The organism is Dorea sp. AM10-31, from assembly GCF_003435815.1.
Taxonomy (GTDB): domain Bacteria; phylum Bacillota; class Clostridia; order Lachnospirales; family Lachnospiraceae; genus Dorea_D; species Dorea_D hominis.
Genome location: NZ_QTUV01000002.1, coordinates 57,672 through 115,342, shown reverse-complemented (window position 1 = coordinate 115,342; position 57,671 = coordinate 57,672). Strand labels below are relative to the sequence as shown.

The window sequence follows — 57,671 nt, the reverse complement described above, 5'->3', positions numbered from 1 at the left end:
GTGTCCAGCCCTACCGGGCCTCCGGCAAATTTATTCACAATCGTAAGCAAAAGTTCCCTGTCTGTCTGATCAAGACCTTCTTTATCTACATCCAGAAGATCCAGTGCATAGTCTGCAACTTCCTTTGTGATATCTCCGTCATACTTTACCTGTGCAAAATCCCGCACACGCTTTAACAGACGGTTTGCCAGTCTCGGTGTTCCTCTGGAACGTCTCGCCAGCGCCAGAGCGCCCGCTTCATCGATTCCTACTTCCAGTACTCTCGCTGAACGCTTGATGATCGTCACCAGTTCCTCAGTTGTATAATATTCCATCCGGTGTACAACTCCGAAACGGTCCCGGAGCGGCGCTGTCAGCATACCTGCTCTCGTCGTTGCACCTACCAGTGTGAATTTTGGAAGATCCAACCGAATAGATCTTGCAGTTGCGCCCTTTCCGATCATGATATCAATCGCATAATCTTCCATCGCAGGATAAAGTACTTCTTCTACCTGCCGATTCAGCCGATGGATCTCATCTACAAAAAGAACATCCTTCTCCTGCAGATTATTTAAAATTGCTGCCATCTCACCCGGTTTTTCAATTGCCGGTCCGGATGTGATCTTAATATTCACGCCCATCTCATTGGCAATGATCCCGGCAAGTGTTGTCTTTCCAAGTCCCGGCGGACCATAAAACAGGACATGATCCAGTGCATCTCCTCGCTCTCTCGCCGCACGGATATATACATTCAACATCTCCTTCGCCTTTGCCTGTCCGATATAATCGTCCAGAAGCTGCGGGCGGAGATTGTTCTCGATCTTCGCATCTTCTTCCAGATTCTCTGTTGTTATGATTCTTCTGCTCATCTTTATCGATCCTTTACAGCATCTGTTTCAAAGCCTGTTTTAATACAGCTTCGACATCCATTGCTTCTGTTATTTCTATTTTCTTCACAGCTCTTAAAGCCTCTGTACTGCTGTAGCCAAGTGCTGTCAGCGCCTGAACAGCTTCGCTCTGGACTCCGGACGAATCTCCGTAAGAAATATCCCCGGCGTCTCCGGTCATCGTATGCTCTAACGCATCCTCAAGGCTTAGCTTGTCCTTAAGCTCTAAAATGACCTTTTCTGCTGTCTTCTTGCCGATTCCCGGTGCCGCACAGATTGCTTTCACATCACCGGATAATACTGCAAAACGCAGATCATCCGGGCTTAATACAGACAGTACTGCCTGACCGCCTTTTGGTCCGATCCCGTTCACACCGATCAACAACTTGAATACCTGCAGATCATCTCTTGTCAGGAATCCAAATAACTGCATCGCGTCTTCTTTTACATTAAGATAAGTATAAATACGCACCTCATTGCCGACCGGCGGCAGCTGGCTGATCGACTCTACCGGCATGAAAATACCATAGCCGACGCCACCGACATCTACGATCACGCGATCTGCTTCCACAACCGCAAGTTCACCTCTGATATATTGAATCATCTGTTCCTCCATTTACCTAAAACTGTATATTCACAAGCCTCTTAAGCATCATCTCCGCAACAATGCCGATCACAAGTCCGGTAAGCAGCCCTGCTACCAGAAGTACCGGGAAATAATAAGTAACGCTGAATGTCTCTACCACAACAGCCGCAACAATAAGCTGTCCGATATTGTGGAAGACACCGCCTGCAATACTGATTCCCTGCAAGCTGAATCCTCCCCACTTCTTAAGAAGCGCCATTACAGTCAGACTTAAAAGTCCTCCGGCAAGGCTGTATATAATGCTGAAATAATTTCCAAAAATAAATCCTGCCAGCAATATACGCACGACAGAAAGAAGATACGCCTCTGAAAGGCGCATCTTATATAAGGCAACAACAATGATCAGATTCGCAAGTCCAAGTTTCACACCGGGAATCCCGAGGTTGACCGGAATCAATGTCTCTACATAACTAAAAATCAATGCCAATGCCGTAAACACTCCAAAATATGCTACTCTGCTCTTCACGTACTCCTTATCTTCCTTCCTGCTACAATACCTTAATTTGATACAGCATCAAATTCACTGTTCTCACTGCTCTCAACTTCAACAACTACTTTATTCGGAAGACAGATAATGCTCTCATTGTTTTTTGAAATTGCTTTCTGGTTCACGCAGAGTTGATCCGGGCAGTCTGCCTCTTTCATCTTCGCTCTGTTGTTTTTGATCACAAGTGTATTCGTTCCACCATTGATGGAAATCTCCTGATCCTCTCCAAGAGAATAGGTTCCCTCAATCTTCCCGTCTACTTTCACCACAACGCAATTCGCACCTTTGGCGCCAAGAAGGTTATGGAGAAAGAAGGCAAGACCCGCTACAACAATGATAATCGCAATTAAAACCCAGTCTTTTTTCTTCAAATGCATCTTTTCTTTCATATACACCGTTCCTCTCTGCGTTACATTCTAACACAAGAAATCAAACACTGCAATCACATGTTCGATTGCATATCTTATTTTTCATGGTATAATAACTTAAGATTATGACTGCCGACCTGGAGGTGTATTATGAAACTAAAAAAAATCACGGCAGCAGCCATGTGTGTTTCACTTCTTCTGACCGGTTGTTCCGGACTTTCCGGAAAACGCGGGCTTACTTACAGTGACACATTATTTGACACCACAATTAAGGTGCAGATCCTGGATTCTGCCAATACTTCTGTCATCAAGGGCTGCGAAACATTATGTAAGAAATACGACGCTATGTTCTCACCGGACAACAAAAAAGGCGATGTATATAAGATTAATCATGCAAAAGGAAAAGCTGTTACCGTTTCGGACGATACGATCAGTCTGATCAAAAAAGGGCTTTATTATGGAAAGTTCTCGAAAAGTGAATTTGATATTACCATCGGTTCTGTTTCCCGCCTGTGGGATTTCCGTTCCGGCAAGAAAAAGGTACCATCTTCCGCAAAAATCGACAAAAAGCTTTCCCACGTCAATTATCACGATGTAATAATAAATGGCAATGCTGTTACGCTGGCAGACAAACATGCGAAAATTGACCTCGGAGGAATCGCCAAAGGTTATATTGCAGACCGCGTAAAAGACTATCTGAAAAAGAAAGGCGTGAAACACGCGACGATTAATCTCGGCGGCAATGTACAGACGATTGGTACCAAGCCGGATGGTTCGGATTATCACATCGGCATCCAAAAACCATTTGGGAAAAACGGCGAAGCGATCGCTTCCGTAAAGATTGATGATCAGTCTGTTGTCACCAGTGGCATTTACGAACGATATTTTGAAAAGAACGGAAAGATTTACCATCACGTGCTCTCGCCTTCAACCGGAAAGCCATGCAAGACAGATCTGTACAGTGTATCTGTTATCACAGATTCATCACTAACGGCAGATGCGCTGAGTACCATCTGTCTGATGATGGGATATGACCGCGCACTGAATATGGTAAACCAGTTAGATAATGTTGACGCCATTTTTATTACAAATGATGGCGAACTTCATTATTCGAATAATTTCCAAAAAAATCACTAGTAGCTGGTATTCTTTAGATGTTTCAGCTGACGATCACAGATAATGGAATAAAGCAAAAGAAAGACGATCACTTTACTGCGATCGTCTTTTTATTGCTTTATTCCATTCATATGTGCCACCAAGTATCCGCGAATGGCACATATTGTCGTCCAGTCTTGATTGTCCCAGCTACCTATACTTCTATATATTTACTGCAGGCAACCGCCATTGCTCCAGGACCGATATGACATGCCACGCTCAGAGATAATTTTTCTGTGCGAATCTCATAATCAGGAAATCTCACCTGTAACTCCGCAATCCATTTGTCTTTTTCTTCTTCTGAGCATGTATATGCAGCTTCCAGATGAACCTTTTCTCCTGCGAAACGGGAATGAATATCCTTGTCAATTGCATCCAGCATTGTCTTTTTTGCAGCCTTCCATCCGCGCACTTTTGCAAATGCATCCAGTTTCTCGCCTTGGATCTGGAGTACCGGTTTCAGATTCAGTACCGTTCCGATTGCTGCGGCAGCAGGTGTGATTCTTCCACCTTTTTTCAAATATTTCAAAGTATCAACTGTAATATAAATGCTGGATTCCAGCTTTTCACGCATCAGAACATCGACGATCTCTTCACCGGACATTCCTTTATCGCGCATCATCATGGCGTCTTCCACAGATTGGCGTTGTGTTACGGAAATACGCTGGTTATCCACAACATGTACTTTTCCTTCAAATTCTCTGGCGAGCATGATCGCGTTCTCGCAGGAACTGCTCAGTCCGCTGGACATCGGAATATGAATGACTTCATCATACTCCTCTAGCAGTTCTTCCCACAGTTCCATAACATCTCCCGGTGACGGTTGAGATGTTGAAATATCCGCACCGGTTTCCAGTTTTTCATAAAATTCATCCTGTGTCAGTGTAATATCTTCGTAATACAGTTCCCCATTGATATAAAATGGCATCGGCACAACACGGATTCCCAGTTCCTTTGCTTCTTCCTGTGTAATACCACTGTTGCTGTCTGTTACAATTGCTATTTTTCCCATTACCTATACCTCACTAATTTTTAAAGCTGTGGATCGGTGCCGGAATACGTCCTTTCCTGTTCACAAATGAACTGCAGTCGTATTCGTTTACCGGCATGATCGGTGCATAGCCTAACAACCCACCGAACTGCGCCACATCTCCTACATCTTTTCCAATAACCGGAATGAGACGAACCGCTGTCGTCTTCTGGTTCACCATTCCGATTGCCATCTCATCGGCAATGATCCCGGAAATGGTTGTTGCTTTTGTCTTTCCAGGTATTGCGATCATATCTAACCCAACGGAGCAGACACATGTATATTCGCACCGGCAATATAAGCCGTTACTTTTGCGATAATTCCGACATTGTCTTTTCCAACTACTGTAATGATACATTTCTTCATATGCGAGTCCTCCTTCAAAGCCTGTTCATCTCTTCCTACAGCTGAATAATGTTAGAAACGGATGTTCTTTTTGCAACTGTGATCGGAAGTTCTTCTCCCTTGTACGGATTGTCTCCCATCGTAACTTCCAGTTTCACAGTTTCATAAGCAAGACTTTCATAATTATTTTCCTTGCTCAGATGTCCGAGTACAACTGCGGACATATCATCATGCAGTATATCACAAAGAAGGCGCCCTGACAATTCATTTGATAAATGTCCTTTGTCGCCCATAACTCTTCTTTTCAGAGGATAAGGATATGGACCGACTTCTAGCATATGTATGTCGTGGTTCGCCTCCAGTACAATGCCATTCAGATTTTTAAGGTTCTCAATGGTATAGTCATCATATATTCCAAGGTCTGTTGCAACTGCAGCAGACTTACTGCCATTCTCAATCCGGTAACCGGACGGTTCATTTGCATCATGGGAAATTGCAAAAGGACGGATGTCCATATCTCCCAGACGAAATGTCTGATCTACCTGCACCTCATGCAGAAGACCTTCCGGAAGCCTGCCAATATTTTTATTGGCTTTGATTCCTTCAATCGTTCCATGAGTTGCATAAACAGGAACTGCATATTTTCTGCTGAATACACCCAGTCCCTGTATATGATCGACATGTTCATGTGTAATGAGAATCCCCTGTAGTTCATCTCCTTTGATCTCCAGCTCTTTCAAGCCTTCTTCAATTCTCTTTTTGCTGATTCCAGTGTCTACCAGAAGATGCGTAGTATCATCTCCTATGTAAATACAGTTTCCGCTGCTTCCACTGGCAATGCTGCATAATCTCATCTGTTATTTCCACCTGTTCTTTACAATGTTATTTTTTCTATTATGTACCGTCATGCTGTCTTTTAACTGTTACAGATTCTTTACGATCTGATCGATCTGGATCATTGTCTCGGCGAAAACACCATTATTGTCAATAACTCTGTCACATTCCTTCATAAATTGCTCTTTTGTAAGCTGGGAAGCCATGATATCATCAATCTTGGATTCCTTGTATCCTCTGGAATAAAACAGACGGTTCTTACGGACCTCTGTCTTCACATATACATACCAGAGTTCGTCATAGACCTCTTCATAATGATCTTCGATCAGAAGTGCAGATTCCAGAATAAACAGATTCGTATTCTTCCGCTCTTCATGACGGATTTTTTTCTTAATCTCTTCCTTTACAGCCGGATGCACAATTGCATTGAGTGCTTCTAATTTGGCTTTGTCTGTAAATACGATATCCGCAATTTTCTCACGGTCCAGCTCTTTCTTCTCATCCAGGATGTCTTCTCCGAAATAAGCAACAATCTGCTCATAACATTCTGTTCCTTTTTTCTGTAAATGCTTTGCGACTTTGTCAGCCTGACAGATGGTTGCACCATATTTGTCATTCAGATATTCCAGAATCTGTGTTTTCCCGGAACCAACGCCACCTGTTAATCCTATTATCTTCATGTCTTTTCACCTCTTATTTTGCTTCGTACCAATTCGTTCCAGTATGCATATCTATCTCAAGCGGCACCCGAAGGTCAGCCGCATGTTCCATCTCTTCTTCCAGAATTTTCTTCACTTCTTCAACTTCCGTTTCGTACGCTTCGATCAAAAGTTCATCGTGTACCTGAAGCACAAGTCTTGATTTTAAATGCTCTTCTTTCAGTCTGCGTTCCACACCGATCATGGCAATCTTCATAATATCTGCCGCTGTTCCTTGGATTGGTGCATTCATCGCCACTCGTTCTCCAAATGAGCGTTGCATGAAATTGCTCGATGATAATTCCGGAACCGGACGCCGTCTGCCAAACAGTGTTACTACATATCCGTTCTCTTTTGCATGTGCGACTGTATCATCCAGAAACTTTTTGATTCCTGGATATGTCTGAAAATAATCTTCGATGTATTTTGCCGCTTCTTTTCTCGTAATGCTCAGATCCTGGCTGAGGCCAAAGGAACTGATTCCATATACAATACCAAAGTTTACTGCTTTTGCATTTCTTCTCTGCAACGGTGTCACTTCATCGAACGGAATGTGAAATACCTGTGATGCGGTAATTCTGTGAATGTCTGCTTCCTCCCTGTATGCCTGGATAAGCTGCTCATCCTGCGAGCAGTGTGCAAGCACACGCAGTTCAATCTGCGAATAATCAGCATCTACAAATACATATCCTTCTTCCGGCACAAATACTTTACGAATCATTCTGCCAAGTTCCACTCTGACCGGTATATTCTGCAGGTTTGGCTCCGCACTGCTCAAACGCCCGGTTGCCGTCACTGTCTGATGGAACTTTCCATGGATCCTTCCATCTTCCTGAATGTACCCCGCCAGCCCGTCTGCGTACGTAGACTTAAGCTTCGTAAGCTGTCGGTATTCCAGTACTTTTGATACGACCGGATAATCCGGTGCCAGCTTGTCCAGCACATCCGCCGCAGTTGAATATCCGGTCTTTGTCTTTCTTCCGCCCGGAAGTTCCATTTTTTCAAACAGAATTACTCCAAGCTGCTTCGGTGAATTGATGTTGAACTCTTCTCCTGCAAGCTCGTAGATATCTTTTTCCAGTTCAGTAATCTTACCGACAAGCTGATCTCCGTAAGCTTTCAGCGCTTCTGCTTCCACTTTCACACCATTTTGTTCCATCTCATATAAGGTAAATACAAGTGGCATCTCAATGTTTTCAAAAAGCTCCCAGCTCTTTGTATCTTTTAAACGGTTCTCCAGCGGTTCTTTCGCCGCAAATGCTGTATATGCTTCATAGCAGGCTTTTGTTCTCCCGTCTGCTTTCTCATCAATCATAAGTCCGAGCTGTTCTCTTGCGACATCTTCATACATATAATCGCTTTTCAGTGGATTCAGAAGATACGCCGCAACTGTCGCATCAAAACAATTCGCCCTGTTTTCTATCGGCAGTTCAGCTATGACATTTTTCAGATCAAATACAACAAATTGTCCGGCTTTCCGCTGAATCTGCGAGACTTGCTCTAATAACCATTCTGCGGAAATCTCTCCACCTGTAAGAATTAACGCTGTCTTTTCCTGTGATGCACAGAATGCAACTCCTCCAAGAGCTGCCTGCATGGCAAATAATGGCAATACATTTTCTGTATCTTTATAAACAGCTGCGCCAACAACTTTTTCTCCCTCAAGCTTCTTCAGATATGTTTCAGCTTCCTTCTTTGTCTTGATCGCACAGAAAGTCTCTTCAATCGATGGCGCTTCTGGCTGTACATCAAAACGGGATAACAGGTTCTTAAACTGTAATCTCTGGAAATATGCATAAGCCTCTTCCGTATAGAGATTGCCAAGTTTTGCCTCTTCAAAATCGTATTCCACATCCGCGTGCACTTCGATCGTCGCCAGTGTCTTGCTTAAAACCGCAAGATCCCAGTGTTCATTTAATGCCTTGGATGCTCGTGGTGGCTTCAGTTCTTCCACATGCTCATGTGCATTCTCAATAGAATGATACTCGGTAATGATCTTCGTTGCTGTCTTCTCGCCGATGCTTGGAACTCCCGGAATATTATCGGCAGTGTCACCCATCAGCGCTTTCAGGTCGATAAATTCAACCGGATTCACCTGATAGCGTTCTTTTACATCTGCCGCATAATAATCTTCCACTTCGGTGCGTCCCTGCTTCGTCTTCGGGATTCGAATCTTCACATGCTCTGTCGCAAGCTGCAGAAGATCTCTGTCACCGGAAATCACAGATACTTCCATGCCCTGTTCTTCTGCTCTTCTCGACAGCGTTCCAAGCAGGTCATCTGCCTCCAGTCCCGGCTGCTCGATAATGCGCACTCCCATCGCCTTTAACACTTCTTTGATCACCGGAACCTGCTGACGCAGTTCCTCTGCCATAGGCTTACGCGTTCCTTTGTACGCATCGTACATCTTGTGACGGAACGTCGGTGCATGCACATCAAAGGCCACCGTCAGATACTCCGGCTTCTCTTCTTCTAATATTTTAAACATGATCGTCAGAAAACCATAAATGGCATTCGTATGAAGCCCCTCTGAATTTGTCAGATCCGGAAGCCCATAGAATGCCCTGTTCAATATACTGTGTCCGTCGATCAGAACTATTTTCTCGCTCATAAAAACAACACTCCATGTATTTTTTCGCTACCTTAATACTATACACCAAATCCTTTGATTTTAAAAGTGCTTTTCTTTTTCTTCTTTCTCTTCTTCCTCAGCCTGGATAAACATCAGGACAAATACAACAAAAAGCAGGATACACACGGTATATACAGATTTTGTGCCAACCCCCGTCGTCAATTTTGTACTGATAACTGCGCCGAAGATAAATGCTGCAATAATTCCGTAATACTGAAGACTGTTATTACGTACTTTCCGGTCTCTGTGCACACCGGAATAAAAAAGATTCTCGGTAGCTGTCCTTAAGTTTCCGGTACACATCGTTGTTGCGTATTTCTTTCCTCCGCCAAAAGCCCTGAAACTCTCTACCTGCATAGAGCAGACGAAAGAAACTGCCGTATTGACCAGATCATTGCAAATGCCTTCCGGGACAAAAGAAACTGCCAGCAGTACAAGAATCTCCAGTGCGATAACGATCTGACGCCAGTGGATCTTTGTGCTGTAGCGGAAATTCAGTTTTACAATTTCCGTAATCATAACTCCGACCATAAACGCAAGGATCGGTAAAGTATACGTTGTTATTTTTTCAAAATTCTGCTGTGCAATATGAATCCCGAGAAGGACGATATTTCCCGTCTGTGCATTGGCAAATACGCCGCCCCGGCTTATATATGTATAGACATCCAGATAGCCTCCTGCAATCGCAAGAAGAAGTCCTATGAAATAAGACTCTGAAACCTGTCTTTTTAACTGTAGCATGAACTTACTTTCACATCCTTTATTTCTCTTTTTTCTGTAAATATGCCGCTCTTCCCTCTTCGTAAAGGTTGTTTCCCTCGCTGTCTATCACGACAACTAACGGCATCTCTTCTACATATAATCTGCGGAGCGCTTCCGCCCCAAGATCTTCATAAGCGATCAATTCTGCTTTTTTGATACATTTTGCAAGAAGTGCTCCGGCGCCTCCGATTGCTCCAAAATACACACCGCTGTATTTCTTCATTGCTTCAACAACTTCCGGAAGTCTGGCACCTTTTCCGATCATGCCTCTTGCACCTACAGACATCATCGTCGGCGCATACGCATCCATACGACCGCTTGTTGTCGGTCCCGCAGAACCGATCACATGTCCCGGTTTTGCGGGTGTCGGTCCGACATAGTAGATCGTTGCGTTTTTGGGATCAAATGGAAGTTCTTCTCCTCTTGCAAGCGCCTCACACATCCGCTTGTGTCCTGCGTCTCTTGATGTATAAATGGTTCCGGTCAGATACACGGTATCTCCGGCATGTAATGTTTTTGCAAGTTCCTCTGTCAAAGGAAGTGTGATATGTTTTTCCATTTTAGATCACCTCCGTTTTATGTCTGGTCACATGGCAGTTGATATTGACTGCACAAGGCATACCTGCGATATGCGTTGGCAATGTCTCGATATTCAGCCCGATTGCTGTCGTACGACCGCCAAATCCCTGTGGTCCGATTCCAAGCTCATTGACCTTTTCAAGCATCTCTTCTTCCAAATCTGCATAGTATGGATCCGAATTTTTGGAATCTACCGGACGCATCAGCGCTTTCTTCGCAAGAAGTGCCGCTTTGTCAAACGTACCTCCGATTCCGACACCGATCACCATTGGCGGACATGGATTCGGTCCTGCTGTCTCAACGACTTCCAGAATAAAATCTTTGATGCCCTGCAGTCCTGCAGATGGCTTGAACATACGGATCTGGCTCATATTTTCACTGCCAAATCCCTTCGGGCCTACTGTGATCTTCACCTGTTCTCCAGGAACGATCTCCGTGTAGAGCATTGCCGGTGTATTATCTCCGGTATTTCCTCTGCGCACAGGATCTTTCACAACAGATTTGCGCAGATAACCCTTGTCATATCCTCTTCTTACGCCTTCATTTACCGCTTCTGTAAGATCACCGCCTGTCAGGTGTACATCCTGTCCGATTTCAAGGAAGACACATGCCATACCGGTATCCTGACAGATCGGTACTTCCTGTGCACCTGCAATCTCATAATTCTCTATAATATTGTCTAACACGCCTTGCGCAATCTCCCAGTCTTCACATGCACGGCACTTCTCGATTGCACCTTTCACATCTTCCGGAAGAAACTGGTTCGCCTGAATGCATAATTTTTCTACAACTTCTGTAATTTTTGCTACATCAATTTCACGCATTATGCAGTACCTCCATTGCATTTTTATTCACTTTTTCTATCATATTCTCTTTTGGCAGATTTTTCAATTCTTTTTTCAGATCATACCGGGTACTCATATGCCAGAAAAATTCTCCTGTAAATAAAACTTTATGCATCCAGTCTTCTTTAAGCCATGCTCCGATCAGCCGTCTCACGGAATAAATCCGTCTGCTGGCATCTATCTGTTCAAGCTGAAGTTCGTACGGTGTCATCTGCTTTGGATAATGTACCGTATTTCCATTATATTTTGCCCAGTTTCTATGTATCAGACGGTCTTTATTTGCCTCATATGCCGGTGTCCCCGGTACAAAATACATGCTCTGGATCAGTACGCCCTGAATATGATTGCGGATCACGAAATCCGCCAGTTCTTTTCCACAACCCTTTTTCTGATTGTCCGACCCAAGAATAAATAATCCGCGCACGCTCAGTCCATGTTTCTGGATATTGCGGATAGATTTTTCAATCTCTTTTCTTGTACTCTTTTTGTGATAAGTTTCAAAAGATGCATCATCAATAAACTCGATACCCATATCTAGCTCAAAAAATCCAGCTTTCTTTAACAGCTCTAACATCTCATCATCGAAACCCACTTCATATCTTGCCTGGATATTAAAACGATATTTGATTCCGCTGTCTATGATCGCATGCAGGACTTCCATTGCCCATTTCTGGTCAGCAAAGAAATTATCATCCGTGATCCACAAATCCTGCACAATTCTGTGATTTCCTTTTTCAAAAAAATCAATGGAATATTTAATATCTTCTATAATATTTTTCGGTGTACGTTTTCTGACACATCTGCCAAAATGTCTCACAAGCGCACAGTAGTCGCAGTTATGCGGACATCCTCTAGAGGCATGTACCTGCGGCCAAATCGTCATATGTTTTGTCATCTTCTTATAATTATGAATCAGACTTCTGTCCGGGATCACATCGATATTTTCCGGCGGAACCGGCTTTCCTGTGCTGTAAAATTCTCCCTCTTCCAGCCAGGCGTATCCAGCCGTATCCGGTTTCTTTTTCTCCTGTATCATTTTTATAAGTGGAAGAATCGTCTCATCACCTTCACCCAGCATCACATAGTCGCAATAGTTCACTGCTTCTTTCACATTCATGGATGCATGTAACCCACCCATCACAATGGTTGCATTCGTATGCTCCTTCAAATATGTTGCGATCTGATACCCGCGAACCGCCGCATAAGTAAAAATGCTGATAAATATAATATTCGCATCCTGAAGATCCTTCATCGGAATCTTAGAAATCGACTCACTGTACATATAAGTATCCGGATACTCCCGCTTCACAATCGTCGCAAGTGTATTTAAGCCCACCGACGGTGTGCGGATATAGCGGTCATATACGAAATAATTTAAAATTGTGGGTTTATACGGGCGATTGCCCGGCTCAATAAAACGAATTTTCATCTGTTTCTTTCCTCCACCCTGTCTTTTCTCGTTTGCCGTTATTATTATAAGCCTCTTTTCTATTTTTATAAAGAATTTTCTTGACATTCGTTTCAAAATACATTATCATAATTTTGTTGCTTTGAGTAACAAGTATGCGGATATGGCGGAATGGCAGACGCACAAGACTCAAAATCTTGCGAGGGTGACTTCGTGTGGGTTCAAGTCCCACTATCCGCAGCATTAAAAAAGCAGTAATGATTTTTGGTCATTACTGCTTTTTCTTTGCATAAAACTTCCCGTTTCCGCAAAATATAATTCATCTTATAAAATAACCTCACCTGATTCTCATATCATCAGAAACAGGTGAGGTTCGTTAATTATTATTAAGAGATATTATTGTGCCATAGCATCAATATCCAGGCTGTATCCCATAACTTCTCCTACATCTGTACATTTCCCTTTAACAACAATTTTTTTGTCTTTTGATAATTTTTTTACATCATTTTTTTGTTTATCATTTTGTGTATTACATTGAATTCCAATTATAGCGTATTCATCATCATCCGGAAGTACAGTAATGTATTTACAATCACTATCAATTGTTGATACTCTTCCTGTAATTCTTAAATATTTCCCTTTGTATTTGTCAGATGCAGCAGCAGCATTATCTTCCAAAGCTTTCATTAATTCACTTGCAGATACATTTTTATATTCTATTTTTTTCTTTTCGCTTTTCTTAGTATCTTTCTTTTCCGAAGATGCAGTATTACTTTCTGTATTCCCTGTTGATGAATCATTGTTTCCTCCTTTTGTAGCCATACTAATTGCTGCAATAACAATCACTATGATGACTATCCATTTTAACTTACCACCCTTTTTCTTCATTCTGTAATCCTCCTACTTTGGTGTGACAGCATAATTTTCAATTCTGCTATCCAGATGTTATTAGTTTACTATTAGTTGATTGTAAAGTCAACTAATTAAAGGTATTTTCCACCAATCAAATACATATAATGTAGTACACTAACCAAAAGGAGATTTTGGTATGGTTGATTTTGGAAACACATTAAAGACATTACGATTAAGAGAAAATATGACACAAGCGCAGCTTGCCCAAAAACTTGGTTTGACCAAATCCGTTATCAGTGCATATGAAACTGGTTTACGTCTGCCGTCTTATGATGTGCTCATCCATATTTCTAAAATTTTCAAAGTATCTACGGATTATCTGCTTGGTGTAGAATCACAGCAGGGGATAGATTTATCCGGTATTTCTGAAGAAGAAGTAACTGCTCTTAAGAATCTGATCAAAGCCATGCGCAACAGGCATTAAAAACTCTGCAATTTTAATATTCATAATACGAAATAAACCTCCCCGGAGTTACAACTCCAGGGAGGTTTATTTCGTATACCCATTGAATACTCATATCATTCTTTGCCTGACGGCAGTATAACATATGTATTCCGCCATTTCAAATTATATTTCATCTACATCGGGAACATTGCCGCATCCAGCGAAGTCAGATCTTTCTCCCGGATGGAATACACGCCATCATCGTCCTTCTCAATCTGGACTTTACGAACTTCCGCTTTCCCATACTCCGGATTTTTGAGCTTGTCGGCCATGAGATCATACATTTCCTGCAGCATCAGCTCATTGAGCTTATCGTCTGACGGAATCTTCTTTAACGTCTTCATCTTCGCTTCCAGCTTCTTCGTCAGCTCGTCCTGTAACCCCGAGAAACACTTAAGCGGTTTCACTTTTACTTTCACTGCAAATCCGTTGTCTGTCTTCTCGGCGCTCTGCACTTTGTAATTCGCTGCTTTTAAAATATCCTGAAACAGCAGCCGGAACTTCTCTGTCATCTTTTCGGAAGCACCTATACTGTCCAGACCACTGCTCTGCATCATCGTATCAATATTTTCCTGATATAAGTTCTTTACTTCTTTCTCTGTAGCATCTGTCTGCTTCTTGTATTCCTCGAACTTCCCTTTATAACTGGCATCCAGTGTTGCCGTCACATAGGCTTTTGCGTCTTTTTCACGCATCCCGCAGCCGGACAGGAGTCCCACAAGCAGTATGCAGACAATGAAAATACTTCCATATTTTTTAAGAACCATCTTTCTACTCATATCTTTTTCCTCCATTTTCCCGTAAGCTATCGCTTATAGCCTGTCTTTACGATACCTTACAGGATGGAAGTTTTCAATATGTATCTGTTTATTTTACCAGTTTTTTTCCGATATCAAAACAGTCAAATGTCGCAAAATAGTCCTTTGGTGTCTCAGCGCGTCGAATGAGCTGTGCTGTGCCGTCTTCTTTCAGTAACATTTCTGCAGATTTTAATTTGCCATTGTAATTGTATCCCATTGCAAATCCGTGTGCGCCGGTATCATGGATTACAAGCAAGTCTCCCATATCGATCTTCGGGAGCATACGGTCGATTGCAAATTTATCATTATTTTCACAGAGAGAGCCTGTGACATCATATTTGCAGTTGCATGGTTTGTTCTCTTTGCCCATAACTGTAATATGATGATAAGCACCGTACATTGCCGGACGCATTAAGTTTACAGCACATGCATCTACACCAATGTATTCTTTGTATGTATGTTTCTCATGGATTGCTTTTGTAACAAGGCAACCGTACGGTCCCATCATGAAACGTCCAAGCTCTGTGTAAATCTCAACATCACCCATTCCTGCCGGTGTAAGCACTTCTTCATACACACGTCTTACGCCTTCTCCGATCACACGGATGTCATTTGGCTCCTGATCCGGGTTGTAAGGGATGCCGACACCACCGGATAAGTTAATAAATTTAATATGAACGCCTGTTTCTTTTTGTAATTTGACAGCCACTTCAAAAAGAACTTTCGCAAGCATCGGATAATATTCATTCGTAACGGTATTACTTGCCAGGAATGCATGAATACCGAATTCTTTCGCACCTTTTGCTTTCAAAATCTTAAATGCCTCGAAAATCTGCTCCGTTGTCATTCCATACTTGGAATCTCCCGGATTGTCCATGATGTCATTACTGATTTTGAAAAGTCCGCCCGGATTGTATCGGCAGCTGATCGTCTCCGGAATATGTCCGATTGCTTTCTCAAGAAAATCAATATGTGTAATATCATCCAGGTTGATGATCGCACCTAATTCTTCTGCTTTTTTGAACTCTTCTGCCGGTGTATCATTGGACGAAAACATGATGTCATTTCCTCTTGCTCCGATTGCCTCTGACAGCATCAACTCTGTATAAGAGGAACAGTCGCATCCACATCCATATTCTCTCAGAATATTAATCAGGAAAGGGTTTGGAGTTGCCTTTACAGCAAAATATTCTTTGTATCCTTTGTTCCATGAAAATGCTTCTTTTAATGCTTTTGCATTCTCGCGGATCCCTTTTTCATCATAAAGATGAAACGGAGTCGGATATTCTTTTACAATCTCATCAAGCTGTTCTTTTGTTACAAATGGTATTTTTTTCATCGCTTCTCATTCTCCTTCTTCATTGCAAGTAATTCTATTTCATTCGCCAGTGTACGTTTATATAACTCAACAAAGTTCTTCTGTCCGGAATAGAGGCATGTATTCATACTGCCTTCCCCATATTCTCCGGTCAGTACATACTTAGAATCTGTGATCACACCGATTGATGTGCCTCGCTGTTCACCGATATAAACCTTTGCTCCTTCGTAGTTGACCGGCTGATCCGTAACGATCACAACTTTTCTCTTCGCATCAATCAGCTCTTCTAACTCTTTTACAAATAGGAGCAGATAGTTACGTGTACAGGATACGTACACCCGTTCTCTGGCATCTTCCAGCAGGTTACGCATCTTATCCAGCACATTTTCCGAACCTTCGATCGTAATATATCCTTCGACATGCTCCTTCTCCAGCGGTCTGTGCTTGCACAGCCACTTCTTGTTCTCTTCCATATGCCGGATACGGTTCTTGCAAAACTCATCCAGCACAACCGGAACATATTTCTTAGTTGTACCTTCTTCAACTAGATATGCCGCACCCTTCTCTGTCATGCTCGCCAGCGAATTATAAGCATTCGACCGGGAAATTCCAAGCTGTTTCGCGACTTCATATCCGGTTGTTTTGCCTTCTCTGAGCAAGCACTCGTAAATACCGGCCTCCTGTCTGGTCAGTCCAAAATCCATTAATCTTTCAACAAATGATGTATGTTCCATAACTCCACCTTTATTCTTTAGTAGTTCTCCACAGGAACACTATATAGCATATTTTATCGTATGTCAACGGATACTACTGGAAAATTTTATCAAAAAAGGATAAACGATGGCGGTTACTCTGGTTACCGTCATTCGTTTATCCTTTTTCACTTCTACTTCTAAATATTTGGTATCTGAATACTTGCAGATTGCTTTACACTTTGCTTAACTGCAATTTCCCACTTGTTCACATATAGAATAGAATATAATCTTAATCAATAATTGCAATACGCATCATATTACTGAATCCGCTCTTCTGTGCTCCAACATTTGGAGAAGGGATTCCTGCTGTCAGGATTACGATATCTCCTGTCTCTGCAAGCTGTTTTGCGCATACAAGATCAATCGCCCCTGTACAGATATCTTCTGTTGTCGTTACTTCGATAGATTTCAGTGGCTGTACACCCCAGTAAATCTGCATTCTGCGGAGAGTTGCCTCGTTCGGGCTTACACCGATAATATTTGTCTTTGGTTTGAACTTAGATACCACTCTTGCAGTTGCTCCGGATACAGTCGGAGTAATAATGCATTTTGCTCTTAAGTTCGTTGCTGTTGTAACGGTTGCATGTCCCAATGCGCTGGATGCACTCTTCATACGGTGTTCTTCAGCTTTTCTCAGAATAGAATCGTATTCCAGATGCTCTTCTGTGCTTTCTACAATATGGACCATCATCTGCAATGCCTCAACCGGATATTTACCCTGTGCAGTCTCACCGGATAACATTACTGCATCTGTTCCATCATATACAGCATTGGCAACATCTGTCACTTCCGCTCTTGTCGGACGTGGGTTACGGATCATGGAATCTAGCATCTGTGTTGCAGTAATAACCGGTTTAAAATTATCATTACATTTCTGGATCATCAATTTCTGTAAATACGGAACTTCTTCTGCCGGAATCTCTACACCAAGATCTCCACGGGCAACCATGATTCCATCTGCGCAGCGGATGATCTCATCAATATTCTTAATTCCTTCTGCGTTCTCAATCTTTGCAATGATTGGAATATAAGGTGCATTGCACTGCTTCAATACTGCTTTGATTTCCAAAATGCACTCTGCATTTCTTACAAAAGAAGCTGCGATAAAATCAACACCCTGTTCTACACCAAATTTGATATCGTCTCTGTCTTTTTCTGTAATAGCCGGAAGTCTGACCGGTACATTCGGCACGTTGACTCCCTTCTTCTCACCAAGCTCACCACCGTTGATGACTTTACAGACAATCTCATCATTTCCTTTGTCTTTAACTTTCAGTTCGATCAGTCCGTCATCGATCAAAATTGTACTTCCGATCTGCACATCATTGACAAGTCCTTCGTATGTGATGTAAGTCTTTGTCTCATCTCCAACACATTCTGTTGTTGTCAGAGTAAATGTCTCGCCTTCTTTTAAATGTACTTTCTTACCGTCTTTCAGAACACCGGTACGGATCTCCGGTCCCTTTGTATCCAGGAGGATTGCGATCGGCTTGCCTTCTTCTTCACGGATTCTCTTCAGCATATCCATACGGAACTTCTGCTCTTCATGATCTCCGTGTGAAAAATTAAATCTTGCAATATCCATTCCATTGCGTACAAGCGCACGCATTGTATCTTCGCTATTTGTATTTGGTCCCATTGTGCATACAATCTTTGTTTTCTTCATAATAAACCTCTTCATCCTTTCCCATTTACTTCATTTACTAAATTTACTATTGTTCATTTACTGAACATGTATATGTGTGAACAAATGCTCCTGGCAATATTCATAGTTGCCGTGGCATTTTGAACAATACCGAAATTCAAGATTCGGATCATCTAATTCGGTCCGCCCGCATACTGCACATCTGTGCTTTGCACCACCTGTCGCATACGGATTCTGTGTCGAACGCGCCTGTCTTACATTCTTCTGAAAATCTCTCTTGCGTTTCATCTGCTTCGGGCTGTATGCTCTTGTCTTTCTTGAACTCAAGAAAAACAGCAGGAAGTTAAGAATCGACACAAATGCAGCAAGCGCATTTGCTTTATAATAAATGCCATAAACGGCATTTCCGCCATAACTTGGAATAAACGCCTGTGCAATCCCGTAAAGGAAAAATGCACCGTCAAGCCATGCAAGCCATTTTGCTTTTACCGGAATGACAAACCATACCAGGAACTGTACGTCCGGATACAGAAATGCGAATACAAAAAACAGCGACATATTCAGATACGCTGTATCAAGATGCATGGAAATACCTGTAATCAGATAGACAAGGATCGCTGCAATCACATGGAACAGTACTCCCGCAAAGAAATATACATTAAATCGGAACGCTCCCCATGCTGCTTCAAGCTGCTTTCCGATAAAATAATACAGCATTAATGCAAATGCCACCCAGATAAGGCTTGTACTCGGCGGATCAATAATAAATGTAATAACTCTCCACACCTGACCATGTAAGATTGCCGGAGCATCCAGGCTCAGCCATGTAGAATAAAATGTTGGATTCACCATGTCAAGTATAAACCCGAAACCATACAATATTACTATGTAAAGCATCAGATTGTCAATGGCATACCTGCCAAACTTTCTCTCTAATTTATCTAACCAGTTCATAATCTAATCTTCTATACTCCTTTTTCTTATCATGACTCTCATTCTAACGGCTTCAAAAATGTTTGTCAATTCTGTCATATAAGTTTCACAGCTTTTTTACAATTCTATAACATTTGTTAATTGTCTTTTTGATTTTTTTGTCGTATAATGTTACAGTCTATTAAGCTTACATGCATTTAATAAGAAAGAATACATATATTTAACTAGATAAGGAGTACATATTATGAGCCAAAACGAAGTATACACACTGGGGATCGATATTGGTTCTACTACCGTGAAGATTGCTTTGTTAGATTCTGATAATGAAGTAGTCTTTTCTGATTATGAGAGACATTTTGCTAATATCCAGGAGACACTGTCCGATCTGTTAGGACGTGCCATTTATAAAGTCGGACCTGTTTACGCATCCCCGGTCATTACCGGTTCCGGCGGACTGACACTTGCCAAACATCTGAAAGTGCCGTTCGTCCAGGAAGTTATTGCCGTATCTACAGCATTACAGGATTACGCACCACAGACAGATGTTGCGATTGAGCTTGGCGGAGAAGATGCTAAGATTATTTATTTTGAAGGCGGCAATGTAGAGCAGCGTATGAACGGTGTCTGCGCCGGTGGTACCGGTTCTTTCATTGATCAGATGGCTTCTCTGTTACAGACAGATGCTTCTGGTCTTAATGAATATGCAAAGAATTATCAGGCGCTTTACACGATTGCCGCGAGATGCGGTGTATTTGCCAAATCGGATATCCAGCCACTTATTAACGAAGGAGCCTCCAAAGAAGACCTGGCTGCTTCTATTTTTCAGGCTGTTGTCAACCAGACCATCAGTGGTCTTGCCTGCGGAAAGCCGATTCGTGGTCACGTTGCCTTCTTAGGTGGTCCGTTACACTTCCTTTCCGAGTTAAAGGCAGCATTTATCCGTACTTTAAAACTGGATGATGAGCATACGATTGCTCCTCACCATTCACATTTATTTGCAGCGATTGGTTCTGCACTGAATTCAAAAAAAGACCTGCACGTTTCCTTACAGGAGATGCAAAAGCGTCTGGAAGGCAAGATCCAGATGGAATTTGAAGTAGAACGTATGGAACCATTATTTGCAACGGAACAGGATTTCAAAGAATTTAAAGAACGTCACGACAAAGACCAGGTACCGATGGGCGACCTTGCCTCTTATAAAGGAAAAGCATTCCTGGGAATCGATGCCGGTTCAACAACTACAAAGGCTGCTCTTGTCGGCGAAGACGGCACACTGCTTTATTCTTTCTATCATAATAACGAAGGAGATCCGCTTGGTACAACAATCCGTGCGATCAAGGATATTTACAGTAAACTGCCGGAAGGTGTTGAGATTGTTCACTCCTGCTCGACCGGATATGGCGAAGCGCTGATCAAAGCTGCTCTTCTGCTGGACGAGGGTGAAGTCGAGACAGTTTCCCACTACTATGCTGCATCCTTTTTTGAGCCGGATGTAGACTGTATCCTTGACATCGGTGGTCAGGATATGAAATGTATTAAGATCAAGAACCATACAGTTGACAGTGTACAGCTCAATGAAGCATGCTCTTCCGGATGCGGTTCTTTCATCGAGACATTTGCAAAATCATTGAACTACAGTGTAGAAGATTTTGCACAGGAAGCATTATTTGCAAGAAATCCGATCGACCTCGGAACCCGCTGTACGGTATTTATGAATTCCAAAGTAAAACAGGCGCAGAAAGAGGGCGCAGAAGTTTCCGATATTTCTGCCGGTCTTGCTTATTCCGTTATCAAAAACGCATTGTTTAAAGTAATCAAAGTTTCCGACGCATCCGAGCTCGGTGAGCATATTGTTGTGCAGGGAGGAACTTTCTATAACAATGCCGTTCTCAGAAGTTTTGAGAAAATCGCAAACTGCGAAGCCGTACGTCCGGATATTGCCGGTATCATGGGAGCATTCGGAGCTGCCCTCATTGCCAGAGAACGTTATGTTGACTGTGAAGGTACTACGATGCTTTCCATTGAGGACATTGAAGCGCTGGAATACTCTACAACAATGACTAAATGTCGAGGATGTACAAATAACTGCCGTCTGACGATCAATCATTTCAGCGGCGGACGCAGATTTATTACAGGAAACCGCTGTGAAAAAGGACTGGGCAAAGAAAAATCAAAAAATAACCTTCCAAACCTTTTTGCTTACAAATTAGAACGTTATTTTAATTATGAACCATTAAAAGCCGAGGATGCAAAACGCGGTACGATCGGTATCCCACGTGTACTGAATATGTATGAGAACTATCCGTTCTGGTTTACATTTTTCAATACATTAGGATTTTCCGTTGTACTCTCTCCTGCTTCTACACGTAAGATTTATGAACTGGGAATTGAGTCCATACCGAGTGAATCCGAATGTTATCCGGCGAAACTTGCACACGGACATGTACAGTGGCTGATCAACCAGGGCGTACAGAATATTTTCTATCCAAGTATTCCTTATGAGCGCAATGAGTTTGAAGAAGCAAATAACCACTATAACTGTCCGATCGTAACCTCCTACCCGGAGAATATTAAGAATAATATTGATGCGATCGTCCAGGGCGAAGTGAATTTCATTCATCCGTTCCTCTCCCTGCAAAGCGAAGAGACGATCCGCTATCGTTTAAAAGAAGAACTCTGCGAAAGATTTGATATTTCCGGAGCTGAGATCGGCACTGCTGTACATGCAGCATGGGAAGAATTAAAAGCATGTCGTGAAGATATGCGCAGAAAAGGCGAAGAGACAATTAAATTTCTTAAAGAGACCGGCAACCGCGGCATTGTCCTTGCAGGACGTCCATATCACATTGATCCGGAAGTCAACCACGGTATCCCGGAACTGATCAACTCCTATAACATTGCAGTTCTGACAGAAGATTCGATCTCTCATCTGAATCCTGTCGAGCGTCCATTAAATGTTATGGATCAGTGGATGTATCACTCCCGCCTTTACGCAGCCGCAAACTATGTGAAGACAGTAGATAATCTGGATCTCATCCAACTTAACTCTTTCGGCTGTGGACTAGATGCTGTTACGACAGATCAGGTTGCTGAGATTCTTACAAATTCAGATAAGATTTATACTTCTCTGAAGATTGACGAAGTAAATAACTTAGGTGCTGCACGTATCCGTGTCCGCTCTCTTCTGGCTGCGATCCGTGTCAGAGAACAGAGAAAAGACGAAAGACATATCCAGTCTTCCGCGATCAAGAAAGTTTCCTTCACAAAGGAAATGCGTAAAGACTATACGATCCTCTGCCCGCAGATGTCACCAATCCACTTTGAACTTCTGGAGCCTGCATTCCGTGCTTCCGGATATAACATCGAAGTACTTCCGAATGACAACAAACAGGCTGTTGACGTAGGACTTAAATATGTAAATAATGATGCATGTTACCCATCTCTGATGGTTGTCGGCCAGATCATGGAGGCAATTCTTTCCGGCAAATACGATACTGAAAAGATTGCTGTGATCATCAGCCAGACCGGTGGTGGATGCCGTGCTTCGAACTATATCGGATTTATCCGCCGTGCCCTTAAGAAAGCCGGTTATGCACACATTCCGGTAATTTCCATCAACTTAAGCGGACTGGAAGGCAACCCTGGATTTAAGATTACACCTTCTCTCGCACTCCGTGGCGTATATGCGGCTATATTTGGAGATATTTTCATGAAATGTACTTACAGACTTCGCCCTTACGAAGCCGAAAAAGGTGCTGTAAATGCCATGCATGAGAAATGGAAGAAAGTCTGCATTGACTTCTTATCTTCCGGATATCCGTCCAGACGCAAATTCAAGAAACTGTGCCGTGAGATCATCGAAGACTTTGACAACAACATTAAACTGTTGGATATTAAGAAACCGCGTGTCGGTGTTGTTGGAGAAATTCTTGTCAAATTCCTTCCGGCGGCAAACAACTATCTTGTAGAACTTCTGGAAAGTGAAGGTGCCGAAGCTGTTGTTCCGGATCTTCTGGACTTCCTGCTTTATTGCTTCTATAACCAGAACTTCAAGGTAGAAAAACTTGGATTTAAGAAATCCAAAGCCACACTCGGCAATCTTGGTATCAAGGCACTGGAGTGGTTTCGTGCACCGGCAACCGAGGCATTCAAAGCAAGTAAACACTTCGATCCACCGGCTAAGATCGAAAATCTTGGCAAGATGGCTTCCAAGATCGTATCTCTCGGAAACCAGACCGGTGAAGGCTGGTTCCTGACCGGCGAGATGTTAGAGTTGATCCACAGTGACGCACCGAACATTGTGTGTACACAGCCGTTTGCCTGCCTGCCAAACCACGTCGTAGGAAAAGGCGTTATCAAAGAACTGCGCAGACGCTACCCACAGTCCAACATTGTCGCTATCGACTTTGATCCGGGCGCCAGTGAAGTAAACCAGCTGAACCGTATCAAACTGATGCTGTCTACGGCTAATAAGAATTTAAATCAGTAATAAAGTTTCAATATAAAAACGACACAGAGAAAAATTACTTTTAATTTATTCTCTGTGTCATTTTTTATTTCCAATTACACCAGAAATTACGGCATCATACATATTTCAGTATATCCGCAACATCTGCCTCTACATAATCGGCTCCTGCCTGTGCAAATTCTTCTTTGTCTCCGAATCCATATAAAATGCCAAGACAGTCTATTCCAATCTTATGCGCGCCGATAACATCATATTCTCTGTCTCCGATCATAAGCACATTTTTCAGATCTGTAATGCCATTTTCACGAAAAGCATATTCTATCACTTCCGCCTTCGTCCCTCTGCCACCATCCAGTTCCATTCCGGCAACGCATGTGAAATACGGCGTAAGCGAGAAATGATCCATAATCTGTTTTGCATATACTTCCGGTTTGGAAGTTACCACCAGAGCTTTTTTTCCTGCTTGTTTAACGGCTTTCAGCACATCAGGTATCCTATCATACAGCTTACACTCAAAAATGCCTTTGTCCTGATAATACTCGCGGTAAGCGTCAACCGCTTTCCAGCTTTCTTCTTCAGAAAATCCATAATATTTTGTAAAAGAATCCGTAAGCGGCGGTCCGATAAACGCATGCAGTTTCTCACGTTCCGTCTCCTCGATTCCGAATTTCTTCAACGCATAAATAACTGAATTGATAATCCCTTCTGACGAATCAATTAATGTCCCGTCCAGGTCAAATAAAAATGTGTTGTATTCCATGAGCTTCTTCCCCCTGATTTATTTTATCATATAGCGGATCAGACATAAAATCAGCAAATGCACCGGATAAAATATATAGAAAAACCACCGGTTCCATTTTTTGAACTTTGTCATCTGATTTCCATTATAATAGCACAAAAGTATAATCCCGGACAAGGCGATTCCAAGTCCGTTTCCGCAGGCGAGGCATGCCGCTTTAAAAATTCCATGCGCACTTATATAAGTACTGAAATTTAAAATCATAAATAAAATTATCACGATCACATAACTCTTTGCAAGCTCTTTTTTCCTACCACGATAACGGACAAATAAATACACGCCAAGTGGCGCAATTAATTTCCAACAACAAAAGAAACTGGTTGCAAAAATCAGAACCAGAGAAATCCTGTGTTCCCACTCTGCCATCGGGCGTTCCATAAGCTCCGGAACCGCCAGGCATAAAAGCAATGTAAACAGCATATTTAACTGTCCATCCCGAAACGCCATACTATATGGGATCTGCGAAAGGACTGCAAAAACAAGTAATCTTCCTGCATAATTTTTTCGGCTTCTCGTGTAATAATACCCTTCCACAAGAAAATAGCACATGGTTATTGCTGCAAAATATCCGATGTCGCTTAAGCTCTCATATAAAAAATTGCCCGGTGTCAAGAACATCCGGGCAATATGATTGCAAACCATTGTCAGAATTGCAATGTATTTACATGTATCACGGTTCATTATTTCACCAGTAAAGAAGTGCCATTCATCTCTTTTGGCTGCTCCATACCCATTAATTCGATCAGTGTTGGAGCGATATCAGCCAGGCATCCACCTTCTCTTAATTTGTAAGCCGGATCAGCATTTACAAGGATAAACGGTACCGGGTTTGTTGTGTGGGCGGTAAATGGTTCTCCTGTCTCATAATCAATGAGCTGTTCTGCATTTCCGTGATCAGCACAGATGAACATCTGTCCGTTAACTTCTTTCAAAGCTTCAACTGCCTTGCCAACACACTCATCAACTGCTTCCACTGCCTTAATCGCAGCTTCCTGTACTCCGGTATGTCCTACCATATCCGGATTTGCAAAGTTGATGATGATAACATCATACTTATCAGATTTGATCGCAGTTGTTAATTTGTCGCATACTTCGTATGCACTCATCTCCGGTTTCAGATCATAAGTTGCTACTTTTGGAGATTTAACAAGGATTCTGTCTTCGCCCTCATTCGGTTCTTCCACTCCACCATTGAAAAAGAATGTTACATGTGCATATTTCTCTGTCTCTGCAATACGTGCCTGTTTCAGACCGTGTGCAGCCAGATACTCACCGAATGTATTTGTAATCTCTTCTTTGACAAATGCAACCAGTTTATTTTCGATCGTAACATCATATTCTGTAAAGCATACAAATGTTGTCTTTACTCTGTCACCTCTCTCAAAGCCGTCAAATGCGTCATCACAGAAAGTTCTTGTGATCTCTCTTGCACGATCCGGACGGAAGTTAAAGAAAATAACAGAATCATCATTTTTAATCGTTGCAACCGGTTTCCCGTCTTCAACAACAACGGTCGGCAGAACAAATTCATCTGTTGTATCTTTGTCGTAAGAAGCCTTGATTCCTTCCGGTCCGCTTACTGCCTGCTCGCCTTCACCGCAGACAAGTGCACGATATGCTTTCTCGACACGATCCCAGCGGTTATCACGATCCATAGCATAGTAACGTCCCATAACCGATGCAACTTTACCTACACCGATTTCTTTCATCTTAGCTTCCAGTTCTTCTACATATTCTTTACCGGATGCCGGTGGTGTGTCACGTCCATCCAGGAAGCAGTGTACATATACTTTCTCGATGCCCTGTTTCTTTGCCAGTTCCAGAAGTCCGTAAATATGTGAATTGTGACTGTGTACTCCACCATCAGATACCAGTCCAAAAAGATGCAGTGCGCTGCCATTATTCTTCACATTCTCGCACGCAGCAAGAAGCGCTTTATTTTCAAAGAAGTCTCCATCCTGGATTGCTTTTGTGATCTTTGTCAGATCCTGATATACGATTCTTCCGGCTCCCATATTCAGATGTCCGACTTCTGAGTTACCCATCTGTCCATCCGGAAGACCTACTGCCATTCCGCTTGCATTTCCTTTTACAAAAGGATATTCTGCCATTAATTTATCCATAACCGGTGTGGCTGCCTGCGCAACTGCATTACCGTTTGTATTCTCATTTAATCCATAACCATCCAAAATCATTAAAACTGTTGGTTTTTTACTCATAAAATATTGTATCTCCTTTCTCGTTTTTTGCAATTAAAAACTGCTTCGATTCCTGCATACAGAAATCGAAGCAGTCAAAATACTTATTATTTGTAATTTACAATCTTGCCAAAGTCAGCTTTCAGGGAAGCTCCACCTACAAGACCACCGTCGATATCTGCCTGTGCAAATAATTCAGCAGCATTTCCTGCATTTACAGATCCACCATACTGGATGCGGATTGCTTCTGCTGTTGCCTCGTCATATACTTCAGCGATGCATGCACGGATTCCTGCACATACTTCTTCAGCCTGCTCTGTTGTAGCCGTCTTACCTGTTCCGATTGCCCAGATTGGCTCATAAGCGATAACTGCTGTCTTAGCCTGATCTGCTGTAACATTCTGGAATCCGACTTTAACCTGCTGGCGAATGAAATCCATTGTTACACCCTGTTCTCTCTGCTCAAGCGTCTCTCCACAACACATGATCGGTGTAAGACCATGTTCAAATGCTTTGAGGACTTTTTTATTAACAGTCTCATTTGTCTCTGCGAAATATTCTCTTCTCTCAGAGTGGCCGAGAACAACATATTTAACACCAGCGTCTGTGAGCATTGCCGGAGAGATCTCTCCTGTGTAAGCTCCGCTTTCTTCAAAATACATATTCTCTGCTCCGACTTCAATGTTGCTTCCTTTACATGCTTCTACAACCGGAATGATATCAATTGCAGGTACGCAGAATACAACATCTACTTCTTCGTTAGCAACTAATGGTTTTAATTCTTCAACCAAAGCAACTGCTTCACTTGGAGTTTTGTTCATTTTCCAGTTTCCTGCTACAATTTTCTTTCTAGCCATTTTTATCTCTCCCTAATTTTATATTTGTAAGTCTTTACTTATCATTTGCAGCTGCAACACCCGGCAGTTCCTTTCCTTCCAGGAACTCTAAGGATGCACCGCCACCAGTAGAGATATGAGTCATCTTGTCACCGTATCCAAGCTGGTTAACAGCTGCCGCAGAATCACCACCGCCGATAATTGTAGTAGCTTCTGTATCAGCAAGTGCTTTTGCTACTGCTTCTGTTCCTTTTGCAAAGTTCGGCATCTCGAAACATCCCATTGGTCCGTTCCATACAACTGTCTTTGCGTCTTTTACTGCATCACAGAAAATCTTGATCGTTTCTGGTCCGATGTCAAGTCCTTCCCATCCGTCCGGAATCTCGCCACGTTTTACAACTTTGATATTTGCATCGTTAGAGAAATCATCTGCGATTACGTTATCTACAGGAAGAAGAAGTTTTACACCTTTTTCTTCTGCTTTCTTTTTCATGTCCAGTGCATACTGGCAGTAATCTTCTTCCAGAAGGGACTTACCAACTGTACCACCTTCTGCTTTTGCAAATGTATAAGACATTCCACCACCAATGATCAGTGTGTCAACTTTGTCAAGCAGGTTGTTGATTACAGAAATCTTGCTGGATACTTTGGCTCCTCCAAGGATCGCAACAAACGGTCTTGTCGGATTGTTTACTGCATTTCCGAGGAAATCGATCTCTTTCTGCATAAGATATCCTACAACTGCTGTATCCACATATTTTGTAACACCCACATTGGAACAGTGCGCACGATGTGCTGTACCAAATGCATCATTTACAAATACATCGCAAAGAGAAGCGAGTTCTTTGCTGAATGCATCCCCGTTCTTTGTCTCTTCTACTCTGTAACGGGTATTCTCAAGAAGAATAACATCTCCGTCTTTCATTGCAGCTACTGCTGCTTTTGCATTCTCGCCTACGACTTCTCTGTCTGCTGCAAATTTAACTTCCTGTCCGAGCAGTTCTGATAAGCGTACTGCAACCGGTGCCAGAGACAGCTCCGGTACTGGCTCTCCCTTCGGCTTTCCAAGGTGAGAACAAAGAATAACCTTACCTCCGTCTGCAATCAGCTTCTTGATTGTTGGAAGAGCTGCTACAAGACGATTCTCATCTGTGATCTTACCATCGATAAGCGGTACGTTAAAATCGCATCTTACGAGTACCTTTTTTCCTTTTACGTTGATGTCATCAACTGATTTTTTGTTAAGCATATCGTTTACCTCCTAATATTCAAAAAAAGAGGCCCGGTCCAATAAGACCGGACCCTTTTTTGAGTCATAATTAAGCTAATTCAGAGAAGTATTTGATTGTTCTTACCATCTGGCTTGTGTAAGAATTCTCATTGTCATACCAAGATACAACCTGAACTTCTGTTGTTCCGTTGTCTAATGGCAGAACCATTGTCTGAGTAGCATCAAATAAAGAACCATATCTCATTCCTACGATGTCGCTTGAAACGATCTCATCTGTGTTATATCCGAAAGACTCTGTAGAAGCTGCTTTCATAGCTGCATTTACTTCGTCAACTGTAACTGTTCCGTCAACAACTGCTGTAAGAATTGTTGTAGATCCTGTAGGTGTTGGAACACGCTGAGCAGATCCGATTAATTTTCCATTTAATTCTGGAATAACAAGACCGATTGCTTTTGCAGCACCTGTGCTGTTAGGTACGATATTAACTGCAGCAGCACGGGATCTTCTTAAATCACCTTTTCTCTGCGGTCCGTCAAGTGTCATCTGATCTCCTGTGTAAGCATGGATTGTGCACATGATACCAGATTTGATAGATGCAAGGTCGTTCAATGCTTTAGCCATTGGAGCTAAGCAGTTTGTTGTACAAGAAGCTGCGGAAATAACTGTGTCTTCCGGTTTCAGTTCTGTATGGTTTACATTGTATACGATTGTAGGAAGATCGTTTCCTGCCGGTGCGGAAATAACAACTTTTCTTGCTCCTGCTTTGATGTGTGCAGATGCTTTCTCTTTAGATGTGTAGAAACCTGTACACTCAAGGACAACGTCTACTCCGATTTCTCCCCAAGGAAGTTCCTCAGCGTTAGCCTTTGCATAAATTTTGATTTCTTTTCCGTCAACAATGATGGAATCTTCTGTAGCTTCTACTGTATCAGCCAGTGCATATTTTCCCTGTGATGAATCATATTTTAACAGGTGAGCAAGCATCTTAGGAGATGTTAAGTCGTTGATTGCAACTACCTCATATCCCTCTGCTCCAAACATCTGTCTGAATGCCAGACGTCCAATACGTCCAAAACCATTAATCGCTACTTTTACTGCCATGATCAATTCCTCCTAAAGTTTATTCTAACTGTACTTCATTGTGAACGCTTTAACATTTTAAAGCACTCCCAACTGGCTTAATTGTACTAAATCTGGTACAAAAGTTCAAGTGTCTTCTATATTTTTATGAAAGTTGCTTAAAAACAGGCTTTCTTTGCTTAAATTCTGTATAATATGTAAAACCGCATGCCCGCAATATGCCATTTGCCTTATCAAAATCCCATGCAATATGCTCCGGACAGTGTCCATCTGCACCGACTGTGATGATCTCTCCACCTAACTCCCGGTATCTTTTTAATACATCCGGGTGTGGGTGTGCATATGGAAGTCCATATTTTAATCCTGCCATATTGAGTTCAAGTCCTTTGCCTTTCGCAATGATATTTTTCAGGATCTCATCGATCAGCTCTGCATATTTCAGATACGAATATGCCTGTTCTTTATCTTTTCCATAACGGATCATATAATCCAGATGTCCGAGCACATCATAATCTTCATAAATACGGACATCTTCCAGCATCTCTTCCAGAACTTCCCGGTAAACTTCTTCATCTGTTTTTCCATCAAAGATCTCTCCGTGTGCGATATCCAGTTTATGTGTGGAATGTACGGATCCAATCACAAAATCAAATGGATATTTTTTTACAAATTCCCGGTAAAACGGTTCCAGATAAGGCTGAAGTCCGATTTCTACACCGATCCGTACATCAATCTTATCTTTGTATTTGTCCCGCAGCGGCGGCATTACTTTAAAATATTCTTCCGGCTCAAACACTTCTTCCGGTCCCCATGCAAAATCATCTTTGTCGTGGTGATCCGTAAAACAGACTGCCTGAAGCCCTTTGGCTATCGCACCAAGGATCATCTCCTCCGGTGCGGACTTTGAATCATGTGAAAAATTCGTATGCATATGCACATCTGCCCGCATCATCGCATTTCCTCCTGTCACTGTTTTTCATTTACTGTTTCGTATTCTCTAGCTGTCTCCGATGATCGTTCCACCGCCAAGCACATAATCCTGGTCATAGAGGACAACTGCCTGTCCCGGCGTAATTGCTCTCTGCGGTTCTTCAAATGTACAGAGGATCTCATCTTCCCCTGTTTTCTCCACCATGCACCAGGCGCCTCTGTGATTATAACGAATCTTCGCCCAGACGCGTTTCGGTTCTTTAAGGTTCTCCACAGACATGAAATTAACCGCATTGGCACGGACATAACGCGACATGGACTCTTCATTGGAACCAACTACTACTTCATTCGTCTCCGGTCTGATCTCAAGGACAAATACCGGATATCCGAGAGAAAGTCCGAGACCTTTTCTCTGTCCTACTGTATAATGGATGATTCCTTTATGTCTGCCTACAACAGTTCCATCACTTGTCACGAAATTGCCCGGCTGTATCTTCTCTCCGGTATACTCTTCTATATAAGAAGCATAATCTCCATCCGGAACAAAACAGATATCCTGACTGTCTGGTTTGTGCGCCACCTGAAGTGCGACTTCCGATGCAAGCTCACGGATCTGGTCTTTCGTATATTCCCCGACTGGCATAAGTGTTCTCGCAAGCTGGTCCTGCGTCAGATTATAGAGTGCATAAGTCTGGTCTTTTGCTCCGGTTGCGGATGTATGAAGCGCATAGCGTCCGTTTGGAAGCTGTTCGATCTTCGCATAGTGACCGGTTGCGATATAATCTGCTCCGATATCCAGGCTTCTCTTCAGGAGAGATTCCCATTTTACATATCGATTACAGGCAATACACGGATTCGGTGTCCTTCCATTTTTATATTCATTTACAAAATAATCAATGACATGTTCTTTGAATTCTTCCTTGAAATTCATAACATAATAAGGGATACCGATTGCTGCTGCTACGCGTCTGGCATCGTCTACGGCGCTTAAACCGCAGCATCCGCCATTCTCTTCCTGGACAAATTCATCTTCATCCTGCCAGATCTGCATCGTTACCCCTACTACATCGTATCCCTGTTTTTTTAAAAGCCAGGCAGCCACGGAGGAGTCAACTCCTCCTGACATGCCTACAACTACCTTCTTTTTATCCATGCTTTTTTCCATGTTTGTCTCCCGGCTTTAATATTCCTCTTCTTCGTCCTCTTCACCTTCGTGAATATCAGACTTTGGTTTCTCTAATCCTTCGATCGTAATACCATTTTTTGTTGCATAGTCCCAGAGTGCTGCATGAATTGCTTCCTCTGCAAGAAGTGAGCAGTGTACTTTTACCGGCGGAAGTCCGTCCAGCGCTTCCATTACGGCTTTATTTGTTACCTCCATTGCTTCCTGGATTGACTTTCCTTTAACAAGTTCTGTCGCCATACTGCTTGTTGCTACAGCAGCTCCGCATCCAAATGTCTTGAATTTGACATCACGCACGATCTGGTTCTCATCGATATCAAGATAAATTCTCATGATATCTCCACATTTTGCATTACCAACTGTTCCTACTCCGCTGGCATTCTCTATCTCTCCGACATTTCTCGGATGCTGGAAATGATCCATTACTTTTTCTGAATACATATTAAATTCCTCCTGTATCTTATATCTTGTCTGTGTCTTGTTATTTATTTCTGTTTCTTTACAAAATCTTCATATAATGGTGACATATTTCTTAAGTGTGCCACGATCTCTTTCAGATTATCCACAACGTAATCAATGTCTTCTTTTGTAATCTCTTCGTTGATCGTCAGTCTCAAAGAGCCATGTGCGATTTCATGAGGCAGTCCGATTGCAAGTAGTACATGGGAAGGATCAAGAGATCCGGATGTACATGCAGATCCGCTGGATGCACAGATTCCTTTCATATCCAGCATGATCAGAAGAGATTCTCCTTCTACAAACCGGAAACTGAAGTTGGCATTGTTTGGAAGTCTGTCAGTTCTGTGTCCATTCAGACGGCAGTATGGAATTTCTTTCAATACACGATCAATCAGATAATCTCTGACCTCGATCTCTTTTGCCACTCTCTCTTCTCTTGTATTCGCAGCACGCTTTGCAGCTGTTCCGATTCCGACAATTCCAGGAACATTTTCTGTACCTGCACGACGTTTTCTTTCCTGTGCTCCACCATGAACGAATGAACGGATCTTCACACCTTTACGGATATAAAGAAAACCGATTCCTTTCGGTCCGTTAAATTTATGTCCACTTGCACTGAGCATGTCAATATGACACTCGTCTACATTAATTGGAAGCTGTCCATATGCCTGTACTGCATCTGTATGAAATAAAATACCGTGCTCTTTGGCAATCTCACCGATTTCTTTGATCGGCTGGATCGTTCCGATCTCGTTATTTGCAAACATAACAGAAATCAGGATGGTTGTCGGACGGATTGCTGCTTTTAATTCATCCAGTTTTACTTTTCCGTCTTCATCTACATCTACATAAGTAACTTCAAATCCTCTTTTTTCCAGATACTGTGCAGTGTGAAGGATCGCATGATGCTCGATCTTTGTTGTAATAATGTGATTGCCTTTCCCTGCATATGCTTCTGCTGTTGCTTTCAACGCCCAGTTGTCAGATTCTGAACCACCTGCTGTGAAATAAATTTCATTTGCACTGGCTCCAAGTGTATCAGCAATTGCTTCTCTCTGTTTGCTGATCATTTCTTTATTACCGGACGAAAAGCTGTAAACGCTGGAAGGATTTCCATAATGCTCTGTAAAATAAGGAAGCATTGCATCTACGACTTCCGGTGCTGTTTTTGTTGTTGCTGCGTTATCAAGATATAACAGTTTACCCATGATAAATTCCTCCATTTTCTATTCTGAATGAGTACACTTCGTATGATCATATACACCGTGTGGATTCATTTCTTTGCTTTCTTTTACCAGTTCATCTAACATCATCTCATCAACTGCATGATTGATGCTGTCGTTGATCCTCTGCCAGACATATTTGGTTACACAGCCTTCAGAAGCCATACATCCTTCTTCTGAAAAAAAAGCTGCACATTTGACCGGTTCCAGACTTCCTTCGAGTGCCCGCAAAATATCTCCCACTGAAATCTCACTGGAATCTTTTGCCAGTACATACCCGCCGGAGGCTCCCCGGATACTCTTCACCAGACCTGCTTTCTTCATCTTAGCCACAAGCTGCTCCAGATACCGTTCGGAAATTCCCTGTCTCATTGCAATACTTCCAATAGAAACCGGTTCCTCTTCACTGTATCTGGCAAGATCTATCATTGCCCTTAAGCCATATCTGCCTTTCGTGGAGAGCTTCATCTCATCACCTTCTTTAATTCCTACCAATTCAATTCCCACTAAATTACTAGGATTTTTCCTTTTGTAGAATAGCACCCTCTTAAAGTTCTGTCAAGGACTTCATTCAAATATAATATAATAATATTTTCAGCGGTTTTCCGACCGAAAGGAGTCTGTTTATGACAGAGAAACATATCATCCTGAAAGGAACCTTTGTTCTGACCCTTGCCGCTTTTATATCACGATTCCTCGGTTTTTTCTACCGTATGTATTTAAGTCACACCTTCGGCGAAGCAAATGTCGGGCTGTATCAGCTCATTTTCCCGGTCTATACACTGGGGATTGCCATAACATGCGCCGGAATCCAGACTGCGCTTTCCCGACATGTTGCCGGTTACGTTGCTAAAGGGAAAAAAAAAGAAACAGAGCTGCTTCTTTTTACTTCTATGATTTATACTGTTTTTCTCTCAGTGATTCTTATGCTTTTTACGCAGCACTATGCGCATGACATCGCATGTACGCTGTTGAAAGAACCGGCATGCAAATCCCTGCTGCTCCTGCTCTCTTACTGTTTTCCTTTTGCTGCCATCCACTGCTGTATCCTCGGCTATTATTTCGGTATGAAACAGGCTAAAATTCCCGCCTGGTCTCAACTTCTGGAACAGTCTGTCCGAATTCTTTCTGTATATGCAGTCTATTCTTTTGGCATCCGACACGGGCAGCATTTTTCTGTCTCCGTTGCAGTACTTGGAATGATCGCAGGCGAAGCTGCCGCAGCATGGTATTGTCTCCACAGTTTAAATTCATATTCCGAGACATTATCATCCCGCAAATCAACAGACATCCTTTTTCTCCGAAGGCTGTGCTGTCTGGATAATTTAAAGGCATTTCTTTCACTGCTTCGTTTTTCAATTCCGCTTACCGTAAGCCGGATCATGCTTACACTGCTGCAATGTCTGGAGGCATTCTCCATTCCATGGAATCTACAATATTACGGTCTGGATTGGAATGAATCTCTTCGTATCTACGGCGTACTGACCGGAATGGCACTTCCGTGTGTCCTGTTTCCAAGTGCGCTGACCGGATCTCTTGCAACAATGATCCTGCCATCTGTTGCACAGATTGAAGCAGAAAACAATATCCGAAAATTACGTCGTCTGATACGTAAAGTGACAACTACGTGCATTTTGCTCGGAAGCACATGTTGTATCCTGCTTCTGCTTTCAAGCTCTTTTATAGGAGTATGTCTCTTTCACAGTCCTTTAGCATCCAGATACATTTTTACACTCTCATGGATCTGTCCATTTCTGTATACGAATACAACATTTATCAGTGTTTTAAACGGAATCGGTAAAGCTGGCATATCCCTTTTCATCAATATGTTTACAATACTCATCCGTATTGCAAGTATCTATCTCAGCATCCCGGCATACGGAATCCGAGGATACCTGACTGGACTACTGTTAAGCCAGATATTTATGTTTTGTTTCTGTTTTATTTATCTGCATTATCATTACAGATTCAATGCGAACCGAAGGACAGCTGGGCTCACATAGCATTCCAGGAAAATACCGATAGCAAACAAAATTAACACACCAGTTGTCTTATTTATATTCCAGCGATTTACAACAGGATAATTCAGTAAATAGATCAATATTGCCACATATGCCGCGACATAGAAAGGCATATGTGGCAGCAGTGCCAGCACGCAGATAAATATTCCTTTTATTCCAAGTTGTAAGACTGCTGCGCAGAACAATACGCCTGCCAGAAAACCTGTCCATAGAAAAAACAGTACCGCACTTGTCTTTTTCCATCTTGTTGCCCCTGCAAGCGTAAGAATGCAAAGAGGTAACAGGCGCATACGCACAATGTACCATATATATTCCAGTCCAGGTACGCACACTTTCACACTCTCTGTTAAATGATTTTCTGCAAATATTCCCATCTGCATGATGGATTCCTGCGCAATCAAATTCGCATACAGGATTCCTGCCATCACTCCCGCTGCATATACTGCTACCCAGATTTTTGTATGTTCACGCATTGCCACGCCTCCCGACCTAAAGATAATTTATTATATGTCAGGATTCTTCTTACTAATGACAGTGTTTTTTAAGAGGCTTATCTAAAATAAATACATTTAATGACAGTATTTGGATTCGTATGCCAAAATTGAGGCGATTGTCTTGGAATCTTCAATCTTGCCGGTAAAGATCATCTCCCTTAACTCCTCCAATGTATATGCCTTCACCTGGATAAATTCATTCTCATCCAAATGTTGTTTCGCAGGTTTGAGATCCCTTGCAAGAAAAATCTCTACCTTTTCATCACAAAATGCGACCGTTGTACGCAGATCCATAAGCCACTCTATATTCTCCGCCTTGTAGCCAGTCTCTTCTTCCAGTTCTCTTCTTGCGCATTCGATTCCAGGCTCTCCTGGTGCATCCAGCTTTCCTGCCGGGATTTCCAGTGTATCTCGCTCCAGTGCATTACGGTACTGTGTGACCATCAGAATCTTGCCGTCATCCATAACCGGAATTACGGCAGCCGCTCCGTCATGGTGAATAAAATCCCAGTCTTCATGATTGCCATTAGAAAATTCCATACGGTCTTTGTATATTTTTAGAACTGTTCCTGTATAAGCCAGTTCTCTGCTTACTCTTTTTACTTCGTTGCTCATAATTTACCTCCTTGCCACAACAGCAACCAAACACACTTCGCGAGTTTTGTTCACTGATTAGTAGTCAGCAAATGCTACCATTCAAACATGGCGCATTTTCCTTGTTGCCATAACAAAAGGCAGAACCGATATTCACCGATTCTGCCTCTATTTTATCTTCTACTTGGCATAGTCTGTAACACGTGATTCACGGATTACATTGACTTTGATCTGTCCAGGATATTCGAGTTCAAACTCGATCTGTTTTGCTATATCTCTGGCCATTAATACCATATCTGCATCAGATACTTGTTCTGGAACTACCATAACACGAATCTCTCTACCTGCTTGAATTGCAAAAGATTTATCAACACCCTTGAACTGGTTGGTGATATCTTCTAATTGTTTTAACCTGTTTGTATATGTTTCTAATGTTTCTCTTCTCGCACCCGGTCTTGCAGCAGAAATCGTATCTGCAGCCTGTACAACACATGCAATCAGAGTTTCCGGTTCTACATCTCCATGATGTGCTTCGACAGCATTAATAACCGTTGCAGATTCTTTGTATTTTCTACAAAGATCCACACCAATCTGAATATGCGATCCTTCTACATCATGATCTATAGATTTACCGATGTCGTGCAGAAGTCCTGCTCTCTTAGCAGTACGGACATCCAGTCCGATTTCCCCTGCAAGAAGTCCAGATAACTGTGCAACTTCCATAGAATGTTTCAGCGCATTCTGACCATAACTTGTTCTGAACTTCATACGTCCAAGAAGCTTGATCAGTTCCGGATGGATTCCGTGAACACCGACTTCTAACGCTGCTGCTTCTCCTTCTTCACGAATCATCGTATCGACTTCTTTCTGTGCCTTTTCCACCATCTCCTCAATTCTTGCCGGATGAATACGTCCGTCAACAATTAATTTTTCAAGTGCAATACGTGCAACTTCTCTTCTTATTGGATCAAATCCGGATAAGACAACTGCTTCCGGTGTATCATCAATAATCAGTTCAACACCTGTCATCGTCTCCAGTGTACGAATATTACGTCCCTCTCTACCAATAATTCTGCCCTTCATCTCATCACTTGGAAGCTGTACTACGGAAATCGTAGTCTCAGCAACATGATCCGCGGCACAGCGCTGAATAGCAGTTACTACATATTCTTTTGCTTTCTTGTCCGCTTCTTCCTTTGCCTGGGCTTCCAGTTCTTTTACCATCTTGGCAGTGTCATGTTTCACATCTTCTTCAACAGTTTTCAACAAATATTCTTTTGCTTGTTCGGAGGTAAGTCCTGAGATTCTTTCTAGTTCCTGTACCCTTTGCTTACTCAGCTCGTCTACTTTAGTTTCACGCTGTCTGAGCTGTTCTTCCTTTGCTGCAAATCCTGCTTCACGCTTTTCTATAGCATCTGCTTTCTTGTCCAAAGTCTCTTCCTTGGAAAGTACACGCTTCTCATAACGCTGTAATTCAGCTCTGCGTTCCTTTGTCTCTTTTTCAAGTTCATTCTTGTTCTTGATAGACTCTTCTTTAATTTCCAAGAGAGACTCCTTTTTCTTTGCCTCAGCCGTCTTCACTGCATCATCAATGATCTCACGCGCCTTTGATTCTGCATTTCCGATCTTCGATTCTGCATTCTTACGCAGATTCGAAACTGTAACAAAATGACTGATGATTACACCTGCTATGACAAGCACTACTGTAACAGCAATCATAATTCCGTCCGGCACAGGAGCACCTCCTTATTTAATTTTTATTGTAAAAATACAACGTACAAATACAACACTTAAATTTTATACTGTTTTACCAAAGATGTCAAGCGCTCCCCTCAGAAACTTGTATTACTTGACGTATGTCTTCATAGCGGAATCCTTTTCTCGTCAGATAGCCCAGTATTTTACGGGTTTGCACATGATCCGCCGTCTCCGGGTCATAATGCTTCTTTGCAAGAAGCGTCATGATCGCATGTCTGGCATCTTCATGCCCGTAACACTCTTCCATCGCCTCGTCAATCTCATCTCTTGCGATTCCCTTCTCTGCCAGCGCCGCATAAATCTCTCTCTTGCTCTTTTTATCCTTCCTGCTGTCGATAAAGCTGCGGGCATAAGCCGCATCATTGATATAGCCGAAAGACTTCACATAAGCAATCACTTCCTTCACGATATCATCCGGATAGCCTCCACGCTTAAGCTTCGTACGGAGTTGCTCCTCCGTTCTCCCCATATCTGTCAGTAAATGCATGGCTCGAAGCTTTGCACGTTTCAGTACAATCTCACTCCGGATCTTCTGATATATGTCTTCTGCTATCTCCCGGCTCTCTGCCAGATGATACCGCTTAACCTCTCCCTGATAGAGAACAAATGCCGGATGTTCATCTATATAGATGCGGAACTTTGTCTTTGTCAGTGGTTCCACTCTGGTGACTGTCATTACTCTTTCTCAGCTTTCTTTGGAGTCTCTGTCTGTTCTTCTTCCTCTTCACCGTCTTCAAATGCATAGTGCTTGCGGATCTTGTGATCCAGTTCCTCCATGATATCCGGGTGTTCTGTCAGATAGTTCTTGGCATTCTCACGTCCCTGCCCGATCTTATCACCGTTATACGCAAACCAGGATCCACTCTTGCTTACCAGTCCAAGGTTTACTGCGAGATCAAGGATGTCTCCTTCTTTTGAGATTCCCTTACCAAACATAATATCAAATTCTGCTTCCTTAAACGGAGGCGCAATCTTATTCTTCACAATCTTCACTCTTGTACGGTTACCGATCATCTCACCACTCTGCTTCAATGTCTCAATTCTTCTGACATCCATACGGACAGATGCGTAGAACTTCAGTGCACGTCCGCCGGTAGTTGTCTCCGGATTGCCAAACATAACACCGACTTTTTCACGCAGCTGGTTGATAAAGATCACGACGCAATTGGACTTGCTGATTACAGGTGTCAGTTTACGCAACGCCTGAGACATCAGTCTTGCCTGCAGACCAACGTGTGAATCTCCCATATCTCCTTCGATCTCCTGTCGCGGTACAAGAGCCGCTACCGAATCAATAACAATAATATCCATAGCTCCGGAGCGCACCATCGTCTCCGCAATCTCCAGCGCCTGGTCTCCACTGTCCGGCTGTGAGATATAAAGCTCATCAATATCTACACCGATATTCTTTGCATATACCGGATCCAGCGCATGCTCTGCATCGATAAAACCGGCAATACCGCCCTGCTTCTGCACTTCTGAAATCATATGAAGCGCAACCGTTGTCTTACCACTGGACTCCGGTCCGTAAATTTCCACAATTCGTCCCTTCGGCACACCCCCCATACCGAGCGCGATATCCAGACTCAGAGATCCTGTCGGAATTGTCTCAACTGCAACCTGTGCTGCCGGATCTCCCAGCTTCATAACCGTACCTTTACCGAAATCCTTCTCCAGCTTTGCAATGGCTGCATCTAATGCCTTCTTCTTATTCTCATTCTTTGTATCATTACCTGCCATAAAAGTTATCTCCTTCTCTCGCGACGAACGCATGTTCGTTTTTCTGTTTACAATAGTAGTACACTTGTTCTGTTTTGTCAATATACTTTCGTCTCTCTCTGTGAAATAATCCGGCGAAGTGCCGATGTTGAATTACAGAATGTATTTATATATTCAGCATGCTTAAATACATTTTTACTCTAGCATACTCTCCGGAACAAGTCAAAGAGAATTTCTGATATCGCCACACTTTATTTACACACGTCGATCCATTTCTTACACTGTCCGTATCGCTCCAGTTCCGGAATCGTAAGTTGGATCATGCTGTTGCCGCTTCCTGCTGCCGGATAGACCGTTTTATAAGCTTTGAGTGATTCATCCAGATATACCTCTACGCCTTCATTGACAGCAAACGGACATACGCCGCCGACTGCATGACCTACCAGCAGTTCTACTTCCTCGAATTTCAGCATATGCGCTTTGCTTCCAAACTCTGTACGGTATTTTTTATTGTCAATCTTCTTATCTCCCGCCGTTACGATCAAGATTACTTTTTCATCCAGATGAAAAGACAGTGTCTTAGCGATTCTTCCCGGCTCGCAGCCTAATACATCTGCTGCCTCTTCCACCGTTGCACTGGAACTGTCTTTCTCCATGACTCTGTCTTCCATCCCATAATTCTTAAAATATGCTTTTACTTTTTCAATTGCCATGTTTTTATTCCTCGTTTTCTTCTTTTGTCATATGTAAAACATTATACTTTTTTCTTTTCACAAGCGCAACCGTCCCATATGAAATCCTTTTACCTGCAAAACCTGCCACTGATTGCTCCATCCTAATGCTATGGTGACAAAAACAGCTTTTTCATAACAAACGCAAGACATCCTCCCGGGGAACGGGCTTCTACCGTTTCATCTGCAATAACCGGACAGGCACACACGGCTTTTCCGTTAAGGAAATACTGTACTTCACCAATCTGTTCTCCCTTTTTTACCGGCGCATGCAGATTCTTCGGAATCTTCTTTTTTACTTCCAATTTTTCATCTTTTCTCATCAGGATTTTCTCTGTTTCTTTCTGGATATGTGCCGTCAGATGTTCCCCTTTCTGGTATGGATTTCCTTTATTTACAGCATCCTTTATATATACCTGGATTCCTTCTTCATCCGGAAACTCTGCCTTTTGATAATTTTTCAGTCCATACTCCATCAGTTTTCTCGTATCTTTCCATTTATAAGAACGGTTCCCTGGCCACCCGCAGGCAAGAAGTACTACAATAAATGTCCGGTTATCACTTTTTAACGCTCCGATATAGCAGTATCCTGCTTTCGCTGTAAATCCCGTTTTTCCGCTTAGTGCCCCATCCATCATTTTCAAAAACGCATTATGATTCCGGCAGGAAAATGTCCTTGTCTGCTCGATGTTCTGGAACGAATACATCTCCTTTCGTGTAATCTCAAGAAACTGTTCTCGTTTTGGCGATTCTGTGATGCAATATCGGAAAATCCGTGCAAGATCTTCTGCTGTCGTCCGATGTGCACCTTTTTCATCTGTTCCATCCAGACCGTTCGGTGTCACAAAGTGCGTATCTTTGCATCCAATCTCTTTCGCTTTTTTATTCATTTCCACAGCAAATTCCTGTACACTCCCAGCAACGTTTTCCGCAACCAGCACTGCACTGTCGTTATGGGACTCCAGCATCAGCGAATATAACAGATCTTTCAGTCTGTAATTTTCTCCTTTCCGCACGCCGAGACGGACCTGTGGCTGCCGGCATGCCTCTTCTGAAACTTTTACTTCACTGTCTGTTTTTCCTTCTTCCAGTGCCAGAATACACGTCATAATCTTCGTTGTGCTTGCCATCGGGCGCACTGCATTTCCTTCTTTTTCAAATAAAATACGCCCACTATCCGCATCCATCAGGACTGCCGACCGGGCGTATAACTGTTCTGCAAACTGTTCTCCCTCTGCTTTAACTGCAACCGGTTTCCGGCTCCACCAACTCACAAGAAAAACGATAAGCAAAATACATGCTCTGTTTCTTCTATTTTTCATATTGCACCGCCCATACATTACTATCCTAAATGTATGCAGACAGTCCAGAATCTATACATCTAATTTTAGCTGCACTTCTTCTTCCGCTTCTGATTTGAAATGCTCCACCTGTTCCGGATTCAGAACCGGAAGATCATCTACAGACTGGATACTGAATCTGCGCAGAAATTCTTCTGTCGTTCCAAACAAAATCGGTTTACCCGGCGCATCCAGCCTTCCCACTTCACAGGCAAGGTTATATTCCACCAGTTTATTCACCGCATGATCCGACTTCACACCTCTGATCTTTTCAACCTCCAGCTTCGTCACCGGCTGTTTGTACGCAATAATCGACAACGTTTCCAGCAGGACATCTGTAAGCACATACCGTCTCGGCTGTTTGGCGATACGGATCAGATAATCATAATTTTGCTTTTTCGTACATAACTGGAAAGAATCCTCCAGTTCTACGATCTGGATTCCACGGTCTTCTGCCTGGTATTTATCCATCATCTGATGGACGATCTTTCTTGTTGTCTCTTCATCGTGTTCAATGGCAGATGCAATCTTGCCAAGTTCCACAGAGTCTCCCATTGTAAATAAAATTGCTTCTATTGCGCTTTCTAATCTATTGATCTCCACTGTCTCCATACCTTTCTTCTCCTACATGCGAAGTGATCAGAATGTCATCAAACGGCTGTTCCTGACTGATACTGATCTGTCCTTCCTTCATCATCTGCAAAATCGCAAGAAATGTTACCACAACCTGTGTTTTTGAACTTTGCTTTGTCAGAAGACTCCGGAAACTAAAGTTTCTGTGTTCCTTTGCATACTCATAAACATAGCCAAGCTTGTCTGTCAGCGTCACTTCTTCTTTTTCGATTTTACCGAATTTGCTCCGCACCGGATCGACTTTGTCCACCTGACGTCTCATGACATCTTTGAAAATACGGTTCAGTTTTGCCAGCGTAAGATCTCCTAATAGCTTGTCCAGATCGACCGGCTCCACATATTCCATGACTTCTTCCGGAATAGTTGCTTCCTTGTACAGGATTCCTTCCGAATCTGTCTCTCTGTCCTTCAACTCATAGGACATGAATTTATACATCTTATATTCCAGTAACTGTTCTACTAATTCCTGTCTCGGATCTTCCTCTTCCCCGTCTTCCGTCACTTCTTTTGGAAGTAGCATCCGGCACTTAATATCCAGAAGCGTAGCCGCCATAACGAGGAACTCACTCATAATATTCAGATCTTCCCGTTCCATGGCTTTGATGTAGTCCATGTACTGGTTTGTGATCTCTACGATTGGAATATCATAAATATCTATTTTATTTTTGTCTATTAAATGTAAAAGCAGATCCAACGGACCTTCAAACACCTGTAGTTTTACCGGAATTCCCATTTCTCATCCTCACATTATTTTCATATACCGTAACTTATTTATTATACAGAATTTTCCTGTTAATTACAAGTTTTCAAATGCAATACGATAAATTCCGCCGGATTCCACAGACGGATATGAAATGTATGCGTTCCAAGACCTTTGCTTACAACACTGATTTTGTCGCCATCCCGGTACAGATCACCTGAATATTTCGGAAATAGTTCAAATGCCGGAGAAATAACCCCTAAGATTCCTGGTATTCTCACCACACCTCCATGCAGATGTCCGGACAGCACAAGATCCGCCCCCCACTTCTGATATGTCTCCATATAAGTTGGATTATGTGCAAGCAATACCTCGTACGTTGTCTCATCTGGCTGTCCGATCCGTTCGATTATTTCTTCCACAGTAAGCGTACCTTTCCGGAAACGCCGATAACAGGCTAACGGAATCTCCAGCCCGCGAAGTGTGATATTATACTCCGCAAAACGCACTGTTTCATTTTCCAGAAAATGTACTCCGCAAGCCTCCAATACTTCTTTGTATTCCACATAAGAATATTGATAATCTTCCGGGTTCTCTTTCATACGCTGCTCGTGGTTACCACTCGCACAATAAACCGGGCAGATCCCGGTTATTTCTTTTACAAAAGAAAGCGCCGGCGCATAATCGGTATCTTCTTTTCCGATCAACATATCACCGCCAATCCAGATAAAATCCGGATCAGACTCACGGATCGCTTTTACAAGGTTCTCATTATTCTGTCCGTATTGCTGATTATGAAGATCACTTAAAAATACAATTTTCTTTTCTTTTCCTTCCGGAATATTCAGTTTTTCAGATACGATCGCATAATCGGTTCTCTTAAAACAATGTACTTCTCTGTAAATCTCGATTCCGGCAAGAATAGCCAGAACGAGAATAATTTCTGCTATGATCTGCACGGCTTACTCTCCTTTTGCCCTCTTAAATGCCTGCAACAGTGTACGAATATCTGCGAATGCATAATCCGGCATATATTCTGTCTCTTTTAAGTCTTCCGGCTTTGCTTCCCCTGTATAGACGAGTGCCGTCTGCACTCCGGCATTGATGCCACAGGCAATATCCGTATACAAACGGTCTCCGACTACCAGCACTTCTTCCGGCCTGGCATTCACCTGTTCCATACACATCCGTACAATCTCCGGATTCGGTTTTCCGACATAATAAGGCGTCCGGTCAACCGTCACTTTTAACATTTCACAGATTCCACCACAATCCGGCACAAAGCCGAACGCTGTCGGACAACGATAATCTGGATTTGTACCGATATAATCCACTTCCGTGCGAAGAAGCAATTCACAGGCTGTCTCGATTTTTCCATAATGAAGCGTCCGGTCAAATCCTGCCACAACACAGGCAACATCCGGCTCTACCTGCTCTGTTACAAACAATCCACATTCTTCTACTTCTTTTCTGAAAGATGGTGTACCGAGAACGAAAAGCTTTTTTCCGGCATAGTGCGCTTTCAAATACTCACAGGTTGCATAAGATGCTGTCATAAACTGGGATGCCTCCGCCCGGATCCCCCAGCGGGCAAATTTTTCTATATAATCTTTTCTGCTTTTCACAGAATTATTTGTGATATAAAAGGATTTCCCTCCAATTTCCTCTATATAATCCAGCAGTTCTTTTGTTCCGTCATATAAAGTCTCGTCCACTGCCAATGTTCCGTCTATGTCAAATAAAAAATATCTTTTGTCTTTCAGCATATATGTTCTCCTTCATTTCATTCAGTAACAGTATATAATTAATGTCAGGACTTTGCAAACAGAAAAGAAGACGCAAACTCCCGGATAACATCAAATAATCTCTGTCTGCCGATACTTTCTTTCGATACAACCGGAACAGTTCCAATCGACTTTCCATCCAGTGTATATTCTATTGTTCCCACTTTGTCACCTTTCTTCACCGGTGCATGAAGATTCTTCTTTATATGAAGAGAACGCTTGATTTTGGATATATCTTCTCCCTGTGACAGGACATAGGAAAACCTTTTTTCCGTCATAATTTTAAACATATCTTTTTTGCCGCGTATCAGTTTTATCTCTTTTAATTTCAGATTTTCTTTCTCCCGGTATACTTTGCATGAGCCGAATCCATATTCCAGAAGAGAAATGGCATCTTTCATCCGCTTCTTACTGTCATCTGCCGCCATGATCACTGCGATCAGTTCTACATCGTCTTTTTTTGCAGTCGCAGAAATGCAGAATTTTGCTTTTCCGGTAGAACCTGTTTTCAGTCCGGTTGCATATGCATAATGCCTGATCAGTTTATTCGTATTGCTAAGTCCGAATGTTGTCTTTCCTTTTTTCGTCTCGTGTGTAATGTCTTCCATCCAGATTTTGCAATACTTTTCAATCTGAGGGTGTTTACGCAGCATCTCTCTCGACATTTTTGCAATATCTCTTGCTGTTGTCTCATGTCCGTCTGTATCCAGACCGTTACAGTTCTTAAAATGTGTATGCATCATTCCCAGCTCTTCTGCTCGCTTATTCATCTGTCCGACAAACACTTTCTCACTGCCTCCGACATGTTCTGCCATTGCCACTGCCGCATCATTGGCGCTTGCCACAGCAATACATTTGATCATCGTCTTAACGCTCTGTGTCTCTCCCGGTTCAAGAAATACCTGGGAACCACCCATAGATGCAGCATACTCAGAAACGGTCACCGGATCTTCCAGTTTTATTTTTCCAGCATCCAGTGCGTCAAATACAAGCAGAAGTGTCATAATCTTCGTTACGCTTGCAGGCGGGCGTTTCTCATCTGCATTCTTTTCATACAAAACTTTCCCAGTCGATACTTCCATTAAAAGAGCAGACGGAGCTGATACCATTTCTTTTGTATCCTCTGTCTCCTTCTGCTCTTTTTCTTCATTATCTGTATTTTCTGTAGTTTCCCTTTCTTCTTCCGCCAGACTTAAGATACTGCTCTGGCAGGTCATCATAACAACCGCTAGCAAAAACACTATCCCTCTTTTTATAATCTGTTTCATCCGGCATCCACCAATTTTATGTAGTTACTACTAATATAATAAATGCTTACATAAAATATGAGTAAAATCTATTTTTCCTCCGGGTTCTCCTCTTCATACTTTTCTTTGTTTGCTCTTGCTGTTTCTATCGCTCTCTTGAAATAAATGATACTGCATCCAACCGTTATCACTGTTCCAATACCTGCCGCTGCAATTCCTTCTATACCACCTGCTTTAATTCCATTTATTACAGCACCTGAGCCAACAATCCAGATCATCCATGCAGCTCCCATAGTTGCATAAAACAGTTCTACTTTCTTGCTGGAATGTCTGAGATTTTTTTCTGGCAGGTAACGTTCCAGATAGGAACCACACCACATGAACACTATAATAAGACCAATCAACAATATGCTTCGTCCTTTTAGTAGCAATACATTTCCTTCTGGCCAGAACAGTACATTCAATATCCATACCGGATCCCCCCATAATGTCGGCAATAAAATTAATACAAGTGGTAAAGTCATCAACAGATAAATAATCAGCTGAAACCTGTGCATCGTATTTTCTCTTACTGTTCCCATAAGCATCTTTTCGGTCTCTTCTTTATAATGCTCCGGTTCTATCTTTTTCCCGGCCAACAGTTCACTTACTTCGATATCCAGCTCTCTGCAAATCTCCTCGATCAGATTCACATCTGGAAAGGACCTTCCGTTTTCCCATTTGGAAACTGCACGGTCTGTTACATTCAGTCTGTCTCCTAATTCTTTCTGTGTCAGATTTTTTTCATGTCTGCACTGTGCTATAAATTTTCCCGTCTTCCGTACATCAATCATATTCTGTACTCCTCTCTGATTCACTGCCCATATCATAACATAATTTCTTATTTTTCTCACCACACTGTCAGTTGAGTTATATTTTCATCCTTCAAATTGTGTATTTCGCATGATTTTTTCTTGAAAATACAAGTTTTTCGTGTCATAATATAACACAATACATCTATAAGGAATGCTTATCATCAGAGGAGGTTTTAACATGCAAAAAAGAAGTAGTTTTTCCGGCAAGCTCGGTTTCGTACTGGCAGCCGCCGGATCTGCGGTAGGACTCGGTAACATCTGGCGATTCCCCTACCTCGCTGCAAAATATGGTGGAGGAACGTTTTTATTTATTTACCTGATCTTGGCAGTCACATTTGGTTTTACACTGATGACCGCAGAGATCGCAATCGGACGTAAGACAGGACTCAGCGCCATTGGTGCTTTCACTATACTTGATAAAAGATTCAAGTTTCTCGGTATTCTGGCATCAGCAGTGCCGATCATTATTTTCCCGTATTATTCCGTTATCGGTGGATGGGTTGTCAAATACTTTTTCGTATTTGTCACTGGTTCCGGTCACGCAGCAGCGGGCGACAGTTATTTTACAGATTTCATTGGAGGAACATTCGAACCGATCGGATGGTTTTTCTTGTTTATTGCAGTTACAGCAGTTATCGTTGGTTTTGGTGTAGAGCAGGGTATCGAAAAGGTCAGCAAATTCATGATGCCGATCCTCGTTCTTCTGACTCTGTTCGTTGCCTTATATGGACTGACGATCGACGGTGCCATGGACGGACTTTCTTACTATCTGAAACCACATATGGCTGACGTATCTGCGAAGACAATCCTTGCAGCTATGGGACAGCTCTTTTATTCCATGTCACTTGCCATGGGTATTATGATCACATATGGTTCCTATATGAAGAAAGAAGATCATCTGGAAAGTTCTGTACGACAGATTGAAATATTCGATACCGGTGTTGCTTTCCTTGCAGGTCTTATGATTATCCCAGCAGTATTCGTATTTTCCGGTGGTGACAGTTCTGCACTGCAGGCAGGTCCGGGGCTAATGTTCATTACACTTCCAAAAGTATTTGGCAATATGAAATTTGGCAATGTTGTCGGAACAGTATTTTTCCTGCTTGTGTTCTTTGCGGCGCTTACTTCCGCAATTTCACTGATGGAGACGATTGTATCAATCTTAAGAGATAAACTTGGCTGGACAAGAAAAGGAACCTGTGTGTTTGTAACAATTCTGGCACTTGTTATGGGTGTTCCGTCTTCTCTCGGATTCGGTCCACTCAGTTTCATTTCCTGGATGGGAATGTCTGTACTTGATATTATGGACTTTGTCAGCAACAGCGTACTAATGCCGATCGTAGCATTCTTCACCTGTATCTTTATCGGTTTTGTAATTAAGCCATCTACGATCGCAGACGAAGTAAAAGTGACAGATGGAACGTTTAAAGGCGAAAAATTATTTGCAGTTATGATCAAATGGATCGCTCCGATCTTCCTTGTGCTGATCCTCTTAAGTTCCGTAGCAAGTGCATTAGGAATCTTTACTCTGTAAGAAGTATATTGCAACCACAGGAATACATTATACGCCAACAGCAGAATATGATAATTGGGGACTTTCTTCCCAAGATAAAACGGACAGGATTTCAGTTAATATTTTCTAAAATCCTGTCCGCTGTTTATTTAATTACCAGAAGCTCGTAAAAATCGCCATTGAATGACTGCCTTTTGAATCTTTCCATCCATAGACTGTCTGGCAAGATCTGAGCAGGCTTCTTTGCCTATCTCTTTCCACCCATATGGAATACCGCCAGTACACCCGGACCGGTATGGCTTCCAATCACGGTTCCGATATTATTGATAAGAATATTCTCTACTCCCATCTTCTCACGGACAACTTTTGCCAGATATTCTGCATCTTCCGGGCAGTCTCCATGTGTGATCATGATAATCTCATTATCCCATCCTTTTGAACGCTCTACAGACATATCTACAATCTTCTGGATAGAACGTTTTCTTCCTCTCTCTTTACCGATCACCTGCAGCTTACCTTCGTCATCTACATGGATAATCGGCTTAATCTGTACCATTGTTCCGAGAACTGCCGCTGTCTTTGACACACGCCCGCCTCTCTGCAGATGATGCAGGTCATCTACTGTGACATTGTGGCAGACATGTAATTTATTCTGCTCTACCCAGTCTGCAAGTTCTTCAACGGACATGCCTTCCTTCTTATGTTTCAGTGCATAATACAGAAGAAGTCCTTCTCCCATACAAGCACACAACGTGTCAATCACGATGATCTTACGCTCCGGATATTCTTCTTTCAGCTCTTCTGCCGCAATCCGCATACTGTTATATGTACCGCTGAGTCCGGAAGAAAATGCCAGATGAAGGATATCTTTTCCCTCTCTTACAATCTTCTCCAGACCTTCTTTTGCCTGCTCCGGGTTTACCTGTGTCGTCACAGCCATCTTTCCTTCTCTTAACTTTTGGAAAAATTCCTTTGACGTAAGACCTGACATATCATCATAAGTTTCCTTATCTATCGTATATTTTAACGGAATCACCGGAACAGCTCTCTCCTCAAGCCATTCCTTTGGTAAGTCAACTGTACTGTTGACAGAAATTACATATTCACTCATCTTTCAAATCCTCCTATTTCTTAGGTTGGCTACATTATACCACCTGGAAACAGGATATGCAAAACATAATACTACACCAACTTACACCAAAATCACACCAAAATTATTACGGTTTGTTCACATTTTCCGGCGTATCAGTTTAACCGTATATGCAGATAACTCCACCCGGACAATGTCTTATTAAAACAGATACTACACACCACAACGATACATCCGATCAGAAAACCGATCCAGTTAAAGAGAGCAGTCAATATAAGCAATTGAAGCCGCATAAATTTGAGTGCATAGCCAAGTTCAAAATTCGGCTGGGTGTAATTAGCGACAGCCACAAAAGCCATGTATAACATTACCTCACTGTTAAACCAGCCGGACTTTACGGAAAATTCTCCCATCACAAGACCTGCGATCACGCTGAGCGGTGTGCTTAACATACTCGGTGTATTAAGAGCTGCAAGTCTTAATCCGTCAATTGCAATCTCCAGAATCAACAATTGGAAAATAAGCGGAATATTTATCATATCTTTTACTGCCACAAACGCAAACATTTTCGGGAGCCAGTTCAAATTCTGCATAAGCAGAAGAAACACCGGTGTTAAAAAAATCGTCAAAAAGCTAATCAGCCCTCTCGCTGATTTCAGATACACTCTTGTAAGTGTTGGAAAATAATAATCATTTGCTTCCTCTATGACATCCAGGATCGATGTCGGCAAGATCATCGCTGATGGAGAATTATCTACCAGCAGAACCACTTTTCCTTCAAAAAGACATGCAGCAGCCGTATCCGGTCGTTCTGTAAACTTAAATTTCGGAAATGGATTGTACCATTTTCTCTTCATCAGACATTCTGCAAGACTCTGTTGGTTCATTCTGAGATCATCGGTTCGGATTGAAAGGACTTTCTGTCTTAAATCGCAGAGAATCTCCTTGTTCACCCGGTCTTTCATATAGCAGATGGCAATATCTGTGCGCGAACTGTCGCCAACCTCCTGCATCTCCATTACAAGATGCTCGCTCCTTATCCTTCGTCTTATCATTGCCGTATTGCTGACAACAGTCTCGACAAAACCATCTCTGGAACCACGAAGTGATTTATCTTTATCCGGCTCTTCCACACTTCTTGCCGGATAAGTACGGCAATCGATTGCGATTGCTCCCTCATAGCCATCCACAAAAAGACAGGTAACACCAGAAAACAGATTTTTTAACACCTGGTCAAAATCTTCTATTAGCTCTACTTCCGTATAGGGAATCGCCATTTCCATAAATTGCAGAATCCCTGCCGGCATATCTTCTTTTTTGATCTTTAAAAGTGCATCCATCAACTTTAACATATCATCGTCTTTATTCAGACCATTGATAAAATAAAAAGAAGCCATCCTTTCGCCGATCATCAGATCGCGCTGAATCAGGTCAAAGCTCTCCCTCATCGGGAGAGTCTGATTCATATAGGATGTGCTTTCTTCTCTTGAAGCGGTAATCTTTTTCCCGTCTTTCATATATGTTCACCCTCCACTGTCTTACTGACAGTTAGGATGTCCTTTTTCTTTTATCTTATTCACTCTTTGTGGTGCTTCCGAATCCTCCGTTGCGTACTTCTTCTACATCATCATCGACGGTAATTCCATATTCAACGAAAATTCCCTGCATAAATCCGGTACCTTCTTTTAATTCGACTTCTTTCCCTTCTTTTCCGTCATTTGTCAGCTTTGCGAAAATATGTCCCTCATTATCGGAACCATAATAATCGCTGTCAATAATTCCAACTGTATTATTAAGCTGCAGACGGTATTTGAATCCAAGACCACTTCTCGGATAGCATTTCAGTACCCAGTTTTCATCCATCTTCACACGAATTCCTGTCGGAACTTTTAATGTCTCCTGCACTTTTAATGTCTTCGTCACAGGCATGAAGAAATCATATCCTGCCGAACCTGCTGTTGCTCGTCTTGGAAGTTTTATTTTTTCATAAATTTCCCGGATTTCTTCATCCGAAACATCTCCGAATGCATCTTTGTATCCTTCTTTAAACTGTACAAAACTTACTTTTTCAAACTGTGCAATTCTCTTAGCCATATCATAATTCTCCTTATTTTGATCAACTATCATATAGCATACCATTATTTAGTTCCCACATTCAATACTGATTTCATTAAACATTGTAAGAATATCATCAATAGAGGTTGCTTCTTTTTCGTCTTTCTTCTTATCTAAAACAATTTTTCCCTGATGCATCATAAGAAGCCGGTTCCCATACTCTACTGCATAACGGAGATTATGTGTTACCATAATCGTTGTAAGATTTTTCTCCTTTATGATTTGATCGGTCAGTTCCATGATAAGGTCTGCCGTCTTTGGATCTAACGCTGCCGTATGCTCATCGAGGATCAGATAATCAATCGGTGTCATCGTTGACATCAGAAGTGCCATCGCCTGTCTCTGACCACCGGACAATACACCGACTTTCACACTCATCTTATCTTCCAGTCCGAGATTCAGTCTGGATAACTGTTCTCTGTAATAAGAAATGCGGTTCTTATTTGTTCCCCGCAAAAGTCCATACATTTTTCCTTTGTTGTCGGCAAGTGCCATATTTTCAAGGATCGTCATGGAAGGACAGGTTCCCATCGCTGGATTCTGGTATACTCTTCCAATCCGGAGATTTCTTTTATGTTCTTTTTCTTTTGTAATATCCTTTCCATCCATCAGAATACTGCCTTTTTCCGGTGAAATACTGCCACAGATCAGATTCAGCATAGATGTCTTGCCGGAGCCGTTGCTTCCAACTACGGATACAAATTCACCTTTTCCAATCTGAAGTCCAAAATCATCAAACAGACACATCTCATTGACTGTTCCCGGATTATAATATTTGTGAATTCCTTTTAATTCTAACATCTATTTCACCTTCGTCTTTCTTTCCATACTGATGACCAAAATGATCAGGAATAATACTGCTGTGATCAGCTTCATTGCCTGCGGTTCAAAGTTACGGATTGCAACCGCCACACATGCTTTGTAAATGATCGAACCGATAATGACCGCTGTTGTCGTCTTTACAAACGAGATTTTCTTGAAAATACTTGTTCCGATGATTACACTCGCAAGTCCGATAACGATTGCACCTGTTCCCATGGAGATTTCAAACACACGCTCTTCCTGTGCGAATACACATCCTGCCAGAGATACAAGTCCGTTTGCAATTGCAAGTCCTAATATTTTCACATTGCCCTGATCTTTGGCAAGTGCAGTTACGACTGTCTCATTATCTCCGACTGCACGGAGCAGGTATCCGGACTTTGTATTCATATAAAGATCCAGAATGATCTTGCATACAACCGCAAGGATGAGTACGACGATCAGCGTCACATAACTTTTCATACTCTCCGGTACAATTCCTATTAGAAAATCATTTTTAAAAATACTGTCCCGAGAAAAAAGCGGTACATTCGCTGTACCTGCAATGTAAAGATTTACAGTCCACAGTGCCGTCATCATAATAATTCCGGACAACAGATCTCTTACTTTACATTTCACATGAATCAGTCCGGTACATATACCTGCCAGCACTCCTGCCAAAAAGGAGACCGGCAGTGTCAGATAAGGATTCATCCCTCTTGTAATGAGAGCAGCTGTTACAGCTGCTCCCAGTGGAAAACTTCCATCTACTGTCAGATCAGGAAAATCCAGTATCTTATAAGTAATATATACACCCAGCGCCAATATTGCATATATCAGCCCCTGTTCTAAAATCGTTATGATAAAATCCATGAAACTTCCTCCCAAAACATTACTTTCTTAATTCTTCTTATTTTTCTGTCTTTTTGCTTGCTGTGATCTCGTCAAAGCTTTCTACTGCACTCTTGGACAGTTCATCCGGAACTTTGATTCCAAGATTTGAAGCTACTTTTTTATTTACATAGAAACCTGGTTTTTTAATGGTTTCATAGTTCATTTCTTCTGCTTTCTTTTCGCCTTTTAATACCTGTGCTGCCATCTTACCAGTCTGCTCTCCAAGTGCAATGTAATCCAGTCCTTCCGCTGCAAGGCATCCGAGCTTAACCTGTTCGATCTCACTTCCGAATACCGGGATCTTCTTTGCATTTGCTTTGTCAAGAATTGTCGGCAGGGAAGATACGACTGTGTTGTCTGTCAGGTTTGTGATGCATTCCACTTTGCTTAACAGATCATCTGCAGCAAGCGAAACATCTGCTGTTGTTGAGATTCCTTTCTTCACAAGTATAAATCCATAATCTTTTGCAAGGCTTTCATATTCTTTGATCGCAGATACAGAATTTGCTTCACTCGTTGTATACATGATTCCGATCTTTTTTGCATCCGGTAACATCTTACGGATCATTTCCAGCTGTTCTTTTATCGGAAGTTTGTCAGATGTTCCGGTTGTATTTCCTACGGCTTCGCCATCTTTGTCTGCAAGTTCAGCACTTACCGGATCGGTAACGGCTGTATAGATAACCGGAATGTCTTTGTCCATTGCTGCATTGTATGCACTCTGTGCACTTGGTGTTGCGATCGCACAGATCAGGTCCACTTTATCTGAAACAAAACTGTCTGAAATCTGTCCGGCAGTTCCCATATCTGCAGCTGCATTCTTATACTTAATTTTCAGATTCTTGCCTTCTTTGATTCCTTCGTCTTCCAGTCCTTTTAAGAAACCTTCCCGGCAGTTGTCCAGTGAACCGTGCTCTGCGAACTGTTCAATACCGATTGTGTAACTGTCTTTCTTTGCTTCACTCTTTGTCTCTGACTTTCCACATCCTGCCATCATCGTTGCTGCCATCATTGTTGCTAATACTGCTGCTAATACTCTTTTTTTCATTGTCTTTTTCTCCTTTTTCTGTGTTTATTGATTTTTGTTTCCTGTTAGGAGAGAAAAATGATCGGAACCGACTGGCAGATAAGGAAGTCTTATAAAATAAGAAAACCGCCTCAAACCTATCGGTTTGAGACGGTAATATTATTCTGAAATATTATCGCGGTACCACTCAACTTGACGAATCGTCCACTTTTCTCATGTACTAACATACACTCCTGATTGATAACGGGTTCGGTTCCCGACAAGCCCTACTCTCAAAGATTTCAGACTGCCCTCGAAAGGCCATTCAATTATCCATTCCATACGATGTTCCACCACCCATCGCTCTCTGTAATGTCATCAGATAATCTACTACTCTTTCTCAACGGTTTTGCTTATCTACAATCACTACTTTACTTCATTAAAGTATATTTGTCAAGAACAACTTTGATTAATTTTGCAACTCAAATTTTTAACTAATCTTTAATAACCGGAATTGGTGTGTCATCTTTTGCGTCGAGATCGTTGATGTATTTCTTCGTTTCACTGATGATAACATTTGACAACAACAATACTGCCACAAGGTTTGGTATCGCCATCAGCGCATTCAATGTATCTGCGATCAGCCATACAAGATCCAGCGCTACAACCGGTGCGATAACTGCAACTGCCACATACAGGCAACGATACAGTAATAATACTTTTTTGCCGGCAAAATATTCTACACAGCGTTCTCCGTAATATGCCCATCCAAGAACAGTAGAATATGCAAATGAAACAATACCAAGTGTCAGAATGATCGGTCCAAGAACCGGAATCTGACCAAATGCAAGAGATGTCAAGACACCACCATCCGGGATCTCATCTGCATTAATCGATGGGTTCTTCATAATTGTTGTTACAAGTACAAGACCTGTCATTGCACATACAACAACAGTATCCCAGAATGTTCCTGTAGAAGATACCAGAGCCTGACGGACCGGATTCCTTGTCTGTGCTGCCGCTGCTGCGATCGGCGCAGATCCAAGACCGGATTCATTGGAGAAAAGTCCTCTTGCTACACCAAACCGGAGTGCCATCATAATTCCGCTTCCTACCAGACCACCTGCTGCTGCGCCTGGTGTAAATGCAAGCCGACATATGACTCCAAGTGCTGGAATTATGTAATCATAATTCATACAGAGAATCACGATACATCCCAGTACATAGAAAATTGCCATAAATGGAACAAGCTTCTCACATACATTTGCAATCGCTTTGATTCCACCGAAAATAACAATTGCTGTTAATATTGCAACTACCACACCTACCAGCCATCTTGGAATGTGGAAGTTTGTATAGCAGACTGTTGCAATTGCGTTCACCTGCGTTGCACATCCGATACCGAATGAAGCAAATCCTCCGAAAATTGCAAACAGAAGACCTAACCACTTCATATTCAATCCACGCTCCAACGCATACATAGCACCGCCCTGCATACGTCCATCGTCTGTCTTTACACGATACTTCACTGCGATCAGTGACTCTGCATATTTTGTTGCGATTCCAAAAACGCCGGTAAGCCAGATCCAGAGAACTGCTCCCGGTCCACCAAGAGCGATTGCTGTTCCTACACCTATAATATTACCAGTTCCGATTGTTGCCGCCAGAGCAGTCGTAAGCGCACCAAACTGTGATACTTCTCCTTCTGCATCCGGATCTTTTGTTACAGATAACTTGATTCCTTTTGTTACGGACTTCCACTGGATGAATCCTGTCCGGAAAGTCATATAAAGATGAGTTCCAAACAAGAGTATGATCATCGGCCAGCCCCATACAACACCATTAATTGCGGTAACGACAGAATTAATTGCTTCTAACATAATGTGCCCCCTTTTCATGAATTCTCTGTCCTTAAGTTACTGTACATGTACTTTCTATACCGGTTATTTAGTTATTGAATACATTTTAACCGAACTTATTGAACACATCAATAATTGTTATATAATTATCGAACAATTCGGCGTTTTATCTAATATTTTTAGAAAATCTCTTTTCAAATAAGTTGTCCTTGCATGTATTCGTCAATACACACTGGTATGTTTTATCCGCTGATTAGCGTTCGAAGATGCACTTGCATAAGTGCGTGTATTTTCCTCTTTGCCATAACAAAAAGACTCCGGGGAAATTCCATCCTTGGAGTCTAATTTTCGCACAACTTGTATTCATTAAACCAATTTACGAAATTATACTACCATATTTGGAATTTGCATGCAAGTATTTTTTGTATATTATATGTTTTAAATATTCCGTATATGACTATAATTTAAGAAAAAAGAAGACAGCCAAAGTAGTTTTATTTTCTGTCAATGTCAGTCTGTAAAACAAGGGTTTCCAAACTGATAAATATTATCACTCTCCAAACTGGCGTGGTTATTTTTGCAATAACTGGTTCTTTATTTCAATCCAGTTTCGTTGTAAAGTTTCTACAACAAAACAAAAGAAATGA

Annotated in this window: 54 protein-coding genes, 1 tRNA gene, 1 pseudogene and 1 other annotated feature (1 of these 57 only partly in view); of the genes and pseudogenes, 6 read left to right on the top strand and 50 right to left on the bottom strand. The window is 42.2% G+C overall.

All coding sequences use genetic code 11. The features are described from left to right. The 4 genes in view from ruvB to DW125_RS03645 are tightly spaced (at most 32 nt apart) and all read right to left on the bottom strand, a layout consistent with a single transcriptional unit that may run on beyond the window. Positions 1 to 848 carry the 5' portion of a Holliday junction branch migration DNA helicase RuvB gene (ruvB, locus tag DW125_RS03660; protein WP_117537183.1) on the bottom strand. The gene continues 157 nt to the left of window position 1, outside the view, so only the first 848 of its 1,005 coding nucleotides appear in the window; the start codon lies at positions 846 to 848; its stop codon lies off the left edge, out of view. 13 nt (positions 849 to 861) lie between these two features. Next, positions 862 to 1,470 carry a Holliday junction branch migration protein RuvA gene (gene ruvA, locus DW125_RS03655; protein WP_117537405.1) on the bottom strand — a complete coding sequence of 203 codons (609 nt, stop codon included), beginning with the start codon at positions 1,468 to 1,470 and terminating at the stop codon, positions 862 to 864. A 16-nt stretch (positions 1,471 to 1,486) separates the two neighbouring features. Beyond that, positions 1,487 to 1,978, bottom strand: coding sequence for a Gx transporter family protein (locus tag DW125_RS03650; protein WP_021860486.1), 492 nt, complete (start codon positions 1,976 to 1,978; stop codon positions 1,487 to 1,489). A 32-nt stretch (positions 1,979 to 2,010) separates the two neighbouring features. Continuing rightward, positions 2,011 to 2,388, bottom strand: coding sequence for a NusG domain II-containing protein (locus tag DW125_RS03645; RefSeq protein WP_021860487.1), 378 nt, complete (start codon positions 2,386 to 2,388; stop codon positions 2,011 to 2,013). A 129-nt stretch (positions 2,389 to 2,517) separates the two neighbouring features. On the opposite strand from DW125_RS03645, the gene DW125_RS03640 reads away from it, so the two are divergent. Next, entirely contained in the window at positions 2,518 to 3,504 is a 987-nt protein-coding gene (locus tag DW125_RS03640; RefSeq protein ID WP_021860488.1) for an FAD:protein FMN transferase, read from the top strand. A gap of 172 nt (positions 3,505 to 3,676) precedes the next feature. Here the strand turns inward: DW125_RS03640 and DW125_RS03635 are convergent, their stop codons facing one another. The 9 genes and pseudogenes from DW125_RS03635 to DW125_RS03590 form a co-directional block, all read right to left on the bottom strand. After that, a complete protein-coding gene (locus DW125_RS03635) occupies positions 3,677 to 4,534 on the bottom strand; it encodes a DegV family protein (protein WP_021860489.1) in 858 nt (285 codons plus the stop codon). Between the two features lie 13 nt (positions 4,535 to 4,547). Continuing rightward, a pseudogene (locus DW125_RS03630) lies at positions 4,548 to 4,832 on the bottom strand (DUF711 family protein); the annotation flags it as partial. A gap of 121 nt (positions 4,833 to 4,953) precedes the next feature. After that, positions 4,954 to 5,751: an MBL fold metallo-hydrolase gene (locus tag DW125_RS03620; protein WP_117537182.1), complete on the bottom strand. Its 798-nt coding sequence runs from the start codon at positions 5,749 to 5,751 to the stop codon at positions 4,954 to 4,956. 69 nt (positions 5,752 to 5,820) lie between these two features. Further along, the gene (coaE, locus tag DW125_RS03615) at positions 5,821 to 6,411 is read right to left on the bottom strand and encodes a dephospho-CoA kinase (RefSeq protein WP_117537181.1); all 591 of its coding nucleotides are present in this window, start codon (positions 6,409 to 6,411) and stop codon (positions 5,821 to 5,823) included. 13 nt (positions 6,412 to 6,424) lie between these two features. Beyond that, positions 6,425 to 9,040, bottom strand: coding sequence for a DNA polymerase I (gene polA / locus DW125_RS03610; RefSeq protein WP_117537180.1), 2,616 nt, complete (start codon positions 9,038 to 9,040; stop codon positions 6,425 to 6,427). A gap of 60 nt (positions 9,041 to 9,100) precedes the next feature. Then, positions 9,101 to 9,802, bottom strand: a complete 702-nt coding sequence (locus DW125_RS03605) for a YoaK family protein (protein ID WP_117537179.1) — start codon at positions 9,800 to 9,802, stop codon at positions 9,101 to 9,103. A gap of 19 nt (positions 9,803 to 9,821) precedes the next feature. Continuing rightward, the gene (locus tag DW125_RS03600) at positions 9,822 to 10,382 is read right to left on the bottom strand and encodes a Fe-S-containing hydro-lyase (protein WP_117537178.1); all 561 of its coding nucleotides are present in this window, start codon (positions 10,380 to 10,382) and stop codon (positions 9,822 to 9,824) included. A gap of 1 nt (position 10,383) precedes the next feature. Beyond that, positions 10,384 to 11,226, bottom strand: a complete 843-nt coding sequence (locus DW125_RS03595; protein WP_117537177.1) for a fumarate hydratase — start codon at positions 11,224 to 11,226, stop codon at positions 10,384 to 10,386. After that, the gene (locus DW125_RS03590; RefSeq protein WP_117537176.1) at positions 11,219 to 12,676 is read right to left on the bottom strand and encodes a B12-binding domain-containing radical SAM protein; all 1,458 of its coding nucleotides are present in this window, start codon (positions 12,674 to 12,676) and stop codon (positions 11,219 to 11,221) included. Before DW125_RS03590 ends, DW125_RS03595 begins: the two co-directional genes overlap by 8 nt. Positions 12,677 to 12,812: 136 nt before the next feature. On the opposite strand from DW125_RS03590, the gene DW125_RS03585 reads away from it, so the two are divergent. Further along, a tRNA-Leu gene (locus tag DW125_RS03585) sits at positions 12,813 to 12,895 on the top strand. A 156-nt stretch (positions 12,896 to 13,051) separates the two neighbouring features. Here DW125_RS03585 and DW125_RS03580 read toward each other — a convergent pair. Then, positions 13,052 to 13,543 (bottom strand): OB-fold protein, encoded by a 492-nt coding sequence (locus DW125_RS03580; protein WP_117537175.1) that lies wholly within the window; start codon positions 13,541 to 13,543, stop codon positions 13,052 to 13,054. 160 nt (positions 13,544 to 13,703) lie between these two features. On the opposite strand from DW125_RS03580, the gene DW125_RS03575 reads away from it, so the two are divergent. Further along, positions 13,704 to 13,991, top strand: coding sequence for a helix-turn-helix domain-containing protein (locus DW125_RS03575; protein WP_021860501.1), 288 nt, complete (start codon positions 13,704 to 13,706; stop codon positions 13,989 to 13,991). A gap of 155 nt (positions 13,992 to 14,146) precedes the next feature. Here DW125_RS03575 and DW125_RS03570 read toward each other — a convergent pair whose 3' ends face one another. From DW125_RS03570 to DW125_RS03550, 5 genes are all read right to left on the bottom strand, one after another. Further along, complete coding sequence (locus tag DW125_RS03570) at positions 14,147 to 14,791, bottom strand: hypothetical protein (protein WP_117537174.1); 645 nt, start codon at positions 14,789 to 14,791, stop codon at positions 14,147 to 14,149. 88 nt (positions 14,792 to 14,879) lie between these two features. Then, the gene (locus DW125_RS03565; protein WP_117537173.1) at positions 14,880 to 16,151 is read right to left on the bottom strand and encodes a diaminopimelate decarboxylase; all 1,272 of its coding nucleotides are present in this window, start codon (positions 16,149 to 16,151) and stop codon (positions 14,880 to 14,882) included. Then, entirely contained in the window at positions 16,148 to 16,864 is a 717-nt protein-coding gene (locus DW125_RS03560; RefSeq protein ID WP_021860505.1) for a TrmB family transcriptional regulator, read from the bottom strand. Before DW125_RS03560 ends, DW125_RS03565 begins: the two co-directional genes overlap by 4 nt. A 250-nt stretch (positions 16,865 to 17,114) precedes the next feature. Beyond that, positions 17,115 to 18,551 (bottom strand): pyruvate kinase, encoded by a 1,437-nt coding sequence (gene pyk, locus DW125_RS03555; RefSeq protein WP_117537172.1) that lies wholly within the window; start codon positions 18,549 to 18,551, stop codon positions 17,115 to 17,117. Between the two features lie 57 nt (positions 18,552 to 18,608). Next, positions 18,609 to 19,484 carry a hypothetical protein gene (locus DW125_RS03550; protein WP_021860507.1) on the bottom strand — a complete coding sequence of 292 codons (876 nt, stop codon included), beginning with the start codon at positions 19,482 to 19,484 and terminating at the stop codon, positions 18,609 to 18,611. A gap of 223 nt (positions 19,485 to 19,707) precedes the next feature. Between DW125_RS03550 and DW125_RS03545 the strand changes: the two genes are divergently transcribed. Next, on the top strand, positions 19,708 to 23,952 hold the full coding sequence (locus DW125_RS03545) for a 2-hydroxyacyl-CoA dehydratase (RefSeq protein ID WP_117537171.1): 4,245 nt from the start codon (positions 19,708 to 19,710) through the stop codon (positions 23,950 to 23,952). Positions 23,953 to 24,046: 94 nt separating this feature from the next. Here the strand turns inward: DW125_RS03545 and DW125_RS03540 are convergent, their stop codons facing one another. The 11 genes from DW125_RS03540 to DW125_RS03490 all read right to left on the bottom strand — a co-directional run bounded on the left by DW125_RS03540 (position 24,047) and on the right by DW125_RS03490 (position 34,339). After that, entirely contained in the window at positions 24,047 to 24,691 is a 645-nt protein-coding gene (locus DW125_RS03540) for an HAD family hydrolase (protein WP_117537170.1), read from the bottom strand. 18 nt (positions 24,692 to 24,709) lie between these two features. Continuing rightward, on the bottom strand, positions 24,710 to 25,411 hold the full coding sequence (locus DW125_RS03535; RefSeq protein WP_117537169.1) for a TraX family protein: 702 nt from the start codon (positions 25,409 to 25,411) through the stop codon (positions 24,710 to 24,712). Continuing rightward, positions 25,411 to 26,949: a 2,3-bisphosphoglycerate-independent phosphoglycerate mutase gene (gene gpmI / locus DW125_RS03530; RefSeq protein WP_117537168.1), complete on the bottom strand. Its 1,539-nt coding sequence runs from the start codon at positions 26,947 to 26,949 to the stop codon at positions 25,411 to 25,413. Before gpmI ends, DW125_RS03535 begins: the two co-directional genes overlap by 1 nt. Positions 26,950 to 27,035: 86 nt before the next feature. Beyond that, positions 27,036 to 27,785: a triose-phosphate isomerase gene (tpiA, locus tag DW125_RS03525; RefSeq protein ID WP_021860512.1), complete on the bottom strand. Its 750-nt coding sequence runs from the start codon at positions 27,783 to 27,785 to the stop codon at positions 27,036 to 27,038. 34 nt (positions 27,786 to 27,819) lie between these two features. Continuing rightward, positions 27,820 to 29,013: a phosphoglycerate kinase gene (locus tag DW125_RS03520; RefSeq protein ID WP_117537167.1), complete on the bottom strand. Its 1,194-nt coding sequence runs from the start codon at positions 29,011 to 29,013 to the stop codon at positions 27,820 to 27,822. Positions 29,014 to 29,083: 70 nt separating this feature from the next. Then, on the bottom strand, positions 29,084 to 30,097 hold the full coding sequence (gap, locus tag DW125_RS03515) for a type I glyceraldehyde-3-phosphate dehydrogenase (RefSeq protein WP_021860514.1): 1,014 nt from the start codon (positions 30,095 to 30,097) through the stop codon (positions 29,084 to 29,086). Between the two features lie 124 nt (positions 30,098 to 30,221). Continuing rightward, a complete protein-coding gene (locus DW125_RS03510) occupies positions 30,222 to 31,025 on the bottom strand; it encodes a histidinol-phosphatase HisJ family protein (protein WP_117537403.1) in 804 nt (267 codons plus the stop codon). A gap of 48 nt (positions 31,026 to 31,073) precedes the next feature. Further along, positions 31,074 to 32,159 (bottom strand): tRNA 2-thiouridine(34) synthase MnmA, encoded by a 1,086-nt coding sequence (gene mnmA, locus DW125_RS03505; protein WP_117537402.1) that lies wholly within the window; start codon positions 32,157 to 32,159, stop codon positions 31,074 to 31,076. 27 nt (positions 32,160 to 32,186) lie between these two features. After that, entirely contained in the window at positions 32,187 to 32,630 is a 444-nt protein-coding gene (gene nifU / locus DW125_RS03500; protein WP_021860518.1) for a Fe-S cluster assembly scaffold protein NifU, read from the bottom strand. A 44-nt stretch (positions 32,631 to 32,674) separates the two neighbouring features. After that, on the bottom strand, positions 32,675 to 33,856 hold the full coding sequence (nifS, locus tag DW125_RS03495; RefSeq protein WP_117537166.1) for a cysteine desulfurase NifS: 1,182 nt from the start codon (positions 33,854 to 33,856) through the stop codon (positions 32,675 to 32,677). A gap of 18 nt (positions 33,857 to 33,874) precedes the next feature. After that, positions 33,875 to 34,339, bottom strand: coding sequence for an RrF2 family transcriptional regulator (locus DW125_RS03490; protein WP_021860520.1), 465 nt, complete (start codon positions 34,337 to 34,339; stop codon positions 33,875 to 33,877). A gap of 158 nt (positions 34,340 to 34,497) precedes the next feature. On the opposite strand from DW125_RS03490, the gene DW125_RS03485 reads away from it, so the two are divergent. After that, a complete protein-coding gene (locus DW125_RS03485) occupies positions 34,498 to 35,874 on the top strand; it encodes a polysaccharide biosynthesis protein (protein WP_117537165.1) in 1,377 nt (458 codons plus the stop codon). Here DW125_RS03485 and DW125_RS03480 read toward each other — a convergent pair. The 13 genes from DW125_RS03480 to DW125_RS03420 all read right to left on the bottom strand — a co-directional run bounded on the left by DW125_RS03480 (position 35,832) and on the right by DW125_RS03420 (position 47,725). Beyond that, positions 35,832 to 36,365, bottom strand: a complete 534-nt coding sequence (locus DW125_RS03480; protein ID WP_117537164.1) for a stage II sporulation protein M — start codon at positions 36,363 to 36,365, stop codon at positions 35,832 to 35,834. The two genes, DW125_RS03485 and DW125_RS03480, sit on opposite strands and share 43 nt — an antisense overlap. A gap of 96 nt (positions 36,366 to 36,461) precedes the next feature. Beyond that, entirely contained in the window at positions 36,462 to 37,001 is a 540-nt protein-coding gene (locus tag DW125_RS03475; protein WP_117537163.1) for an NUDIX hydrolase, read from the bottom strand. Positions 37,002 to 37,160: 159 nt separating this feature from the next. Next, positions 37,161 to 38,699 (bottom strand): ribonuclease Y, encoded by a 1,539-nt coding sequence (gene rny, locus DW125_RS03470; protein WP_207722368.1) that lies wholly within the window; start codon positions 38,697 to 38,699, stop codon positions 37,161 to 37,163. Positions 38,700 to 38,799: 100 nt separating this feature from the next. After that, positions 38,800 to 39,414 carry a regulatory protein RecX gene (locus DW125_RS03465; protein WP_117537162.1) on the bottom strand — a complete coding sequence of 205 codons (615 nt, stop codon included), beginning with the start codon at positions 39,412 to 39,414 and terminating at the stop codon, positions 38,800 to 38,802. Beyond that, positions 39,414 to 40,478: a recombinase RecA gene (gene recA / locus DW125_RS03460; RefSeq protein WP_021860526.1), complete on the bottom strand. Its 1,065-nt coding sequence runs from the start codon at positions 40,476 to 40,478 to the stop codon at positions 39,414 to 39,416. Before recA ends, DW125_RS03465 begins: the two co-directional genes overlap by 1 nt. A 230-nt stretch (positions 40,479 to 40,708) precedes the next feature. Next, the gene (locus DW125_RS03455; RefSeq protein ID WP_021860527.1) at positions 40,709 to 41,170 is read right to left on the bottom strand and encodes a YbaK/EbsC family protein; all 462 of its coding nucleotides are present in this window, start codon (positions 41,168 to 41,170) and stop codon (positions 40,709 to 40,711) included. Positions 41,171 to 41,298: 128 nt separating this feature from the next. Further along, positions 41,299 to 42,510, bottom strand: coding sequence for a D-alanyl-D-alanine carboxypeptidase family protein (locus DW125_RS03450; protein ID WP_199537819.1), 1,212 nt, complete (start codon positions 42,508 to 42,510; stop codon positions 41,299 to 41,301). Between the two features lie 51 nt (positions 42,511 to 42,561). Continuing rightward, on the bottom strand, positions 42,562 to 43,140 hold the full coding sequence (gene scpB / locus DW125_RS03445) for an SMC-Scp complex subunit ScpB (RefSeq protein WP_021860529.1): 579 nt from the start codon (positions 43,138 to 43,140) through the stop codon (positions 42,562 to 42,564). Then, positions 43,118 to 43,894, bottom strand: coding sequence for a segregation and condensation protein A (locus DW125_RS03440; RefSeq protein WP_021860530.1), 777 nt, complete (start codon positions 43,892 to 43,894; stop codon positions 43,118 to 43,120). Before DW125_RS03440 ends, scpB begins: the two co-directional genes overlap by 23 nt. A gap of 59 nt (positions 43,895 to 43,953) precedes the next feature. Next, positions 43,954 to 44,820, bottom strand: a complete 867-nt coding sequence (locus tag DW125_RS03435) for a metallophosphoesterase (protein WP_330411787.1) — start codon at positions 44,818 to 44,820, stop codon at positions 43,954 to 43,956. 3 nt (positions 44,821 to 44,823) lie between these two features. Further along, a complete protein-coding gene (locus DW125_RS03430) occupies positions 44,824 to 45,627 on the bottom strand; it encodes an HAD-IIA family hydrolase (protein WP_117537160.1) in 804 nt (267 codons plus the stop codon). Positions 45,628 to 45,671: 44 nt separating this feature from the next. Beyond that, the gene (locus DW125_RS03425; protein ID WP_330411786.1) at positions 45,672 to 46,913 is read right to left on the bottom strand and encodes a D-alanyl-D-alanine carboxypeptidase family protein; all 1,242 of its coding nucleotides are present in this window, start codon (positions 46,911 to 46,913) and stop codon (positions 45,672 to 45,674) included. A 68-nt stretch (positions 46,914 to 46,981) separates the two neighbouring features. Next, the gene (locus DW125_RS03420) at positions 46,982 to 47,725 is read right to left on the bottom strand and encodes a helix-turn-helix domain-containing protein (protein ID WP_158549886.1); all 744 of its coding nucleotides are present in this window, start codon (positions 47,723 to 47,725) and stop codon (positions 46,982 to 46,984) included. A 199-nt stretch (positions 47,726 to 47,924) separates the two neighbouring features. On the opposite strand from DW125_RS03420, the gene DW125_RS03415 reads away from it, so the two are divergent. Then, positions 47,925 to 49,280 (top strand): sodium-dependent transporter, encoded by a 1,356-nt coding sequence (locus tag DW125_RS03415; RefSeq protein WP_117537157.1) that lies wholly within the window; start codon positions 47,925 to 47,927, stop codon positions 49,278 to 49,280. A gap of 226 nt (positions 49,281 to 49,506) precedes the next feature. Here DW125_RS03415 and DW125_RS03410 read toward each other — a convergent pair whose 3' ends face one another. The 7 genes from DW125_RS03410 to DW125_RS03380 form a co-directional block, all read right to left on the bottom strand. After that, positions 49,507 to 50,370 (bottom strand): DegV family protein, encoded by an 864-nt coding sequence (locus DW125_RS03410; RefSeq protein WP_117537156.1) that lies wholly within the window; start codon positions 50,368 to 50,370, stop codon positions 49,507 to 49,509. Between the two features lie 134 nt (positions 50,371 to 50,504). Then, entirely contained in the window at positions 50,505 to 51,866 is a 1,362-nt protein-coding gene (locus DW125_RS03405; RefSeq protein ID WP_021861039.1) for a spore germination protein, read from the bottom strand. Between the two features lie 55 nt (positions 51,867 to 51,921). After that, entirely contained in the window at positions 51,922 to 52,443 is a 522-nt protein-coding gene (locus DW125_RS03400) for a deoxyuridine 5'-triphosphate nucleotidohydrolase (RefSeq protein WP_117537155.1), read from the bottom strand. Positions 52,444 to 52,491: 48 nt separating this feature from the next. Next, on the bottom strand, positions 52,492 to 53,265 hold the full coding sequence (locus tag DW125_RS03395) for an ABC transporter ATP-binding protein (protein ID WP_117537154.1): 774 nt from the start codon (positions 53,263 to 53,265) through the stop codon (positions 52,492 to 52,494). Then, positions 53,266 to 54,138, bottom strand: a complete 873-nt coding sequence (locus tag DW125_RS03390; protein ID WP_117537153.1) for an ABC transporter permease — start codon at positions 54,136 to 54,138, stop codon at positions 53,266 to 53,268. Positions 54,139 to 54,175: 37 nt separating this feature from the next. After that, a complete protein-coding gene (locus tag DW125_RS03385; RefSeq protein ID WP_117537152.1) occupies positions 54,176 to 55,207 on the bottom strand; it encodes an ABC transporter substrate-binding protein in 1,032 nt (343 codons plus the stop codon). A 122-nt stretch (positions 55,208 to 55,329) separates the two neighbouring features. Continuing rightward, positions 55,330 to 55,578, bottom strand: a binding site (T-box leader). An 81-nt stretch (positions 55,579 to 55,659) separates the two neighbouring features. Next, on the bottom strand, positions 55,660 to 57,045 hold the full coding sequence (locus DW125_RS03380) for an alanine/glycine:cation symporter family protein (RefSeq protein WP_117537151.1): 1,386 nt from the start codon (positions 57,043 to 57,045) through the stop codon (positions 55,660 to 55,662). Positions 57,046 to 57,671 lie beyond the last annotated feature (626 nt).

Bases quoted from the DNA above. Each gene is read 5' to 3' on its own strand.
- ruvA (WP_117537405.1), bottom strand. From the start codon at position 1,470: ATGATTCAATATATCAGAGGTGAACTTGCGGTTGTGGAAGCAGATCGC.
- DW125_RS03645 (WP_021860487.1), bottom strand. From the start codon at position 2,388: ATGAAAGAAAAGATGCATTTGAAGAAAAAAGACTGGGTTTTAATTGCG.
- DW125_RS03640 (WP_021860488.1), top strand. From the start codon at position 2,518: ATGAAACTAAAAAAAATCACGGCAGCAGCCATGTGTGTTTCACTTCTT.
- DW125_RS03635 (WP_021860489.1), bottom strand. From the start codon at position 4,534: ATGGGAAAAATAGCAATTGTAACAGACAGCAACAGTGGTATTACACAG.
- DW125_RS03620 (WP_117537182.1), bottom strand. From the start codon at position 5,751: ATGAGATTATGCAGCATTGCCAGTGGAAGCAGCGGAAACTGTATTTAC.
- coaE (WP_117537181.1), bottom strand. From the start codon at position 6,411: ATGAAGATAATAGGATTAACAGGTGGCGTTGGTTCCGGGAAAACACAG.
- polA (WP_117537180.1), bottom strand. From the start codon at position 9,040: ATGAGCGAGAAAATAGTTCTGATCGACGGACACAGTATATTGAACAGG.
- DW125_RS03605 (WP_117537179.1), bottom strand. From the start codon at position 9,802: ATGCTACAGTTAAAAAGACAGGTTTCAGAGTCTTATTTCATAGGACTT.
- DW125_RS03600 (WP_117537178.1), bottom strand. From the start codon at position 10,382: ATGGAAAAACATATCACACTTCCTTTGACAGAGGAACTTGCAAAAACA.
- DW125_RS03595 (WP_117537177.1), bottom strand. From the start codon at position 11,226: ATGCGTGAAATTGATGTAGCAAAAATTACAGAAGTTGTAGAAAAATTA.
- DW125_RS03590 (WP_117537176.1), bottom strand. From the start codon at position 12,676: ATGAAAATTCGTTTTATTGAGCCGGGCAATCGCCCGTATAAACCCACA.
- DW125_RS03580 (WP_117537175.1), bottom strand. From the start codon at position 13,543: ATGAAGAAAAAGGGTGGTAAGTTAAAATGGATAGTCATCATAGTGATT.
- DW125_RS03575 (WP_021860501.1), top strand. From the start codon at position 13,704: ATGGTTGATTTTGGAAACACATTAAAGACATTACGATTAAGAGAAAAT.
- DW125_RS03570 (WP_117537174.1), bottom strand. From the start codon at position 14,791: ATGAGTAGAAAGATGGTTCTTAAAAAATATGGAAGTATTTTCATTGTC.
- DW125_RS03565 (WP_117537173.1), bottom strand. From the start codon at position 16,151: ATGAAAAAAATACCATTTGTAACAAAAGAACAGCTTGATGAGATTGTA.
- DW125_RS03560 (WP_021860505.1), bottom strand. From the start codon at position 16,864: ATGGAACATACATCATTTGTTGAAAGATTAATGGATTTTGGACTGACC.
- pyk (WP_117537172.1), bottom strand. From the start codon at position 18,551: ATGAAGAAAACAAAGATTGTATGCACAATGGGACCAAATACAAATAGC.
- DW125_RS03550 (WP_021860507.1), bottom strand. From the start codon at position 19,484: ATGAACTGGTTAGATAAATTAGAGAGAAAGTTTGGCAGGTATGCCATT.
- DW125_RS03545 (WP_117537171.1), top strand. From the start codon at position 19,708: ATGAGCCAAAACGAAGTATACACACTGGGGATCGATATTGGTTCTACT.
- DW125_RS03540 (WP_117537170.1), bottom strand. From the start codon at position 24,691: ATGGAATACAACACATTTTTATTTGACCTGGACGGGACATTAATTGAT.
- DW125_RS03535 (WP_117537169.1), bottom strand. From the start codon at position 25,411: ATGAACCGTGATACATGTAAATACATTGCAATTCTGACAATGGTTTGC.
- gpmI (WP_117537168.1), bottom strand. From the start codon at position 26,949: ATGAGTAAAAAACCAACAGTTTTAATGATTTTGGATGGTTATGGATTA.
- tpiA (WP_021860512.1), bottom strand. From the start codon at position 27,785: ATGGCTAGAAAGAAAATTGTAGCAGGAAACTGGAAAATGAACAAAACT.
- DW125_RS03520 (WP_117537167.1), bottom strand. From the start codon at position 29,013: ATGCTTAACAAAAAATCAGTTGATGACATCAACGTAAAAGGAAAAAAG.
- gap (WP_021860514.1), bottom strand. From the start codon at position 30,097: ATGGCAGTAAAAGTAGCGATTAATGGTTTTGGACGTATTGGACGTCTG.
- DW125_RS03510 (WP_117537403.1), bottom strand. From the start codon at position 31,025: ATGCGGGCAGATGTGCATATGCATACGAATTTTTCACATGATTCAAAG.
- mnmA (WP_117537402.1), bottom strand. From the start codon at position 32,159: ATGGATAAAAAGAAGGTAGTTGTAGGCATGTCAGGAGGAGTTGACTCC.
- nifU (WP_021860518.1), bottom strand. From the start codon at position 32,630: ATGTATTCAGAAAAAGTAATGGATCATTTCCAGCATCCGAGAAATGTC.
- nifS (WP_117537166.1), bottom strand. From the start codon at position 33,856: ATGGGTAAACTGTTATATCTTGATAACGCAGCAACAACAAAAACAGCA.
- DW125_RS03490 (WP_021860520.1), bottom strand. From the start codon at position 34,339: ATGAAGCTCTCCACGAAAGGCAGATATGGCTTAAGGGCAATGATAGAT.
- DW125_RS03485 (WP_117537165.1), top strand. From the start codon at position 34,498: ATGACAGAGAAACATATCATCCTGAAAGGAACCTTTGTTCTGACCCTT.
- DW125_RS03480 (WP_117537164.1), bottom strand. From the start codon at position 36,365: ATGCGTGAACATACAAAAATCTGGGTAGCAGTATATGCAGCGGGAGTG.
- DW125_RS03475 (WP_117537163.1), bottom strand. From the start codon at position 37,001: ATGAGCAACGAAGTAAAAAGAGTAAGCAGAGAACTGGCTTATACAGGA.
- rny (WP_207722368.1), bottom strand. From the start codon at position 38,699: ATGATTGCTGTTACAGTAGTGCTTGTCATAGCAGGTGTAATCATCAGT.
- DW125_RS03465 (WP_117537162.1), bottom strand. From the start codon at position 39,414: ATGACAGTCACCAGAGTGGAACCACTGACAAAGACAAAGTTCCGCATC.
- recA (WP_021860526.1), bottom strand. From the start codon at position 40,478: ATGGCAGGTAATGATACAAAGAATGAGAATAAGAAGAAGGCATTAGAT.
- DW125_RS03455 (WP_021860527.1), bottom strand. From the start codon at position 41,170: ATGGCAATTGAAAAAGTAAAAGCATATTTTAAGAATTATGGGATGGAA.
- DW125_RS03450 (WP_199537819.1), bottom strand. From the start codon at position 42,510: ATGAAAAATAGAAGAAACAGAGCATGTATTTTGCTTATCGTTTTTCTT.
- scpB (WP_021860529.1), bottom strand. From the start codon at position 43,140: ATGGAGACAGTGGAGATCAATAGATTAGAAAGCGCAATAGAAGCAATT.
- DW125_RS03440 (WP_021860530.1), bottom strand. From the start codon at position 43,894: ATGGGAATTCCGGTAAAACTACAGGTGTTTGAAGGTCCGTTGGATCTG.
- DW125_RS03430 (WP_117537160.1), bottom strand. From the start codon at position 45,627: ATGCTGAAAGACAAAAGATATTTTTTATTTGACATAGACGGAACATTG.
- DW125_RS03425 (WP_330411786.1), bottom strand. From the start codon at position 46,913: ATGAAACAGATTATAAAAAGAGGGATAGTGTTTTTGCTAGCGGTTGTT.
- DW125_RS03420 (WP_158549886.1), bottom strand. From the start codon at position 47,725: ATGATTGATGTACGGAAGACGGGAAAATTTATAGCACAGTGCAGACAT.
- DW125_RS03415 (WP_117537157.1), top strand. From the start codon at position 47,925: ATGCAAAAAAGAAGTAGTTTTTCCGGCAAGCTCGGTTTCGTACTGGCA.
- DW125_RS03410 (WP_117537156.1), bottom strand. From the start codon at position 50,370: ATGAGTGAATATGTAATTTCTGTCAACAGTACAGTTGACTTACCAAAG.
- DW125_RS03405 (WP_021861039.1), bottom strand. From the start codon at position 51,866: ATGAAAGACGGGAAAAAGATTACCGCTTCAAGAGAAGAAAGCACATCC.
- DW125_RS03400 (WP_117537155.1), bottom strand. From the start codon at position 52,443: ATGGCTAAGAGAATTGCACAGTTTGAAAAAGTAAGTTTTGTACAGTTT.
- DW125_RS03395 (WP_117537154.1), bottom strand. From the start codon at position 53,265: ATGTTAGAATTAAAAGGAATTCACAAATATTATAATCCGGGAACAGTC.
- DW125_RS03390 (WP_117537153.1), bottom strand. From the start codon at position 54,138: ATGGATTTTATCATAACGATTTTAGAACAGGGGCTGATATATGCAATA.
- DW125_RS03385 (WP_117537152.1), bottom strand. From the start codon at position 55,207: ATGAAAAAAAGAGTATTAGCAGCAGTATTAGCAACAATGATGGCAGCA.
- DW125_RS03380 (WP_117537151.1), bottom strand. From the start codon at position 57,045: ATGTTAGAAGCAATTAATTCTGTCGTTACCGCAATTAATGGTGTTGTA.